General features: G+C 60.8%; 41 protein-coding genes, 2 tRNA genes and 1 pseudogene (2 of these 44 running past the window's edge). 22 read left to right on the top strand and 22 right to left on the bottom strand.

Annotated features, from left to right (window positions below; genetic code table 11):
- Nucleotides 1–758: the 5' portion of an aldo/keto reductase gene (locus HBH25_RS10040; RefSeq protein WP_168083768.1), read on the bottom strand. It extends 79 nt beyond the left edge of the window; only the first 758 of its 837 coding nucleotides appear in the window; its start codon is at nucleotides 756–758; its stop codon lies off the left edge, out of view.
- Between the two features lie 145 nt (nucleotides 759–903).
- On the opposite strand from HBH25_RS10040, the gene HBH25_RS10035 reads away from it, so the two are divergent.
- Complete coding sequence (locus HBH25_RS10035; RefSeq protein ID WP_168083767.1) at nucleotides 904–1,560, top strand: putative 2OG-Fe(II) oxygenase; 657 nt, start codon at nucleotides 904–906, stop codon at nucleotides 1,558–1,560.
- A 220-nt stretch (nucleotides 1,561–1,780) separates the two neighbouring features.
- Nucleotides 1,781–3,961 (top strand): TonB-dependent receptor, encoded by a 2,181-nt coding sequence (locus HBH25_RS10030; protein WP_168083766.1) that lies wholly within the window; start codon nucleotides 1,781–1,783, stop codon nucleotides 3,959–3,961.
- A gap of 23 nt (nucleotides 3,962–3,984) precedes the next feature.
- Here the strand turns inward: HBH25_RS10030 and HBH25_RS10025 are convergent, their stop codons facing one another.
- Nucleotides 3,985–4,740 (bottom strand): YkgJ family cysteine cluster protein, encoded by a 756-nt coding sequence (locus tag HBH25_RS10025; protein ID WP_168083765.1) that lies wholly within the window; start codon nucleotides 4,738–4,740, stop codon nucleotides 3,985–3,987.
- Between the two features lie 220 nt (nucleotides 4,741–4,960).
- Between HBH25_RS10025 and HBH25_RS10020 the strand changes: the two genes are divergently transcribed.
- On the top strand, nucleotides 4,961–5,863 hold the full coding sequence (locus HBH25_RS10020) for an EthD domain-containing protein (RefSeq protein WP_168083764.1): 903 nt from the start codon (nucleotides 4,961–4,963) through the stop codon (nucleotides 5,861–5,863).
- A 10-nt stretch (nucleotides 5,864–5,873) separates the two neighbouring features.
- Here HBH25_RS10020 and HBH25_RS10015 read toward each other — a convergent pair whose 3' ends face one another.
- From HBH25_RS10015 to HBH25_RS10005, 3 genes are all read right to left on the bottom strand, one after another.
- Complete coding sequence (locus tag HBH25_RS10015; protein WP_168083763.1) at nucleotides 5,874–7,238, bottom strand: TIGR00366 family protein; 1,365 nt, start codon at nucleotides 7,236–7,238, stop codon at nucleotides 5,874–5,876.
- Nucleotides 7,239–7,365: 127 nt separating this feature from the next.
- On the bottom strand, nucleotides 7,366–8,580 hold the full coding sequence (locus HBH25_RS10010; protein WP_168083762.1) for a CaiB/BaiF CoA transferase family protein: 1,215 nt from the start codon (nucleotides 8,578–8,580) through the stop codon (nucleotides 7,366–7,368).
- A 139-nt stretch (nucleotides 8,581–8,719) separates the two neighbouring features.
- Nucleotides 8,720–9,634 carry a LysR family transcriptional regulator gene (locus HBH25_RS10005; RefSeq protein WP_178088915.1) on the bottom strand — a complete coding sequence of 305 codons (915 nt, stop codon included), beginning with the start codon at nucleotides 9,632–9,634 and terminating at the stop codon, nucleotides 8,720–8,722.
- Nucleotides 9,635–9,732: 98 nt separating this feature from the next.
- On the opposite strand from HBH25_RS10005, the gene HBH25_RS10000 reads away from it, so the two are divergent.
- The 4 genes from HBH25_RS10000 to HBH25_RS09985 all read left to right on the top strand — a co-directional run bounded on the left by HBH25_RS10000 (nucleotide 9,733) and on the right by HBH25_RS09985 (nucleotide 14,449).
- Nucleotides 9,733–10,635: an HpcH/HpaI aldolase/citrate lyase family protein gene (locus HBH25_RS10000; RefSeq protein ID WP_168083761.1), complete on the top strand. Its 903-nt coding sequence runs from the start codon at nucleotides 9,733–9,735 to the stop codon at nucleotides 10,633–10,635.
- Nucleotides 10,636–10,712: 77 nt separating this feature from the next.
- Nucleotides 10,713–12,062, top strand: a complete 1,350-nt coding sequence (locus HBH25_RS09995) for a 2-hydroxycarboxylate transporter family protein (RefSeq protein WP_168083760.1) — start codon at nucleotides 10,713–10,715, stop codon at nucleotides 12,060–12,062.
- Between the two features lie 14 nt (nucleotides 12,063–12,076).
- Nucleotides 12,077–12,937 (top strand): amidohydrolase family protein, encoded by an 861-nt coding sequence (locus HBH25_RS09990; protein WP_168083759.1) that lies wholly within the window; start codon nucleotides 12,077–12,079, stop codon nucleotides 12,935–12,937.
- Nucleotides 12,938–12,973: 36 nt separating this feature from the next.
- Entirely contained in the window at nucleotides 12,974–14,449 is a 1,476-nt protein-coding gene (locus HBH25_RS09985; protein WP_229631870.1) for an MmgE/PrpD family protein, read from the top strand.
- Nucleotides 14,450–14,540: 91 nt separating this feature from the next.
- Here the strand turns inward: HBH25_RS09985 and HBH25_RS09980 are convergent.
- Together HBH25_RS09980 and HBH25_RS09975 are read right to left on the bottom strand one after the other, a co-directional pair.
- A tRNA-Asp gene (locus HBH25_RS09980) sits at nucleotides 14,541–14,617 on the bottom strand.
- 17 nt (nucleotides 14,618–14,634) lie between these two features.
- Nucleotides 14,635–14,710, bottom strand: a tRNA-Val gene (locus HBH25_RS09975).
- A 162-nt stretch (nucleotides 14,711–14,872) separates the two neighbouring features.
- On the opposite strand from HBH25_RS09975, the gene rdgC reads away from it, so the two are divergent.
- From rdgC to HBH25_RS09960, 3 genes are all read left to right on the top strand, one after another.
- Nucleotides 14,873–15,793: a recombination-associated protein RdgC gene (gene rdgC, locus HBH25_RS09970; protein WP_168083758.1), complete on the top strand. Its 921-nt coding sequence runs from the start codon at nucleotides 14,873–14,875 to the stop codon at nucleotides 15,791–15,793.
- Between the two features lie 25 nt (nucleotides 15,794–15,818).
- A complete protein-coding gene (locus HBH25_RS09965) occupies nucleotides 15,819–16,745 on the top strand; it encodes a bile acid:sodium symporter family protein (RefSeq protein WP_168083757.1) in 927 nt (308 codons plus the stop codon).
- 184 nt (nucleotides 16,746–16,929) lie between these two features.
- Nucleotides 16,930–18,558: an ATP-binding cassette domain-containing protein gene (locus tag HBH25_RS09960; RefSeq protein ID WP_168083756.1), complete on the top strand. Its 1,629-nt coding sequence runs from the start codon at nucleotides 16,930–16,932 to the stop codon at nucleotides 18,556–18,558.
- Nucleotides 18,559–18,630: 72 nt separating this feature from the next.
- On the opposite strand, the gene HBH25_RS09955 is transcribed toward HBH25_RS09960, so the two are convergent.
- Nucleotides 18,631–20,505 carry an MFS transporter gene (locus HBH25_RS09955; RefSeq protein ID WP_168083755.1) on the bottom strand — a complete coding sequence of 625 codons (1,875 nt, stop codon included), beginning with the start codon at nucleotides 20,503–20,505 and terminating at the stop codon, nucleotides 18,631–18,633.
- Between the two features lie 160 nt (nucleotides 20,506–20,665).
- On the opposite strand from HBH25_RS09955, the gene HBH25_RS09950 reads away from it, so the two are divergent.
- The gene (locus HBH25_RS09950) at nucleotides 20,666–24,151 is read left to right on the top strand and encodes a PAS domain-containing hybrid sensor histidine kinase/response regulator (protein ID WP_168083754.1); all 3,486 of its coding nucleotides are present in this window, start codon (nucleotides 20,666–20,668) and stop codon (nucleotides 24,149–24,151) included.
- Here the strand turns inward: HBH25_RS09950 and HBH25_RS09945 are convergent.
- Entirely contained in the window at nucleotides 24,107–25,636 is a 1,530-nt protein-coding gene (locus HBH25_RS09945; RefSeq protein WP_168083753.1) for a DNA recombination protein RmuC, read from the bottom strand. The genes HBH25_RS09950 and HBH25_RS09945 overlap by 45 nt on opposite strands.
- 846 nt (nucleotides 25,637–26,482) lie before the next feature.
- Between HBH25_RS09945 and HBH25_RS09940 the strand changes: the two genes are divergently transcribed.
- Nucleotides 26,483–26,707: a hypothetical protein gene (locus HBH25_RS09940; RefSeq protein ID WP_168083752.1), complete on the top strand. Its 225-nt coding sequence runs from the start codon at nucleotides 26,483–26,485 to the stop codon at nucleotides 26,705–26,707.
- 551 nt (nucleotides 26,708–27,258) lie between these two features.
- A complete protein-coding gene (locus tag HBH25_RS09935) occupies nucleotides 27,259–28,536 on the top strand; it encodes an OmpP1/FadL family transporter (protein WP_168083751.1) in 1,278 nt (425 codons plus the stop codon).
- An 80-nt stretch (nucleotides 28,537–28,616) separates the two neighbouring features.
- Here the strand turns inward: HBH25_RS09935 and HBH25_RS09930 are convergent, their stop codons facing one another.
- Both HBH25_RS09930 and ligD read right to left on the bottom strand, forming a co-directional pair.
- Nucleotides 28,617–29,147: a hypothetical protein gene (locus tag HBH25_RS09930; protein ID WP_168083750.1), complete on the bottom strand. Its 531-nt coding sequence runs from the start codon at nucleotides 29,145–29,147 to the stop codon at nucleotides 28,617–28,619.
- A 43-nt stretch (nucleotides 29,148–29,190) separates the two neighbouring features.
- Nucleotides 29,191–31,830, bottom strand: coding sequence for a DNA ligase D (gene ligD, locus HBH25_RS09925; RefSeq protein ID WP_168083749.1), 2,640 nt, complete (start codon nucleotides 31,828–31,830; stop codon nucleotides 29,191–29,193).
- Nucleotides 31,831–32,027: 197 nt separating this feature from the next.
- Between ligD and HBH25_RS09920 the strand changes: the two genes are divergently transcribed.
- From HBH25_RS09920 to HBH25_RS09910, 3 genes are read left to right on the top strand one after another with little or no spacing between them, the layout of a single operon-like run.
- Nucleotides 32,028–32,660 (top strand): (2Fe-2S)-binding protein, encoded by a 633-nt coding sequence (locus tag HBH25_RS09920; RefSeq protein ID WP_168083748.1) that lies wholly within the window; start codon nucleotides 32,028–32,030, stop codon nucleotides 32,658–32,660.
- Between the two features lie 10 nt (nucleotides 32,661–32,670).
- Complete coding sequence (locus HBH25_RS09915) at nucleotides 32,671–33,684, top strand: FAD binding domain-containing protein (RefSeq protein ID WP_168083747.1); 1,014 nt, start codon at nucleotides 32,671–32,673, stop codon at nucleotides 33,682–33,684.
- A gap of 14 nt (nucleotides 33,685–33,698) precedes the next feature.
- Nucleotides 33,699–35,918 (top strand): xanthine dehydrogenase family protein molybdopterin-binding subunit, encoded by a 2,220-nt coding sequence (locus tag HBH25_RS09910; protein WP_168083746.1) that lies wholly within the window; start codon nucleotides 33,699–33,701, stop codon nucleotides 35,916–35,918.
- 648 nt (nucleotides 35,919–36,566) lie between these two features.
- On the opposite strand, the gene aroA is transcribed toward HBH25_RS09910, so the two are convergent.
- Both aroA and HBH25_RS09900 read right to left on the bottom strand, forming a co-directional pair.
- Nucleotides 36,567–37,823 (bottom strand): 3-phosphoshikimate 1-carboxyvinyltransferase, encoded by a 1,257-nt coding sequence (aroA, locus tag HBH25_RS09905; RefSeq protein WP_168083745.1) that lies wholly within the window; start codon nucleotides 37,821–37,823, stop codon nucleotides 36,567–36,569.
- A gap of 63 nt (nucleotides 37,824–37,886) precedes the next feature.
- A complete protein-coding gene (locus HBH25_RS09900) occupies nucleotides 37,887–38,777 on the bottom strand; it encodes an EamA family transporter (RefSeq protein ID WP_168083744.1) in 891 nt (296 codons plus the stop codon).
- 188 nt (nucleotides 38,778–38,965) lie between these two features.
- On the opposite strand from HBH25_RS09900, the gene HBH25_RS09895 reads away from it, so the two are divergent.
- The gene (locus HBH25_RS09895; RefSeq protein WP_168083743.1) at nucleotides 38,966–39,859 is read left to right on the top strand and encodes a glycosyltransferase family 2 protein; all 894 of its coding nucleotides are present in this window, start codon (nucleotides 38,966–38,968) and stop codon (nucleotides 39,857–39,859) included.
- Here the strand turns inward: HBH25_RS09895 and HBH25_RS09890 are convergent.
- The 3 genes from HBH25_RS09890 to HBH25_RS09880 form a co-directional block, all read right to left on the bottom strand.
- Nucleotides 39,834–40,886 (bottom strand): hypothetical protein, encoded by a 1,053-nt coding sequence (locus HBH25_RS09890; RefSeq protein WP_168083742.1) that lies wholly within the window; start codon nucleotides 40,884–40,886, stop codon nucleotides 39,834–39,836. The two genes, HBH25_RS09895 and HBH25_RS09890, sit on opposite strands and share 26 nt — an antisense overlap.
- Nucleotides 40,879–41,970 (bottom strand): glycosyltransferase family 4 protein, encoded by a 1,092-nt coding sequence (locus HBH25_RS09885; RefSeq protein ID WP_168083741.1) that lies wholly within the window; start codon nucleotides 41,968–41,970, stop codon nucleotides 40,879–40,881. The genes HBH25_RS09890 and HBH25_RS09885 overlap by 8 nt, the downstream gene beginning before the upstream one ends.
- Before the next feature lie 90 nt (nucleotides 41,971–42,060).
- Entirely contained in the window at nucleotides 42,061–43,281 is a 1,221-nt protein-coding gene (locus tag HBH25_RS09880) for a zinc-dependent alcohol dehydrogenase (RefSeq protein WP_168083740.1), read from the bottom strand.
- Between the two features lie 189 nt (nucleotides 43,282–43,470).
- Here HBH25_RS09880 and HBH25_RS09875 point away from each other — a divergent pair, with 189 nt between their 5' ends.
- Nucleotides 43,471–43,689, top strand: coding sequence for a hypothetical protein (locus HBH25_RS09875; protein WP_168083739.1), 219 nt, complete (start codon nucleotides 43,471–43,473; stop codon nucleotides 43,687–43,689).
- A gap of 139 nt (nucleotides 43,690–43,828) precedes the next feature.
- Here HBH25_RS09875 and HBH25_RS23710 read toward each other — a convergent pair whose 3' ends face one another.
- Together HBH25_RS23710 and HBH25_RS23705 are read right to left on the bottom strand one after the other, a co-directional pair.
- Nucleotides 43,829–44,695, bottom strand: a complete 867-nt coding sequence (locus HBH25_RS23710; protein ID WP_425503037.1) for a methyl-accepting chemotaxis protein — start codon at nucleotides 44,693–44,695, stop codon at nucleotides 43,829–43,831.
- Nucleotides 44,690–45,640, bottom strand: a pseudogene (locus tag HBH25_RS23705) (methyl-accepting chemotaxis protein); the annotation flags it as partial. The gene HBH25_RS23710 and the pseudogene HBH25_RS23705, both read right to left, overlap by 6 nt.
- A 379-nt stretch (nucleotides 45,641–46,019) precedes the next feature.
- On the opposite strand from HBH25_RS23705, the gene HBH25_RS09865 reads away from it, so the two are divergent.
- The 4 genes from HBH25_RS09865 to HBH25_RS09850 all read left to right on the top strand — a co-directional run bounded on the left by HBH25_RS09865 (nucleotide 46,020) and on the right by HBH25_RS09850 (nucleotide 52,387).
- Entirely contained in the window at nucleotides 46,020–48,155 is a 2,136-nt protein-coding gene (locus HBH25_RS09865; protein ID WP_168083737.1) for a M10 family metallopeptidase C-terminal domain-containing protein, read from the top strand.
- 226 nt (nucleotides 48,156–48,381) lie between these two features.
- On the top strand, nucleotides 48,382–50,604 hold the full coding sequence (locus HBH25_RS09860; RefSeq protein ID WP_267874375.1) for a M10 family metallopeptidase C-terminal domain-containing protein: 2,223 nt from the start codon (nucleotides 48,382–48,384) through the stop codon (nucleotides 50,602–50,604).
- Nucleotides 50,605–50,890: 286 nt separating this feature from the next.
- The gene (locus HBH25_RS09855; protein WP_168083735.1) at nucleotides 50,891–51,592 is read left to right on the top strand and encodes a glutathione S-transferase family protein; all 702 of its coding nucleotides are present in this window, start codon (nucleotides 50,891–50,893) and stop codon (nucleotides 51,590–51,592) included.
- Nucleotides 51,593–51,820: 228 nt separating this feature from the next.
- Nucleotides 51,821–52,387, top strand: coding sequence for a TetR/AcrR family transcriptional regulator (locus HBH25_RS09850; RefSeq protein ID WP_168083734.1), 567 nt, complete (start codon nucleotides 51,821–51,823; stop codon nucleotides 52,385–52,387).
- Nucleotides 52,388–52,634: 247 nt separating this feature from the next.
- On the opposite strand, the gene HBH25_RS09845 is transcribed toward HBH25_RS09850, so the two are convergent.
- The 4 genes from HBH25_RS09845 to zigA all read right to left on the bottom strand — a co-directional run.
- Nucleotides 52,635–53,477: a hypothetical protein gene (locus tag HBH25_RS09845; protein WP_195755883.1), complete on the bottom strand. Its 843-nt coding sequence runs from the start codon at nucleotides 53,475–53,477 to the stop codon at nucleotides 52,635–52,637.
- Nucleotides 53,474–53,776 (bottom strand): hypothetical protein, encoded by a 303-nt coding sequence (locus HBH25_RS09840; RefSeq protein WP_168083732.1) that lies wholly within the window; start codon nucleotides 53,774–53,776, stop codon nucleotides 53,474–53,476. The genes HBH25_RS09845 and HBH25_RS09840 overlap by 4 nt, the downstream gene beginning before the upstream one ends.
- Before the next feature lie 206 nt (nucleotides 53,777–53,982).
- Entirely contained in the window at nucleotides 53,983–56,448 is a 2,466-nt protein-coding gene (locus HBH25_RS09835) for an autotransporter domain-containing protein (protein ID WP_168083731.1), read from the bottom strand.
- A gap of 209 nt (nucleotides 56,449–56,657) precedes the next feature.
- Nucleotides 56,658–57,671, bottom strand: partial view of a zinc metallochaperone GTPase ZigA gene (zigA, locus tag HBH25_RS09830; protein ID WP_168083730.1) — the 3' portion only. The gene runs 201 nt beyond the window's last position; 1,014 of the gene's 1,215 nt are visible here — the last part of the coding sequence; the start codon falls outside the window, past its right edge; its stop codon occupies nucleotides 56,658–56,660.

Below are 57,671 nucleotides of genomic sequence, written 5' to 3'. Positions count from 1 at the left end.
TGGGCGTCCAGCTCCAATTCCAGCACGTCGAAGTTGGCGGCGATACGCTCCGGCGTTACGGATTTAGGGATCACGATCACCCCGTTATCCAAATGCCAGCGCAGCGTGACCTGGGCCGCCGTCTTGCCATATTTGGCAGCAATGGCTTGCAGCACCGGGTCGTCAGCCACCTTGCCCTGGGCCAGCGGGCTCCAGGCTTCAGTATGAATGCCCAACTTTTCGTGCACTGCGCGCAGATCAGCGCGCTGGAAGTACGGGTGCATCTCGACCTGGTTCACGGAGGGGGTAACGCCCGTTTCGTCAATCAAACGCTGCAGGTGGTTAGGGTTGAAGTTGGACACACCAATGGACAGCGCACGCCCTTCGTCACGCAAAGCGATCAAGGTTTTCCAGGTGTCCAGGTACTCATCTTTCTGCGGCAACGGCCAATGGATCAGCAGCAGGTCTACATAGTCCAGCTTCAGCCGGTCCAGGCTGCGCAACGCCGCTTCACGGGAAGGCTGGGCGCCTTGGTCGGCGTTCCAGACCTTAGTGGTCACAAAGTAGGTTTCGCGTGGCAGCCCGGCGTCTTCAAGGCCTTGGCCTACGCCGGTTTCGTTGTTGTAGATAGAGGCCGTGTCGATGGCGCGGTAGCCGGTTTCGAAGGCGGTGCGCACAGCCTGGCGCGCCTGGTCGTCGGTGGCTTTCCACACGCCCAGCCCCAGTTGAGGCATCATTTTGTCGTCATTGAGGGTGACGTAAGGGACGGATTTGTTCATAGGGGCTCCTTCACGAAATAAACAGGCACTGGGTTAACGACAGCGCCAACCCCGCCCGGGTTCGAACATTCACCGCCCGCCGCCAGGTTGCGAAACCATGGTTTTGACACCACACTCAGGCTTTCCGTAGTTCGGTGTGCCGCCTATGACCCCGCTGCCTTTCGACGAAAGCACCCTTAAAATCCGCAAGATGTTCCCTACGCCACTGGTGAGTTGCAGGCTCCCGGAAGCCGAAGCCCTGAACGCCCGGTTGATGACCGCCATCTTTGAGGAAGAGGCCCGTTCCAGGGGAGTGCAGCACAGCAACCAGGGGGGCTGGCAATCGGACGCCGACTTCGCCACCTGGTCGGGCGAAGCTGGCGCCCAACTGCTCGCCTTTGCCCAAGACATGGCCCGCAGCCTCACGGCGGTGCATACCCAGGACAACGCGTTGGTGCATGCCACCTTTGACTGGCACTTCAACGCCTGGGCCAACATCAACCGGGCGGGCGACAGCAATGGGGTGCACGGCCATGCTGGTGCGTTCTGGTCCGCGGTGTACTGGGTAGACGACGGCGGCCGTGGCGAGGATCCCACGATCGGGGGCGACCTGGAATTCCTGGACCCACGGGGCCTGGTGGCGTCGGCCTACCGGCCTGAACTGCGCATGCGCATCGAAGAATGCGTGGCGGCCGGGTGCGCTACCACCGAAGCAGCCAGCAGTGGCACGCTGGTCATGTTCCCCTCCTGGCTGTTGCACAGTGTTCGGCCCTTCAAAGGTACCCGGCCGCGGGTGTCCATCGCGTTCAATTTCGGCCTTTAACCCCTCTCATATCCTCCTGCCTACCTGCTTAAACGCTGCCTTTTTTACAAGGCAGTAAGGCCGCCTGCGCGAGCGGAGTGAACCATTCAAAAATGTGAAAAAAAGTTCAAAATTTTGATAACAGTTTGCAATCGCTGCTGGTAGCATTTCCCGCCTGATATTCATTCCTATTGCCACGGAACGGCGTCCCCCGACCTGACTTGCTCCAGGAACACTTCCGATGGCCGTTCGTTTCCCGTCCCGCCCCACATTGCTCGCGCTGTGCTGTGCCCTGAGCGCTACCGCTCAAGCGGCTGACAACAGCGTTGACCTGGGCACCATTGCCGTCACCGCGCAGCAAGCTGAACAAAAAGACGCACTGCCCCCTGAGTTTCCTGGGGGTCAGGTGGCCCGTGGGGGCCAGTTGGGCCTGCTGGGCAACAAGGACCTCATGGACGTGCCGTTCACCCTGACCAGCTACACCGCCAAGCTGATCGAAGACCAGCAGGCCGAGGATGTGGGCGATGTGCTGATGAACGATGCGTCGGTACGCCAAGCGTATGGCTATGGCAACAACGCACAGCTGTTTGTGATTCGCGGGCTGACGCTGAACGCGGACGATATTTCCTATAACGGCCTGTACGGCGTATTGCCACGGCAAATCCTGTCCACGGACGCGCTGGAGCGTGTGGAGTTGTTCAAAGGCCCCAACTCGTTCCTCAACGGCGTATCGCCCACAGGTTCAGGCCTGGGCGGTGCCGTTAACTTGGTGTCCAAGCGCGCCGGTGATACCCCTCTGCGTCGCTACACTCAGGATATTTCCACAGACGGCCGCGTGGGCGAACACCTGGACCTGGGCCAACGCTTCGGCGAAGACAACCGCTTTGGCGCCCGTGTGAACCTCAGCCAGCGCGAGGGCGAAACGGCCGTCGACGATCAGGATCAGCGCAGCAAGCTGTTCGTGGCAGGGTTGGACTACCGCGGTGACCGCTTCCGGGTATCCACGGATTTCGGGTACCAGAAGCAGCGGATCAATCACACCCGCAACTCGGTGCAGTTGGGCAGTGGCTTGACGGGTATTCCCAGCGCGCCTGATGCCAGCAAGAACTATGGCCAGGACTGGAGCTTTACCGAAACCGAGGACACCTTTGCCATGCTGCGGGGTGAGTATGACCTTAATGACAACTGGACGGCCTACGTAGCCGGCGGCGGGAAGCACACGCGGGAGACTGGGTTCTATGGCACCCCCGTGCTCACCAATGCTACAAGCGGCGCGGCCACTATTGGGGGGTCAGATATCAACCATAACGAAGACAACGTCAGCCTGATGGCGGGGCTCAATGGCACCTTCCAGACAGGTCCGGTGAGCCATCAGGTTGCTATTGGCGCAGCGGATATCTGGACACGCCAGGAAAACGCCTTCGCGTTTTACGACGGTAACGGTGGCGCCACAAATCTGTATCACCCTGTGGCACTGGCCAAGCCTACCAATGCCTGGTTTACCGGCGGTGACCTTGGGGACCTGTCGGTCACGGGCAGAACCAACAACCGCAGCATCGCCCTCTCCGATACCCTTGGGTTCTTCGATGATACCCTCTTGTTCACGGCAGGTGTGCGACGCCAGGAAATGGTGGTCAAAGGGTATTCCTACGAAGGCGGAAGCTCACCAGACTATACCGGTGACCGGAACGCCACCTATGACAAAGCCATCACCACGCCGGTGTACGGTTTGGTGTACAAACCCTGGGACCGCGTTTCCTTCTACGCCAACCGTATCGAAGGCCTGGCACAAGGCCCTAGCGCACCTAGCACAGCCCTCAATTTCGGCGAAGTGTTCTCACCCGGCCGTACCAAGCAACTGGAAGCCGGCGTGAAATTCGATGGGGAAACCTACGGGGCCACCTTGGGTGTGTTCCGCATCGAGAAACCCACCGATGGCTACCTGGATGGCCTGATATATGTGGTCAAGGGTGACCAGGTTAACAAAGGTATCGAGCTGAACCTGTTCGGCGAACCTGTAGAAGGCCTGCGCCTGATGGCGGGCGCTACGCGGATATTCACCGAGATGCAGGATACGGGCGATGACACCACCGAAGGCAACAAGGCCGTGGGCGTGCCAACCTTCACCATGAACGCCACCGTGGACTGGGACGTGCCCGGCCTTGAAGGCGTGGCATTGAACGCCCGCATGCTGCGCACGGGCGGGCAATACGCCAATGCGACCAATACCCTGACGCTCCCCACCTGGAACCGCTTCGATGCCGGCGCCCGTTACAAATTCCGGGTGAGCCAGAAGGACATCACCCTGCGTGTGAACGTGGAGAACATCACTGATAAAAACTACTGGGCGTCGGCTTACGGCGGTTACCTGACCCAGGGCGAGCCGCGGTTGGTAAAGCTCTCCGGCACGGTGGATTTCTGATCTACCGCAGCCGTCAGACACCATCAACCCACCTTGCGCAGCGGAATATACGTGGAATTCTGCTGTTCAAGGGCGGCCTGGATCAGCGCGCCGGTTTCCTCCAGGCGTGCGATCAAGGCCTCATCCGGGGCCAGCAGCGACCAGGGCTGCTTACCCGCCGACGCGGCCAGGCCCAGTGCTTCTACCCGCTGCGCCGCTTGGGCGAAATGCCCCATGTCCGGCAGAAACGCTGCAAAGCCTTCCCCCTTCACCGCCATGGCATGAATACCCAGCACCTTGCAGATCGCCGCCTTGGCCGCGATGTCATCCCGGTCAGCCTGGCGGGAGCGTTCGATCAGTTGTTCCAGCTCGGTGGCCACGGGCTTGCCGCCATGGATCAGCACAGGCCCCTGCTCCCAAACCTGGGGTGGGCAATCCTTGTTTTCAGCACGCAGAGGAATGTGCGGGTTGATCTCAGCGGGGTAGATACGGCACACCAGCGGCCGACGGTCGTAGATACGGCACATCTGGTTCTCGTCCAGGTTACGGCAGGCCCCTACGTTAAAGGCTGCAAACGTAACGGCCACATGGGCATGGGTGCTGCCGCACGGCACGCGCAACGAACGCCGCTGGGCGTGTTGCAAGGCCGGGTCCAACGCCAGGCGCTCGTCTTCCAGAAAGCCTTCCGTCAGCACAATCACCTGCCCCCCATCCGCGGCCCATTGCACGGCTTCGCTCAGGGTGAGCGGAACATGATGGTCATTACAGCACTTGCCACAACCCACACAGGAAAACCGCATGCGCTACCTCAGCCGATGGGCCCACCGCTGGGAAATTGGCGAGTGGGCGAGACAGCAGGGACAGGAGCAGGATATGTGCCAATTGATACAAAGGGCTAAACCCTGACAGTAGCGTTCACAGTGGTCGCCACAACCTCACGTCGGAAAACGAGTGCCATACCTGTGCCATCTCCGCTTCGCCTGTGTCTATCCCACAGCCTACAAGGAGGAACCGCCTGCCATGGACAACCCATTGACCGCGCTAGACTCGTCGTCCCGCGACCGCACCATCGCCATCAATTCCTACACCACCGTGCTGCGCCATCCCAAAGTGCCCTACGCCCTGTTCGCTGATTACTGGCGCGATGTGCATGGCCCACTGTGCTCACGGATTCCGGGGTTGGGCTGGTATGTGCAATACCACTTCGCCCGCGAGCATGACGCGCACCTGTGGCCCCAGGTGGAGGGTATTGCGCCCTTGCCGGGGTACGTGCTGGATGGCGCGGTGGAAATCGGCTTCGGCGGTGCCGCTGACCAGCAGCGCTTCAAAGCCGCCAGCTCGTTACTGTTCGCAGACGAACAGAATGTGTTCGAAGAAACCCTGTGCTACGACCTGCCCCAGGGCTCTACCACCTATGTTGATTACCTGGCAGACCCCTGCCCGAACGACACCTACCCGTTGGACCGCGTGCATGTGCATTTCCATGGGGAGGCGGGCGAGAGCGATGCTTTCCACGCGTTCCTGAGCGAACAGTTGGCACCCGCCATCGCCGGTGACCCCGCCATTATCAAGTTGCGCCTGCACTTGCCCTCCCCTTATGACAACGCCCACCCCAGCCCACCGGCGCCGGGTGTGAAGCATGAAGCCCCTGCCGCACGGCTGCACCTGGCCATGCTGGAACTGGTGTTCGAGTCCGCGTTGGCACGGCGGCAGTTCTTCAACTCGGCGGCGTTTCGCCAGGCCACCCGAGGGTTGGCCAAGCATGCGCGCTACGTGACGCCCTTCTCTGTCAGCGGTGTCTTTACCTATGTACGAAACGGCGAACTGACCCTTGCCGGCCGGCGCGGGAGCCGTTCGGCTCAATTGATCTACCAATTAGGGGCCATCAACCAGATCGCCCCCGAGGTGCTGGAGTTGTTTTGACGCCTTTGGCCTACAGCAGCAGCAATAACGAGGCCCCATACACCACAGCGCCCACCAGGAAGGTGGCGAAGGTAAAGCCCAGTACGCGCTGCACGCCTACGCCGGCCATGGCAACTACCGGCGCTGCCCAGAAGGGCTGCAGCATGTTGGATACCTGTTCACCCATGGCCACTGCCATGGTGGTGCCCGGCAGGGATGCGTGCAGGGTCACGGCGGCGGGAATCACGAACGGCCCTTGCACTGCCCAGTGGCCACCGCCGCTGGGGATGAGGAAAGTCACCACCAACGAGCAGACATAGCTCCAGAACGGCAACGTGTGCGCGTTGGAAATCGCCACAAAGGCATGGGCGATCACACCTGGCAAACCCGTCGCCTCCATGATGCCCATCAACCCGCCGTACAAAGGGTACTGAAGCATCATGGAGCCGCTTTGACGGGCTGCATTCTTGACCGCATTGGCATAGGCCAGAGGGTAGCGGTGCAGCACGATACCTGCGGTGAACATCACCAGAATCACGGCATTGACGCCCGCAAACGGCACCTGCCCCAGGTAGGCGAATACCATCACCAGCACCCCGACAGCGCCCATTAGGGCGCTGCCTAGCCATGAATACTCCAACCGTTGCGCGAACGTCCAAGGCCCTTGCGGCACGCTGTCTAGAATAGGGTCTGGGTGTTTGGCAATGTCCAATGCGATCACGCTGTCCCCACGGGGGCGCAGCACGGCCAGCACCACAGGAATCACAAGCACCATCACCAGGTTGGGCACTAGGTTGAATGGCGCAAACACCATCCCGCCCAGGCCCAATACCTGGCCTGTCACCTTCTCCACCACGTTCATGGGGCTACCGGCCGTGCTCTGGGCCAGCACAATGGAGCTGGACAACCCGCCGGCCCACACCACCCACCCAGAAAAGCCGGCGGCCACGATCCAGGCGAAATCCACGTGCATGCGTTTGGCGATCTCACGGGCCAGTAGCGCACTCATCACCAGCCCAAACCCCCAATTGAAAAAGGACGTGACCGCTACGCTCACGAAAATCAGCGCTCCGGCCTGAGCCGGAGTGCGCGCCAGGCGGATCAGCCGGGTAAACAGCCGCTGGATGACCGGTGCGTGGGCCAGCGCGTGCCCCAATACCAGCACGAGGGTGATTTGTAGTGCAAAGGTGAAGATGGAGAAGAAGCCTTTGTACCACCCTGACACGATGTTAGCCGCGGTCGCCTGTGGCCCCCAGATGGCAGCGCCGACAGCAATCAGGAAGGTAAGAAACACGGCCAGCACAAAGGGGTCGGGAATGGTGCGCTCGAACACCCGAATGGTGGTGTCGGTCAAGCGGGTACGCAGGCTGCGGGGAGCTGTCGCATGGGAGGTCATTGTGCCGCCCTCCCTAGCAAACGGCGCAGCATCAGGTAAAACGCCAAGAGCGTTGTCATGGTGGGCATCCTGTTGTGATTGTTATGGACGGTGGTACTGGGTTAGCGCGTTTCTGGAGCGGCGCTCGCTACTGCAGCGCGCCGCTGGCTCGTAACTGGCTGATCTGCACAGGGCTGAAGCCGTGTGCGAGTAATACCTGGTCGGAGTTCTGCCCCAGGGTGGGCGCTGCGAACGGTGCAGGGCCAGGCGTGCGGCCAAAGCGGATTGGCCCGGCAAAGCCCCGGTAATGCCCCACCTGTGGATGGTGGTAGTCCGCGATCAACGCTTCGGCCTGGCATTGCGGATGGTCGAACATGGCGTCGATAGGGCGAGCAGCCGCGCACGGTACATCGTCACCAAAGGCTGCTTCCCATTCCAACGCAGTGCGGGCCTGCAAGGCCGCGTGCAAGCGTGGCACGATTTCTGCCTGGTGCTGGGCACGCTTACGCACACTGTCATAGCGCTCGTTGAGCAAGGCCTGCAACCCCGTGTGCTCGCACAGCGCCTGCCAGAAGCGCGGGGTGTTGGCGGACAGGTACAGGTGGCCTTCGCGGGTGGGATGAATGCCTGTGATCCCTCCCGAACGCATGTCGCGGTCCACGTCCGCTGGTTCGCCTTCGGCCCACACCAACCGGGCCGACTGCATCGCCAGGGCGCTGCGTAGCAAAGACACGCCCACGTACTGCCCTTCACCGGTAGTTTCTCGTTCGAACAAGGCCGATGCCACGCTGCCTGCCACCAAGGCGGCCGCGTAGTAATCCACCACCGAGCCGTACAACACCTCGGGTGGCCCACCCGGTTTGGCCTGTGCGGCGCACATGCCGGTCAAGGTCTGCAGCACCTGGTCGTAGCCAGCCTTGTCTTTCAGCGGCCCGGTTTCGCCATAGCCGGTCACTGCGCAGTAGATCAGCCGAGGGTTAAGGGCTTTGAGCTGCTCGTAGCCAATGCCAAGCCGGCCAGGCACGCTCGGCCGGAAGTTATGCACCAGCACATCGGCATCACACACCAGCCGGTACAAGGCCTGGAGGCCTTCGGGGCGCTTGAGGTCAAGCACCATGCCCAGCTTGCTACGGTTCACCCCCAGAAACGCACGGCCTTCAGCAGCCAAGGTAGAGGGGTATTTACGCAGGTTATCACCGGCAGGCGGCTCGACCTTGATGACCTCGGCCCCCTGGTCAGCCAGTAAAGCGCACCCATAAGGCCCTGCGATATACGCGCTCAGGTCCAGTACCCGTACACCGGTCAGCGGCCCGCGCGGCCCTTCGGGAAACAGACGGGCCGAGGGGGTTTGGGGCTCATTCATGAAAGGTCTCCACAGGCTTTCTTGTTGGACGGGGTCGACCTACTGAGGCGCGTCACCCGTTATGGAGAACAGTCTGCGTGGCGGCAGAGCGGATTAAAAATAGTTTTCAATGGGTTCAGAGTGAAATAAAAACGAGGTCTCAACCGGTGGACTCGGTGGCGTATAGCACGTCGCAAAACACATTGATCAGTTTGATCTTGGCCGAATTACGCTTCCACAGCAGGCCAATGGGCCGATGCAGGCCTGCGCCCGGTAGCGCCAGTTGCGCCATGGCGCCCAAGTCAACGTGCAGGGGCTGCCAGCGTGGCACCATGGACACACCCAACCCACCTGCCACCATGGCAGCGATGGCATCCAGCGAGTCGATCTCGAACCGCTCCTTCGGTGCAATGCCTGCTTCGAGCAAGTACCGGTCCGCTAGCAGGCCGCCCCAGGAACGGCGGTGGTAGCGAATGAACGGTTCGGTGGCCAGCACCTGATGGGCGTCGTGCCCGGCCAGGTGCGCGGGCACCAGCACCATGAACGGCTCGTTCTGCAAGGGCCGCCAGCTGAACTCCTTGGGCACCTCGAATGCGGGGCGCACCATCAACCCCACGTCAATGTCCCCAGCGACCACCTTTCGGTACAGCTCAGTGGACACCGCCGGCTCCAAGTGCGTGTGCAAGTGCTTGTAACGGCCAATCAAGGTCGACAGCACCCGTGGCACCACATACGCCAAGGCTGTGGAAATACAGCCGACACGCAGGTCCCCGGCGATCACATCCAAAGCCGCAATGGCACTCAGTTCCTGGGTTCTGCGGACCAGTTCAGTGGCAGGGCCGATCAACGCCAGGCCTGCCGCAGTGGCCTGCATGTTACGGCCGGCGCGGGTCAGCAAGGGCGTGCCGATTTCGTGCTCAAGGGCTTTGATGCGCTGGGCCACTGCCGTAGGCGTGAGGTTGAGTGCGCGGGCGGCAGCAGCGGTTGAACCCAGCCGAGCCACGTGAAGAAAACTGTCAAGGTAGCGGGTGTCCACAGTGAACCCTTTTTGGACTTTGAACGAAGTAATACGCACTTTAGTTATGTTCCTGCGGTTTGCACTATAGGGCCTGCCGATCAGCCGGCGCAGCAGCTTCATAACAAGCACCCCATAACAAGAACCGAGGACCGACCATGCGCAGCAAACTTTTCGTGCCCGCGTCCCGCCCGGAGCTCTTTGCCAAAGCCGTGGCCTCCCAGGCCGATGCCGTCAGCTTTGATTTGGAAGATGCCGTGGCACCCAGTGCCAAGGACAGGGCGCGCGATCAGCTTGTCGCGTTTCTCACCACGTTGGCACCCAGTATGGTGCCCGATACGGCGCCCGGTACGGCGACCGGTACTAAAACGCTGGTCGTTCGTGTGAACGGCCTGGCATCCCCTCATTTCCACAAGGACCTGGCTGCCGTGGTCGGCACGGGCATACACCAGGTGAACCTGCCAAAGGTAGAGTCGCCCGAACAGGTTCAGGCCCTGGCCCGCCAATTAGAGGTGTTGGAAGCGCAGCACGGGGTGACCCTGCCCTTGGGCATTCTGGCGACCATCGAGTCCCCCCTAGGGTTGCGCAATGCTGCCGCTATCGCAGCGGCCAGCCCCCGTATCACCGGCTTGCAACTAGGGCTGGCCGACTTGCTGGAGCCGCTGGGCATCGACCGCACTAATGCGTGGACCCTTCACCACCTGCGCCTCACCCTGCGGTTGGCGGCCGGGGAAGCCGGGGTTGCCGCCTATGACTCCGCCTTTGCCCGCGTAGACGCCCCCCATGCGTTTCTGGAAGAAGCCCAGGCGGCGCGGCAACTGGGCTATGCGGGCAAGTCTTGTATTCATCCTTCCCAGATCGACCTGGCAAACCAGGCCTTCGCCCCAGACGCCCAGCAGATCGCTCGGGCATTACGGGTGGTGGCCGCTGCCCAGGCCGCTGAGGCCTCTGGCACCGGTGCTTACCTGGTGGATGGCCAGATGGTCGACGCCCCCTTTGTTCGCAGTGCCCAGGCCACGCTGGCACAGGCCCGACACGCCGGGCTGCTGCCAGCGACCTGACGAGCGCCTACGCTCGCGGCCACCCTGCCACTGGGGAACCCTTACCGTCTTCATCATCACAACAATAAGAGGTGGTTATGCGCAACGTCGCGCCCTTCCCCACGCCCACATCCCCTTCACCGGCTGCCCCAGCGGCCTTCTGGCTGAGCGTACGCATCGGCTTTATACCCTTGATCATTTATATCCCGCTGGCCTTGCTGATCGCGGGCCTGATGCTGACCGGGCAACTGAAAGCCGACTTGCCGATCATGGTGGCAGTCATCGGCATGGGCGGCGCTACCTGTGCCGAAATCGGCAAGCGCCTTCCGCTGCTCGGCAGGATGGGTGGGGCCGCAATCGTGTCGGCGTTCCTGCCCTCCTACCTGGTCAGCCTGGGTTGGGTAAACGCGGACTTGGTGAAAACGGTGACCGACTTCACCAAGGCCAGTAATTTCATCTACCTGTTCGTGTCTGCCGTGGTAGTGGGCAGTATCTTCACCATGGACCGCGACCTGATCATCAAAGGGTTCGCCAAAATCTTTCTGCCGCTGGCGGTGGGCTCAGTCCTGGCACTGGCAGCGGGTGCGGCGGTTGGGGTGGCCTGTGGCATGCCCCTGCGGCAGGTGCTGTTCTTTGTCATCATTCCAGTGATGGGTGGCGGCCTGGGTGAAGGCGCCATTCCACTGTCTGTAGGGTACGGGGAGATCATGGGCGTGGAGTCAGGGCGCATTCTGGCGCAGTTGCTGCCGGTGATTCTGCTAGGCAACCTCTGCGCCATCCTGTTCTGCGGTTTGCTGGACCTGATCGGCAAACGCTACCCGCAGCTGACCGGCAATGGCCGTTTGCAACCCAGTGACACCACACAGCCCAGCCAGCCCTCTCCCGCCGCTGCCGCTGCACCGGACACCGGCGAGGTGATCAACAATGTGATCGCCGCAGGTATGTGCGCCATGGCGCTCTACCTGGCCGGCGTGCTGATGCATGCCTTGTTTGGCCTGCCTGGCCCCGTGTGCATGCTGCTTCTGGCCGTAGCGCTGAAGCTGGCCAATGCCATTCCCGCACGCCTGGAAAGCGGCGCCCGCACCCTGTTCACGTTCTTCACCACAGCGGTGACCTACCCGTTGCTGTTTGCCAACTCCATCGCCGTGACCCACTGGCATGAATTGAGCTCGGCATTCCATGTGGGCAACCTGCTGACCATTATCACTACGGTGGGCGTACTGGTGCTGACGGGCTGCGTAATGGCCCGCAAACTGGGGATGTACCCGGTTGAAGTCGGGATCGTGAACAGTTGCCACAGTGGCCTGGGCGGCACGGGGGACATTGCCATCCTGACAGCGGCCAACCGTATGCAGCTGCTGCCCTTTGCACAGATTTCCACACGCATCGGGGGCGCCATTACGGTGATGCTAGCGTTGCTGTTGTTCTCTCAATTGCCACCGGCCTGACGGGGAGCCTACCCATGACCGTTTCCCATGTGCCCCATTCCAACACTACCCAGCGCCCTGTACCGCCGTTGCCGCCCAGGGCCTGTGACGCGCACCTGCATATCCTCGACAGCCGGTTCCCGGCGGCCAACCCTGACGCGGTTACACCGGAGGGCATGACCTGGGCCGACTACGGGCACGTGCAGCGGCACCTGGGCTGCCAACGTGCTGTCATTGTCCAAGCCAAGCATTACGGCTTTGACAACCGTTGCCTGTTGGACGCCTTGGCACGTAGCCAAGGCCAGGCCCGCGGCGTGGCTGTGGTAGCCAGCGATGTGAGCGAAGCCGCGCTGGAGCAGCTTCACCACGGTGGTGTTCGGGGGGTACGGTTCAGTGTGTGGAACAGCCACGACGCCATTGCCACCTGGGACACCCTGGCGCCGTTGGCAGAGCGCATCGCACGCCTAGGCTGGCATGTGCAGTTGCATGCCACGGCCGACCAGTTGGTCACGCACGCTGCGTTGATAGAAGGGCTGCCTACCCCTGTGGTAATCGACCACATGGGCCGCCTGCCACCTGATCAGGGCCTGGCCCACCACGCTGCACAATTGCTGCGCCGCTGGCTGGCGCGGGGCACCACCTGGATCAAGCTGTCCGGCGCCTACCTGAACAGCACCCACGGCGGCCCCGACTACCCGCCGACGGTGCTTACCGCACAGCAGCTGGTGCATTGGGCACCTGAGCGGCTGTTCTGGGGCAGCGACTGGCCCCACGTCACCGAACACCACAAGCCTGACGATGCCCACCTGGCCAACCTGCTCAGCGTGTGGGCGGGTGACCACTGGCAGGCAATCTTGGTCGACAACCCCGGGCGGTTCTACGGCTTCGATGATTGAGTGCCACCTCCCTCCCTATAGACTTCGAGCGTGCCTATGCCCTACTTGATCAACCGACGGCGGCTGCTGGGCGGCCTGAGCAGCCTGGCACTGATGCCAACCTTGGCCTGGGCCGATGACAGGAAGCCCACCCCAGTGGGGGACACGGACCCCTCCCTGGCACAACAACTGGCCCGGTACACCACTTCGCTTACCTACAACGACCTGCCTCCCGCTATCGTCGAGCGGGTCAAGGCCCAGGTGATCGATGCCTTGGGCTGTGCCATTGCCGCCCTGAAGGCGCCAGACGTGCTGAAAGTACGCCAAGTCGCTCAGGCCTTGAGCGAGGGTGTGTCCACACTGATCGGCACTGACCGCAAAACCAGCATGGACCTGGCCTCGTTTGCCAACGGTGCAGCCGTACGCTATTTCGACCTGAACGATACCTACGCTGGCAAGGAAGTCGGGCACCCCAGTGACAACATCACCCCTTGCCTGGCGGTGGCAGAAGCGCAGCACTGCTCGGGCCAGGCCTTGATCCTGGCCATTGCCCTGGCGTATGAACTCGATTGCCGCCTGCTCGACGCCGTGCAGATCAGCACGCGGGGCTGGGACCACCCCAATTACAGCCTGCCCGCAGCGGCCCTGGCGGCAGGCAAATTGATGAACCTGTCGCCCGAACAGCTGGAGCAAGCGGTTAACCTGTCCCTGGCGGGGCACCTGGCCGTGAATCAGACGCGGCTGCAGGTGCTGTCCAACTGGAAGGGCCTGGCGGATGCGGAAGCGGGCCGCAATGCCATTTTTGCTGCCCAGTTAGCTAAAGCAGGGCTGACCGGCCCTGCCCCGGCCTTTGAAGGAAACGCCGGGTTCTTCAAGCAGGTGTCTGGGTCCTTCACGCTGGACACGCGCCAGTTCGGTGGGCAGGGCGGCACCTTCAAGATCGCCGAGTGCCAAGTCAAGCCCTTCCCGGCTCAGGCCTTGTTGCAGACGGCGATCGCGGCTGCTATCAAGGTCGGCAAGGCGGTGCCCGATACCGGCCAGGTAGCTTCCATCCTGATCGCCACGTCCCACGCCGGGCTGCAGTACTCGGCCGAATCCCCCGAAAAATTCGCGCCTACCACGCGGGAAACGGCGGACCACAGCCTGCCCTACAGTGTAGTTCGGGCCATGCTGGATCAAGGGATAACCCATGCCAGCTATGCCGATAGCGCACTGAAGGACCCGCGCCTGGTGGCGCTGCTGAAAACGGTGAAGGTGGAGGAAGATGAAACGTTGACCCGCCTGTCGCCACAACGCCTGCCCAACCGGGTCACGGTTACGTTGAAAGACGGTCGCGTGATCACCGAACAGGTCAATGACTTGCCGGGGTTTGGTGGAAAGCCGCTAGACCGGCAAGGTACCGAAGAAAAATTCCTTCGCATCACCCAGGGCCTATGGCCTGAGCAGCAGGCCCGGGCGTTCCTGGAGGTGGCGTGGGCGCTGGACCAGCAGCAGGATTTGGGTGAGTTGTTCCGGCGCCTAGTGCTGTCTTAACCCTTTGTTGAGTGCAATAAAAAAGGCGAACCCGTTAAGGTTCGCCTTCTTTAATAGCTTCAAGGGCGTTCAGTGACCCTTGAAGCAAATATGGCGCAGCGGACGGGACTCGAACCCGCGACCCCCGGCGTGACAGGCCGGTATTCTAACCGACTGAACTACCGCTGCGCGATACACTGAGCGAGTGGTGGGTGATGACGGGATCGAACCGCCGACCCTCTGCTTGTAAGGCAGATGCTCTCCCGGCTGAGCTAATCACCCTCTGTCTCTCGGTGTGGGGCGCATTCTACGGACGGCTTTCCCTACTGGCAAGCGTTTTTTTAAAAAAATTTTTCAAGGGTTCCAAAGACTTAGACTGCCCTTGGCCTGACCGCCAACACAGAGAATAATGCGCGCCTTGTGCATTAACAGAGACACCTGCTCATGTGGTTCAAAAACCTGCTTGTCTACCGCCTTACTCAGGATGTGCCTTTCGACGCCGAGGTGCTGGAAGCCGCACTGGCCAGCAAGCCGGCGCGCGCCTGCGCCAGCCAGGAACTGGCGACCTATGGGTTTGTGGCGCCCTTTGGCAAAGGTGAAGACGCACCGCTGGTGCATGCCAGCCAGGATTTCCTCCTGATAGCTGCCCGCAAGGAAGAGCGCATTCTGCCCGGAAGCGTGGTGCGCGATGCCGTTCAGGAAAAGATCGAGGAGATCGAGGCCGAGCAAATGCGCAAGGTCTATAAAAAGGAGCGTGACCAGATCAAGGACGAGATTATCCAGGCCTTCCTGCCGCGTGCCTTCATCCGCCGCTCCAGCACCTTTGCGGCCATCGCGCCCAAGCAGGGCCTGATTCTGGTGAACTCGGCCAGCGCCAAGCGCGCCGAAGACCTGCTTTCTACCCTGCGCGAAGTGATGGGCTCGCTGCCGGTTCGCCCGCTGTCCGTGAAAATCGCCCCTACCGCCACCATGACCGATTGGGTAAAAGGCCAGCAGGCTGCCCAGGACTTCTTCGTGCTGGATGAATGCGAACTGCGCGACACTGCCGAAGACGGTGGCATCGTGCGTTGCAAGCGCCAGGACCTCACCGGCGATGAAATCCAGCTGCACCTGAACACCGGCAAGCAGGTCACGCAACTGGCCCTGGCCTGGCAGGACAAGCTGTCCTTCGTGCTGGACGACAAAATGGTGGTCAAGCGCCTGAAGTTCGAAGAGCTGCTGCAGGACCAGGCCGAGGAAGACGGCGGCGAAGAGGCGCTGGGCCAGTTGGACGCCAGCTTTACCCTGATGATGCTCACCTTTGGTGAATTCCTGCCGGCACTGTTCGAAGCCCTGGGCGGCGAAGACATGCCACAAGGCATCTGACCACTACTATAAGAAGGAACGCCCCATGCGCGCCCTGGCCACCCTCAGCCGCTTCGTAGGAAATACCTTTGCCCTGTGGGTGCTGGTCTTTGCCCTGCTGGCCTTCCTGCAACCCCAGTGGTTCATCAGCTTGAAGGTGGCCATCGTGCCCTTGCTGGGGCTGGTGATGTTCGGCATGGGGCTTACCCTCAAGCTGGACGACTTCGCCGAGGTGTTCCGCCACCCCTGGCGAGTCGGCCTGGGCGTGGTGGCGCATTTCGTGATCATGCCGGGCGTGGCCTGGGTGCTCTGCCAACTGTTTCACCTGCCACCGGAAATCGCGGTAGGTGTGATTCTGGTGGGCTGCTGCCCGAGTGGCACCTCTTCCAACGTGATGACCTGGCTGGCCAAGGGCGACCTGGCGCTGTCCGTAGCAATCGCGGCGGTCACTACCCTCCTCGCCCCGCTGCTCACGCCCACGCTCATCTGGCTGCTGGCGTCGGCCTGGATGCCCGTCAGTTTCTGGGACATGTTCTGGTCCATTCTGCAATTAGTAATGCTGCCCATCGTTTTGGGCGTGGTTGCCCAGCGGCTGCTGGGCAAGGCGGTAGCCGTGGCGGTGGAAGTACTGCCGCTGGTGTCGGTGGTCAGCATTGTGATGATCGTTTGCGCGGTGGTGGCTGCCAGCCAGGCGAAGATCGCCGAATCCGGCTTGCTGATCATGGCGGTGGTGATGCTGCACAACGGCTTTGGTTACCTGCTCGGCTATTTCACTGGCCGGCTGTGCGGGTTGCCCTTTGCCCAGCGCAAGTCGTTGGCGCTGGAAGTGGGCATGCAGAACTCCGGGCTAGGCGCTGCACTGGCCGCCGCTCATATTTCCCCTATCGCCGCAGTGCCCAGCGCACTGTTCAGCGTATGGCACAACATCTCCGGGGCGCTGCTTTCTACCTATTTCAGGCGGATGAAAGAATAGTGTGCCCCCTGTGGGCGCTGACAGAGCCTGCGAACGGACTGTAAACCCCAGTTCATTCGCTGGCTGTCGCCAGCTCCCACAGGGTTTGTGCCGTTGGGGAACCACCTCATCCTACTGATCCTTGTCATTTCATGCCCCTTGCCCCTGCCTTAATATCGGGGTACGTGAGCTTGAGAAAACAACAATGAGTAGCGACAACGCCACCTTGATCATCAAAAACCTGACCTTGCGCCTGCCAGACGGCAGGCCATTGTTCTCAGGGCTTAACGCGACGTTTTCCAGGCAGTTCACCGGCATCGTCGGGCCCAACGGCAGCGGCAAATCGATGCTGGCGCAGATCATGGCAGGGCGCCTGGCGGCGAGCGAAGGCAGTGTGCAATGCACCGGCACGGTCGGTTATCTGCCGCAATGGCTCGGGCCCATCAGCGGTACTGTTGCCGACTTGCTTGGCGTACGGGATGTTTTGCAGGCCTTGGCTGAGGTTGAAGCAGGCGCCTGCGACCCTGCACTGTTCGACCTGATCAACGACCGCTGGAGCTTGCCGGGTGATATCCATGCCTGCCTGACGCGCCTCGGTCTGGCTCATCTTCCCCTCGATCGCCCGAGCGAAGCCTTGAGTGGAGGCGAGACGGTGCGCCTGATGCTTGCCGGCCTGCAGCTTGGCGGCGCGCGGGTAGTGATACTCGATGAGCCCACCAATCACCTGGATCGCCAGGCACGCGAGCAGTTGAGCACAGCGCTGTGCCACGGTAAGGAAACCCGGATTGTCATCTCCCATGACCGGGCGCTGCTGGAACACGCCGATCGCATTCTTGAGCTTCGCGGCGACGCGCTGGTTCACTACAGTGGTGGCTATAGCCACTATCGAGCGCAACGCCAGGCCGAGCAAGACAACGCTCAGGCCGCACTGGTCAGGGCGCGGGCAGCACGGGACAGCGTCGAGCAGCGGATCACCCTGGCCCGTCAGCGCGAGGTGCAAAGTGCCAGCCATGGCCGCAAGGTGGCGCGTGCTACCGGTACCCCCGCCATCGTCGCCAATGCGCGGGCAGAGCGCGCCGAGCAACACAGCGGCCATCAGCGCATCCAGCAGGCGCGCCTGAGTGAGATGGCGCGAGAGCGACTTGACCAGGCCAGGGCGGAGGTGGAGCCGGTACGCCCAAGCCACCTGATCGCCCCGCCCGGCCTGATCGCTAATGCTACACAGGTGGTTACGCTCGAACACTGCGAACTCCCCTACGGCCCGCCCGACAACCGCTTTATTGATCTCACCCTGCACGGCCCGGTGCGGGTTGGCGTGATCGGGCCAAACGGCTGCGGAAAATCCACGCTGCTGAAGGTGATGGCTGGGCAACTGGCGCCCGCCAGCGGCGTCGCGCGGCCTGTCTTGCGCACCCACCTGATCGACCAACATGCTCAAACCTTCGATCCCGAGCACAGTATCGAGCAGGTGCTGCGCCATGAGCTGGGCACCGCCGAAGAAGGCCGCTTTCGTCAAGCCTTCGCCAACGCCGGGCTCGACGCTCGGCAAATGGCCACGCCCTTCGGTCGGCTCAGCGGTGGCGAACGCCTGCGCGCCTCACTCGCCTGGCTGGCGGGCGGCCCAGAACAGACACAACTGTTGCTGCTCGACGAAGTGAACAATCACCTCGATATCGCGGCCCTGGAAGCGGTTGAGCAATTGCTTGGCCAGTTCAAGGGCGCGCTGATTGTGAGTGCTCACGACCCTGATTTTCTGCAGGCTTTGGGGTTGACGCATCAGTTGACCTGGCAGCCCAAGGGGTGGCGGTACGAACCGTGGGGCGGTGCAGGATGAGTCAGCCCGAATAGAGGCGTTCCCACTCGCTGACTACTGTCAGCTCCCACAAAAGCAACACCCCGCCCACCCCTACTGCGCTTCCCCTCTCAACCCCTGCACCTTTTCACGCAACTGCCGTGGCGTGCACGCCCCTGCACCCAGGGGCGGGCCGGCCACTACGGCGACCCGTGACCAGAACCGGCGGAAGAAGCCTTTATGGGGGGCGCGGCTGAAGAAGCTGCCCCACAGGCCTTTCAATGCCATGGGGATCACAGGCACTGCCGTTTGGCCAAGAATGGTGGTGGTGCCGCTTTTGAACGTGTCCACTTCGCCAGTGGTGGTCAACTTGCCTTCGGGGAAGACGCACACCAGTTCGCCTTCGGCCAGGTAGCCGGCGATGTCCCTGAACGCCCGTTCGTAGATCTGCAGGTCTTCGGAGCGGCCAGCGATGGGGATGGCGCCTACGGTGCGGAAGAAGAAATTGAGCACTGGCAGGTTGTAGATGCGGTAATACATCACGAACCGCACTGGCCGCCGTACGGCACCGGCAATCAGCAGTGCGTCCACGAAGGACACGTGGTTGCACACCAGCAACGCGGCGCCTTCGTCGGGGATATGGTCCAGGCCCTCGTGGCGTACCCGGTACATGGAATGGCTAAGCAGCCATATCAGGAAGCGGACGCTGAATTCGGGCACGATCTTGAAGATATAGGCGTTCACCGCGATGTTCATGAGCGACACCACCAGGAACAGCTGGGGAATGCTCAAGCCCGCCCCGCTCAGCAGCCCCACCGCCACAACGGCCGACACCACCATAAACAGCGCGTTGAGGATGTTGTTGGCTGCGATCACCTGAGCACGCTGGTATTCAGGGGTGCGCGCCTGGATCAACGCATACAGCGGCACAATATAGAAGCCGCCGAACACGCCCAGGCCCAGAATGTCCACCAGCACCGGCCACACCGGCCCTATGCCTAGCAACTGCAGCCAGGTATACCCGGCACCCGCTTCCGGCGCCGGCACATTGCCTGAGTGCCACCACCACAGCAGGCCAAACAGAGTGAGCCCGAACGAGCCAAAGGGCACCAAGCCGATTTCTACCTGGCGGCCCGACAAGCGCTCGCACAGCACAGAGCCCAAGGCGATGCCCACGGAGAACACGGTAAGCACCAAGGTGACGGCGGTTTCATCCCCGTGCAGCCACGCCTTGGCGTAGGTGGGTATCTGCGTGAGGTAGATCGCCCCTACAAACCAGAACCACGAATTGCCCAGTAATGAGCGGGACACGGCCGGCGTCTGCCCCAGCCCTAGCCGCAAGGTGCGCCAGGTTTGCACCGGCACGTTCCAGTTGATGGCCATGCCGGGCGCCGACGCCGGAGCGGCGGGGATCGCGCGGCTGGCCACATACCCCAGCGCGGCCACAACCACGATGGCCACGGCCACCCCCGGCGCGTATACCTGCTGGGCCATCAGCACGCCTGCAGTGATGGTCCCGCCCAGGATGGCCAGGAAGGTGCCCATCTCCACCAGGCCGTTGCCACCCAGCAACTCGCGGGGGCTGAGGGCCTGGGGCAGCAGGGAATATTTAACCGGCCCGAACAGCGCCGAGTGGGTGCCCATGGCAAACAGGGCCACTAGCAGCATGGGCAACTGGCTGTAAAAGAAGCCGACTGCACCCACCCCCATGATCAAGATTTCTGCCAGCTTGATGGCCCGGATCAGCCGGTCCTTGGCAAAGCGCTCGCCTATCTGCCCTGCCAGTGCCGAAAACAGGAAGAACGGCAGAATGAAGAGCAGCGCGCACAGGTTGATCCAGAACGTGCGGTCCCCTTCCATGCTCAGCTTGTAGAGAATGGCCAGAATCAGCGATTGCTTGAACACGTTGTCATTGAACGCACCCAACGCCTGGGTGATGAAAAACGGCAAAAAGCGCCGGGTGCGCAGCAGCTGCAACTGTGAACTCATCGTCCTTGGCCCTTGTGGTCGACTGGCAGTGAGAAATTGGAACGCCCCAGGGAGAAAAAAGCCACACCGTTGCCGAGGATAGACCATGGTCTTGCCTGACTAACGGCCAGCGCCGTGCCAGACTGCTGCCCTGCTCGTCTGTTCCTGTGCCGGAGCCTCAATGTCGCTTTCCAGTGGGCTGATTGCCGCCGTTGCCCTGGCCTACATGGCCGTGATGTTTGCCATTGCCTATTGGGGGGACCGCCGCCAGACCTCCCTGCCCCCGCGCCTGCGGGCCTGGGTATACAGCCTGTCCCTGGCGGTGTACTGCACCAGCTGGACCTTCTTCGGTGCCGTGGGCCAGGCGGCCGAACAGCTATGGGCCTTTCTGCCGATCTACCTGGGCCCGGCCGTGCTGTTGCTGGCCGCGCCCCGGGTGCTGCAAAAGATGGTGCTGATCAGCAAGCAGGAAAACATCACGTCTATCGCCGACTTTATTGCGGCACGCTATGGCAAGTCCCAGGCCTTGGCCATCGTGGTCGCGCTGATCTGCCTGATCGGGATGCTGCCCTACATTGCGTTGCAGCTTAAAGGCATCGTGCTGGGGGTGAACCTGTTGATTGGTGCCAGCGCGGATGCCACCGGGGGGCGTGCCCAGGACACCGCCATGGTGGTGTCCCTGGTGCTTGCACTGTTTACCATCGTGTTCGGCACACGCAGCCTGGACGTGACGGAACACCACCGGGGCATGGTGCTGGCCATCGCCTTCGAGGCCCTGGTCAAGTTGTTCGCCTTTCTGGCCGTGGGCGCTTTTATCACCTACCACCTGTATGACGGTTTTGGCGACCTGCTCATGCGAGCTAAACAAGCCCCGGCCCTGGACAGCTACTGGAGCGAAACCATCAACTGGCCGTCCATGGTAGTGCAGACCGGGGTCGCGATGATGGCCATGATCTGCTTGCCGCGGCAATTCCAGGTCACTGTGGTAGAGAATATCCAGCCACGGGACCTGCGCCTGGCCCGCTGGGTGTTTCCCGGCTACCTGTTGCTGGCGGCGCTGTTCGTGGTGCCCATTGCCCTGGCCGGCCAGATGTTGCTGCCCGGCACCGTATTGCGCGATTCCTTTGTCATTAGCCTGCCCTTGGCCGAAGCCCACCCTGCCCTGGCGTTGCTGGCCTTTCTGGGCGGCGCCTCGGCAGCCACCGGCATGGTGATCGTAGAAAGCGTGGCGCTGTCGACCATGGTGTCCAACGATATTCTGCTGCCTTGGTTGCTGCGACGGCAGCGCACCGAGCGGCCGTTCGAAGCCTTCCGCCACTGGATGCTGTCTGTACGCCGGGTGAGCATTCTGGTGATCCTGCTGCTGGCCTACGTGAGCTACCGGCTACTCGGTTCCAACGCCAGCCTGGCGACCATCGGGCAAATCGCCTTTGCCGCTGTGGCCCAGCTCACGCCTGCCATGGTGGGCGCGCTCTACTGGAAGCAGGCCAACCGCCGTGGCGTGTTTGCCGGCCTGGCGGCTGGCAGCTTCCTTTGGTTCTACGCGCTGGTGCTGCCCATCGCGGCCCACAGCCTGGGGTGGCCCCTGGACGTGTTCCCCGCCTTGAGCTGGCTGCATGGCAACCCGCTGCACCTGCCGATTTCACCCCTTACCCAAGGGGTGGTGCTGTCCTTGGCGGGCAACTTCATCTTGTTCGTGTGGGTGTCGGTACTGTCCCGCACACGGGTGTCCGAGCACTGGCAGGCCGGGCGTTTCGTTGGCCACCAGCAGGACCTAAGGCCCAACGCCAAGGGCCTGCTGGCGGTTCAGCTTGATGACCTGCTCAAGCTGGCTAGCCGGTTCGTGGGCGAGGACCGCGCGCAGCAGAGCTTCAGCCACTTTGCCTACCGCCAAGGCAAAGGGTTCAACCCCACCCAGACCGCCGACCCTGAGTGGATTGCCCACACCGAGCGGTTGCTGGCCGGCACCCTGGGCACCTCCTCCAGCCGTGCGGTGGTAAAAGCGGCCATCGAAGGCCGGGACATGCAGCTCGAAGACGTGGTGCGGATTGCCGACGAAGCGTCTGAGGTGCTCCAGTTCAACCGCGCCCTGCTGCAAGGCGCCATCGAAAACATTACCCAAGGCATCAGCGTGGTGGACCAGCACCTGCGGCTGGTGGCCTGGAACCGTCGCTACCTGGAGCTGTTCAACTACCCCGAGGACCTGATCGCCGTGGGCCGCCCCATTGCTGACATCATTCGGTTCAATGCCGAGCGCGGCTTCTGCGGGCCAGGCGAGGCTGAGGTCCACGTGGCGCGCCGCCTGCACCACATGCGCCAAGGGCGCGCCCACACTTCCGAGCGCGTGTTTCCCACGGGCCAGGTGATCGAACTGATCGGCAACCCCATGCCCGGCGGTGGGTTTGTAATGAGCTTTACAGACATCACGGCGTACCGTGAGGCTGAACGTGGGCTCAAGGACGCCAACGAACGCCTGGAGCTGCGCGTAGCCGAACGCACCGGCGAGCTGTCCGCCCTCAATCACGCCCTCACCGCCGCCAAGGCCCATGCAGAGACTGCCAACACCTCCAAAAGCCGCTTTCTTGCAGCCGTAGGCCATGACCTGATGCAACCCATGAACGCTGCCCGGTTGTTCTGTGCGGCATTGGGGCACCACAGCGAGGACCTGTCCGATGAAGCCGCGACACTGGTCCGGCACATGGACAGCGCCCTGCGCTCAGCCGAGGACCTGATCAGCGACCTGCTGGACATCTCACGCCTGGAAAACGGCCGGGTGACCCTTGACCGTCGGCCGTTTGCCCTGGACGAGTTATATGGCGCACTGGGTACGGAGTTTGCTGCCCTGGCCCACGAACAAGGCCTGGATTTCCGGGTACGCGCCAGCCACCTGCGCGTAGACAGCGACATCAAGCTGCTAAGGCGGGTGCTCCAGAACTTCCTGACCAATGCGTTCCGCTACGCCAAGGGGCCGGTGCTGCTAGGTGTTCGACGCGAGGGTGCGCAGCTTCGCTTAGAGGTTTGGGACAAAGGCCCTGGTATCGCTGCAGACAAGCTGGGCATTATTTTCGAGGAATTCAAACGCCTGGACAGCCACCAAACCCGCGCCGAAAAAGGCCTAGGCCTTGGGTTGGCGATTGCCGACGGGCTGTGCCGGTTGCTGGGCCACCCGCTGAACGTCCGCTCCTGGCCGGGACAGGGCAGTGTGTTCAGCGTTACAGTGCCCTTGGCCAAAGCAGCCGTGGTTCAGGTGGTGGCGAAACCAGTAGGCACATCCCCGTTGAGTGGGTTGCGGGTGCTGTGCGTGGACAACGAGGCCAGCATCCTGGCGGGCATGACCAGCTTGCTGAGCCGCTGGGGGTGCACCGTGTGGACCGCCGCCGACCGCGATGGCTGCGAACGCTTGCTGGCTGAAGGCGTGCGGCCCAACCTGGCGCTGGTGGACTACCACCTGGACGGGGGCGACACCGGGCCTGCACTGGCCGCGTGGCTCCGCACGCAGCTGGGCGCCCCGATCCCGGGTATTGTGATTAGCGCCGACGGCCGACAGGAGACCATCGCCCATGTGCATGCAGCAGGCCTGGACTACCTGCCCAAGCCGTTGAAACCCGCGGCGCTTCGAGCCTTACTGAATCGGTACTTGAGCAGCCGACACCTGACGGGGGGCTGAGTCAGCTTCTACGGGGCCGGTAGCGGCCTCGTCCACATTGCTGAAAGCACGGTCGAGCAAGTCGCCCGGCAGGCTTTTGCTGGCCCTGGCACCCAGCAGCTTGAGCTGTTCACTGCGGCTGACGAGGTTGCCGCGCCCATCGGTGAGTTTGTTGCGTGCGCTGGCATAGGCCTTGTCCAGTTGCTGCAGGCGGTTGCCTACCTCGTCCAGGTCCTGGATAAACAGCACGAACTTGTCGTACAGCCACCCCGCGCGCTCGGCAATTTCCCGCGCATTCTGGCTCTGACGTTCCTGTTTCCACAGGCTGTCTACCACCTTGAGCGTGGCCAGCAAGGTAGTAGGGCTGACCACCACGATCTGTTTGTCGAAGGCTTCCTGGAACAAGCCAGGGTCGTATTGAAGAGCCGCCGAAAACGCGGCCTCGATCGGCACGAACAGCAACACGAAGTCCAGGCTGTGCAGCCCTTCCAGGCGGCTGTAGTCCTTGCCGGAAAGCCCCTTGATATGGGAGCGCAAGCTATGCACGTGCTGCTTGAGGGCCGCCTGGGCCACATCGGTTTCAGCCGCGCCTATGTACTGCTGCCAGGCTGTAAGGCTGACCTTGGCGTCTACCACCACCTGCTTGTCGCCAGGCAGCGTGACCAGCACGTCCGGCTGGAAACGTTCACCGTCGGCGCTTTTGAGGTTGACCTGGGTACGGTATTCACGCCCTTTCTGAAGGCCGGCGTGTTCAAGCACCCGCTCAAGCACCAGTTCGCCCCAGTTGCCCTGGGTCTTCTGGCCTTTAAGGGCCTGGGTCAGGTTAGTAGCCTCGTCACTGAGCTTGAGGTTGAGCTGTTGCAGGCGCTCCAGTTCTTTGCCCAATGAGAACCGCTCACGCGCCTCATTGCTATAGCTGTCTTCAACACGCTTTTCGAACGCCTGAATGCGATCCCGCAGCGGATCGAGCAATTGGCCGAGCCGCTGCTGGCTAGTTTCGGCGAAGCGTTGCTCGCGCTCTTCGAAAATCTTGCCGGCCAGCTCTGCAAACTGTGCCCGCAGTTCGTCACGAGCGTTTTGCATGTCTTGCAACCGCTGGGCGTGCCCCTCCTGCTGCTCGCGCAGTTCAGCGCTCAGGCCCGCACAGCGAGCCTCCAGCTGGCGAAGTTCGGCTTCGCGCTGAGCGCGCTCATGCACCCAGGCGTGGGCCGCATCGCGGCTGTTGTCCACCTCCATGCGCAACAGCTCCAGCTCCCGAGCTGCCGCCGACAGGTCTGCCCTGGCTGCGCCTTGCTGCTGAACCAAGGTGGCCACTTCCCTACCCTGGGCCTCCAACCGCTGTTCCAGTATCTGCTCGCTGGCTTGAGCAGCCCGCAAGCGCTCCTCCAGCACCGGTATGTCGCTACGGCTAGCGGACGCCAGCCGGTAAAAGTGCCAGGCCAGGCCCAGGCCAGGCAGCGCGCCCAGCAAAGCGGTGAACAATAAGCGTAACGCGTCATCAGGCATTATGGGTTCCGGTCAGCAGGCTCGCCTGCCAGCGAGCATTGGCGTGTGTTGCAGCTGGGCATTATGCCGAAAAAATTGGACACCGTTTCTTGACAGCAGCAGGTTTGTACAACCTCTGAACAAGGGCGATTCTCAAGAAGGGCGGGCTAGAGCAATTTCTGCTCACAATCCACAGAAGCTGTGGATAACTCAGTGGACAACGCCTCTGCGCCGTCCGCAAACCCCTATGCCACGGGGGCTGTAGACAAACTGTCCATTTTTTCACCAGCTCTAAAAAGTGTTTTTTTTCATTGACTTAAAAAATAATGCTGCACCATGACCCTCGTCAGGAATCCCACGGCAGGAATATGACAATTTAGGTACGTGGTGTGCACAACCCTTTAGCAACATGCAAGTGTTTCCGTTATATAAAGCAAAAGAGCGGCTGCCGTTCGTCGCGTGCCCACAATAGCGCTTGCCGACAGAGTAGTGAACCTGTACCTTCGCCGGCAGTTTGTACATAAGCTGAAAGCAATTTCGGCCGCTCAAGTCCTTCCAGCCTTTCCGCAGACCCATCAGGGTTGTGCATCCGCTCCGGACCCTATTCGGCCTTTAGGCCAGCGCTACGCGTCCTTTATCGTCACGCCTCGCTGTCTCGCTTCCCACAGGTATAGCCTCTGCCCTTCGTCACCTGGGGTATCTGGTTGCCTCTCGTCTTGCGTACCGACCGCCCGCCTGAGCCACGTTCATATTGGCGTCACAGGCGCGCTGTACTGTTCCGGCAGGTCTCCCGCAAAAGATCATGCGGGCCGGAACAAATCCAATGCCGCACGGCTCTGATCCGTGTCAATCGCAGGAACATAATAAATGAACGTCAACACCCAGGCTGAAACCGCTATCCATACCCTGTCCCAAGCCTTTGCACCGCTGCGCTGCGTTATCGTAGCCACACGCAATAACAGCTTCAGCTTCTCCATCGTCAATGAACATGGCGTGGCTCGCCACACCGAGCGCCTTTACTCGGAACAGTATGCTGCCCCTGCCCCGCTGCAGGCCGTGATCAACCGTGCTCGCCAGTCCCTGGCGGCGTAAACGCACACGGCACCCCGTAGCACCTACGCTCAGTCACACCTTTAGCAACGCCCTCGCTCTACTCGCGCCCCGGTATCAACGCCAACACCCGTTTCACGGTGTGCGTTGAACCAGCGGCACGGCAGGTCAGCCCGCCAGTACCTAATCACGTCCCCAGGCCTCCTACGGTTTTCTGCGTTGTTACAAATATTTTGGAGCGCTGACATCTTAATTTTCAAGTAATAGCACCTGAGGCGGCGTCACAGCTTTATAGCCGCGTACCATCTGCGCGCCATCAGTGCTCACCTGTCAAAAAAATTACAGCCTTCGAAAACCGCGCCCCAGGGCTGTTTATTAGTGCCGGACGATGGCGGTTGTTAGAGGCCTGTCAATTTTTTGTTGTCAAAGCTTTCTAAACAACCCTATCTAGCCAGAAAACTGCCCTTGCAATGGCGCTGATAAAAGTCAGATTGTCCTACAAGATCGCTCTATTCTGCGTGATACGGGCTATAGCGCCGCTCCCGATTTATTGGTAATTTGCGCCGATGATCACCCACGGAGTAACAACAACAATGAAAAAAGTCATGATCAGATCAAGCCTTGGCCTCGCAGTCACGCTTGCCTCCACTCAGCTCCTTGCCTCCGGTTTTGCCATAAACGAACAAAGTGTAAGCGGCATGGGTGTAGGCTTTGCAGGCCGTTCCTCGTCGGCTGAAGATGCCAGCACGGTCGCTGGCAACCCTGCGGGCATGGCCCTGCTCAAGCGCGAGCAATTCACGGTCGGCGCTGCCGCTATCTATGCTGACACGGACATCAATCACTCCAGGTCCACCCTGGGTGGTAGCAGTGAGGGGGACATGGTGCCCCTGGTCGGCGTGCCGATGGGCTACTACGTCAAGCCGCTGAATGACCAATGGGCCGTCGGTTTTGGTGTCTATGTGCCCTTCGGCCTGGCCACCGATTATGAAAGTGGCTTTGCTGGCCGGTACTGGGCAGACAGGAGCGAAGTAAAGGTCATCACCTTCCAGCCCACTGTCAGCTATGCCTTCAATGACAAGGTATCGATCGGTATCGGCCCTACCTTCAACCGTATAGAAGGTGAACTGACTTCGCGCACCATCAACGCGGCCAACCCGATTTCCGGTGGCGATGGGCAGGTGAAGATCAAGGGCGACGATACGGCTGTGGGGTTCAATGCTGGTATCTTGATCCAGGCCACTGACAGCACTCGCCTGGGGCTGACCTACCACTCGAAAGTGGATTACCACCTCGATGGCAACACTAAGGCGCGCAACCTGCGCCCAGTTGCCGCGCTGCCTGCCTTCAACTTCAAAGCCGACGCGTCGCTGGACATCACCACGCCCGAATCGGTGGACCTGTCCTTCACCCATGAGCTGAACGACCGCTGGACAATCTACGGTGGCAGCACCTGGACTCGCTGGAGCCGGCTGGAAAACATCACCGTGGAGAACTCAGGTAACCGTACCGCAACCGCACTGGGGTTGGGCACTATTACCGAAGAGCAGAACTGGCACGACACCTGGGCCCATGCCATTGGCGCGGCGTACAAGTTGAACAAGCAGTGGACGCTGCGCACCGGGTTTAGCGTGGACCAAACCCCCACTAACAATACGGACCGCTCGCCACGGATTCCTACCGGTGACCGCCGCATCTTCAGCCTGGGTGCCGGCTACAGCCCAACCGACAACCTCACGCTAGACTTCGCCTATTCCTACCTCAAGGAAGAAAGCGTGGACGTAAACCTGGCCAGCGCGACCAAAGGCGCCTACAGCTCCACATACCACAACAGTGCACATGGCTTTGGTAGCTCTCTTACCTACAAGTTCTAAGCCCTCTAATGCTCATTGAAAGCCGCCCGACGGGGCGGCTTTTTCATAGTGGGTTCAATAAGGCGCGTGTTGCAAAACCCTCAGTTACCCAACTGCAACCATAGGGAAAAGACGCCCAATATCGACCACACGCCGGTGAAAATCCAAGGGGTGCGCATGGAAAACAGCAGCGACTTGCGAAAGGCGGTTTCATGGCTCTCATGCTCGCTAAACAGCGGTGAGTCGTCATACGCAGCGCCCCACGCCGGCTCGGAACGCAGCAGCTGGTATTGCTTGAAATGCCAGTGGGCGATGATGTCATAGGCCGCCCGTATGCCCGGCCAGGCGTGTACCGAACTCACAATCCCAAGCACTGCCAGCAATGCAGGTACTACCAGGGTGAAAATGTGCCCCCAGGCCGGGTTTAAGTTGGCCATGGACGAGGCATAGGCAATCACTAGAAACGACTGCGCCGACAGGTAGGCGTTGGTGCGGTTGGATAAGAGCGAGGTTTCATACTGGATTTCGTTGCGGTAGAAATCCAGGCGTGCCTTGGGCGAGCCGAACATAGCGGTTTCGCTGCTCTGCTGGGCGCGGTCAGCGTCGGGCAGTTGAGTGATGATCTTGCTCATGTGTCTCCAGCGGTGTGGCTGGCCTGAAGCCAGCGCCACCGGCCTAACCTTTCATACCCAGTTTCTTGCGCATGGCGGCGGTCAGCGTTTGCCGTACTGCGCCATAACCTGCCCAAGGGTCATTGTCCTGCATCTGCTCAAGGCGCTCATGGATGTTATGAATGTTCCAGCGGTCAGCCCCCTTGAGTCCGGCCACCTCTTCACGTGCTATGGGCACAGAGACCGGCAGCCCTTCTCGAGTGCGTGCAGCGAATGCACACGCCGTGGTAGCACCTTGGCCATTTCGCAAATAATCCACGAATACCTTGCCCACCCGATTTTTCGGGCCAGCAATAGCTGAGAACCGATCAGGCAACAAGGCTGCCAAGTGGTTCACAATGGCGTGCGAAAACGCTTTTACGCTGTCCCAGCCGTCTTTGGGTTTAAGGGGTACCACAATGTGGATGCCCTTACCGCCACTGGTTTTAAGGAAGCTCTTGAGCCCCAGTTCATCCAGCACAGTCAGGGTGAGCTGCGTCGCTTCTGCTACTGCCTTCCAGGGAAGCGCAGGGTCTGGGTCCAGGTCCAGCACAAACCGATCAGGGTGTTCGGCATTTTTGCTGGTGGCGTTCCAGGTGTGAAACTCCACCGTATTCATTTGCACCGCACCGATGAGCGCCTGCGGAGTGTCCACAATCATCACGGGCTGGCCCGAAAAGGCCGAGTCGAGTGTGACAATACCTGGGATATTCAGCCGCTCAGCATGCTTCTGGAAGAACAATTCCCCTTCAACGCCTTCCGGCGCCCGTACCAATGCCACGGGCCGCTGTTCGAGGTGAGGTAATAGCCAGGGCGCAACCTGAGCGTAATACTGGGCCAACTGCATCTTAGTGGTGCCTGACGTCGCGTCTATCACCCTGTCCGGGTGCGTGATCCGCACCTCATCAGCGGCTTTGGCGCTTTTTTTCGCTGGGGCTTTGGCCTGCGTCTTGGCCGGTACCTTGGGCGTTGGGCGAGCGTTCTTTTCAGGCACGGCATCTGGCTTCAAGGTACTGGCCTCCATAACCGTTTCTTGGGTGATCGATGCAGCAGGCTTGTCTTGACGAAGCCCATGAAACACCGCATGGCGTACCAGGCCTTCGTGGGTCATTTCCGCATAGGCCACCTCCGCCAGAAGAGCGGGCTCTACCCAATGTACACCACGCGCCTGGGCGCCTTTGGGCGGGTTGGCGACAGTGGGCTTTTTCACCTGCCTGGGTTCCAGCTCGGCCATCAGGCTGCGCAATGTGCTTTCATTGAAACCGGTCCCTACCCTGCCCGCATAGTTCAGCTGGCCGCTGTCGGCATCATGCAGGCCCAGCAACAATGCGCCCAACCCGCTACGGGCGCCCTGGGGTTCGGTATACCCCACCACTACAAATTCCTGACGGTTCTTGCACTTGAGCTTGATCCAGTCCTTGCTGCGCCGGTTCACGTACGTACTACCCACCCGCTTGCCAATTAAGCCTTCCATCTTCATGGAGCATGCTGTCTCAAGCAGGGCCGAGGCGGACGCTTCAAGGCTGGCGGAGTAACGCAGGCCCTCGTCCTTGTTCTGTGCCAGGACGGTTTCCAGCGCAGCACGACGCTGTTCGAGTGGCACCTGGGACAGGTCCATGCCATTGAGGTACACCAGGTCAAAGAGATGAAACACGATGCGTTCGGCGTTCTGCGCCTCAAAAGCATTTTGTAGCAACTGAAAGCGCGGAACGCCGTCTTCATCCATCACCACCACTTCGCCATCCAGCCAGGCGGACTCCAGCCCCAGGGCTGCAATGGCACGCGCTTGACGGGGCATCTTGGCTGTCCAGTCATGGCCATTACGGGTCAATAACTGCACCTGGCCCTGGTCAACACGCGCCAGAATACGGTACCCATCGAACTTGATTTCGTAGCTCCACTCGCCCTCTGGAGCCGCTTCCACCAAGGTCGCCAGCTCAGGCTGCAGTGTTTGGGGCAAGGGCGCAGCTACAGCGCCTTTAAGTGTGACGCGTTTGGCCTTGCCGCCTGCCTTTGGCTTGGCCACGGCTTTAGGTTTTACCGCTGGCTTAACCGGTGCGGCCGCCTGGGCCTTGGCCGCCTTGCCCCGCACTTTCGGCACCAAAGTGCGGTCACTGAGCACGCTATCTGGAGAAGCTTCCAGCACGTTGTACTCGTCATGGTCACGGGCAGCGTCGTCCCGGGACTTGATCAGGAACCACTGGGCCTTGGTGCCACTCATGTGTGTGCGCACCAGGTTCCAGACACCGCTGAGCTTTTCACCTTGCAAGCGGAATTTCAGGCGGCCCTTTTCCAAGGCTTCCTGCGGCGCCCCTTCGGGTTCCCACACCCCACGATCCCACACGATCACGTCGCCAGCCCCGTAGTGCCCTTCGGGGATATGCCCTTCGAAACTAGCGTAATCAAGGGGATGGTCTTCAACCTGAATAGCCAGCCGGCGGTCGCGAGGGTCTAGTGAGGGGCCTTTGGGAACAGCCCAGCTTTTAAGTGTGCCGTCCAGTTCCAGGCGAAAATCGTAGTGAAGGTGGCTGGCATCGTGTTTCTGGATGCAGAACTGTAAGGCCTGGGCTGCCTCCCTGGCCCCACGGGCCTCTGAAGCGCCAGAAGGCTCAGGCGTGGCCTGGAAATCGCGCTTGCGGTTGTACTCCTGCAGGGCGTCGCTCATGTCATGGCTTCCTTCGATCACCTACGGTTGTGAAACAGCGGCGACGGCGGAGTTCCCCATGTCGGCGCCCGGCGACCAGCAACCGTACCGACAAGCTGAAACAGTTGAACGCTAGCGCCACGGCGCGGACCAACCTGAACACCTGATCGAATGACCGTGCCAACGCCCGCAGAGGCGTGCCCTGATGGAGAACCCCCATGCCGAAAAAGCCTCTGCCCCCGCAAGAGGGCAACGCCGGGCACTTGCCCTTTTCTCGCCGTACCTTGCTGCAAGCCATGGGCGTGAGCGGCACTGCCGCTGCGCTGGGCGGTGGCCTGGTAGCCGCTGCACAGGCGGCAGGTACCGTGGCGCCGGCCACCAGCGAGCCGGGCGAGCAATCCCTTACGCTCAAGGTCAATGGCCAGCCCCACACGTTACAGGTCGACCCACGCACCAGCCTGCTGGATGCCCTTAGAGACAGGTTACAGCTCACAGGTACCAAAAAGGGCTGCGACCACGGCCAGTGCGGGGCGTGTACGGTTCATGTGAACGGGCGCCGGGTAAACAGCTGCATGAGCCTGGCCCTGATGCACGAAGGTGATGACATCACCACTATTGAAGGGCTGGGCACCCCGGACCAGTTGCACCCCATGCAGCTGGCCTTTGTGGAACAGGACGCTTACCAGTGCGGCTACTGCACCAGTGGGCAGATCATGTCCGCCGTTGCCCTGGCCAACGAACCCTACGGTGACTCGGCTGCAGAGATCAAGGAAGCCATGAGCGGCAATATCTGCCGCTGCGGTGCGTATTCCCACATCCTTGCCGCCATCGAACAGACCCGCAAAGCCTGAGGCCGACACCATGCAGAATTTTACCTTTACCCGCGCCGGCAGCGCGGAACAGGCTGTTCGCCTGGCTGCGGCCTCACCTACCGCTCAGCAGGGCGCTCAAGTGCGCTTTATTGCCGGGGGCACTACCCTGACCGACTTGATGAAGCTGGGTGTGGAGCATCCCAGCCAAGTGGTGGACATCAACCGCCTGCCACTGATGGATGTCACCGACACAGCAGAAGGTGGCTTGCGCATCGGCGCACTGGTACGCAACAGCGACCTGGCCTGGCACCCACGGGTCACCAGCGAGTACCCGGTGCTGTCCCAGGCTTTACTGTCCGGCGCCTCGGCCCAGTTGCGCAACATGGCGACCACCGGCGGCAACCTGCTGCAGCGTACGCGCTGCATGTACTTCCGCGACAACCTCAGCGCCTGCAACAAGCGTGAGCCCGGCAGCGGCTGTGCGGCCATCGAAGGTACCAATCGCAACCTCGCCGTGTTCGGTACCAGTGAACATTGCATCGCCAGTAACCCCTCGGATATGAACGTGGCGCTCACTACGCTACAGGCGCAGATCCACATTCAGGGCAGCACGGGTGAGCGCACAGTGCCCATCAGCGATTTCTTCTTGCTGCCCGGCAATACGCCCCACGTGGAAACCGTTTTGAACCCTGGTGACCTGATTACCGCCGTTACCCTTCCCGCGCCGGTCAAAAACGCGCATTCGGCTTACCTGAAGCTACGGGACCGGGCCTCTTACGAGTTTGCCCTGGCCTCTGCGGCCATTGTGCTGAAGATCGAGGATGGGCGCGTGGCCGACGTGCGTATCAGCCTGGGCGGTGTTGGCACCAAGCCCTGGCGCGCTACAGAAGCGGAGCAGGTGCTGCTCGGTCGCCCTGCAACAGCCGCCAGTTGGCAATTGGCTGCCGAGGCCGCTGTGCGCGATGCCAAGCCTCAAAGTGAAAACGGCTTCAAGGTCGAACTGGCCAAACGCTGCGTGGCGCACTGCTTAACCACCGTAGCGCTGACGGCGCAAACCGCATGAGCGAGGGCACTTCCATGGCACCGACATCCGACCGTTTCATCGGCCAGGGCCTGCCACGCATCGATGGCCCGAAGAAGGTCAGCGGCGTAGCAAAATACACCTCCGACCACCACTTTCCTGGGCTGGTGTACGCCGTGCCTGTGACGGCCAGCATTGCCAAAGGCCGGTTAACCGGGTTGAGTACCCAGGCCGCTGAAGCTTCGCCAGGGGTGCTGGCCGTGTACCACCAGGGCAACCTGGCCGGCAAGCTGTTCCGCCGTCAGCCCAACAAAGGCAAGAATGACGAAGCCCGCCCGCCACTCTCGGACGACAAAATCACCTATTACGGCCAATACATTGCCTTGGTGGTTGCCCGTACCTATGAGCAAGCGCTAGCAGGCGCGGCGGCGGTGAAGGCCACGTATGCGGCAGAGCCGGTGGATGTGAGCACCCGGCTCAGCCCGGAAGCGCCTGAAAAAGTGGACACCGAGCGCGGCGATGTGGACGCCGCCTTCGCTGCTGCCCCTGTAAAGGTGGACTACACCTATACCACCCCACCCCAGACCCACAACCCTATCGAATTGCACGCCAGCGTGGCCGTGTGGGACGGCCAAGGCTTCACCCTGTACGAAACGTCCCAAGCCATCATGAACCACCAGTTAGTGATGGCGCAGATGCTGGGCGTGGGCCCGCAGCAAGTACGAGTGATCACTGAATACCTGGGTTCGGGCTTTGGCGGCAAGCTCTGGCCTTGGACACACTCCTTGTTGGCCGCAGCGGCTGCGCGTGAGCTGGGCAAGCCGGTAAAGCTGGTGGTGGACCGGCGCATGATGTTCCAGACCGTGGGCCACCGTGCCAACACTCAGCAACGGCTCCGCCTGGGCGCCACCGCTGATGGCAAGCTGAACTGCCTGCGCCATGACTACCTGTTCCACAATGCGCGGCTGGACAGCTACAAGGAAAACTGTGGTGAAGCCACTGGCTTCCTGTACAGCACGCCCAACCTCAAAGCGGCGTGGTCTGTGGCCAAGCGAGACGTAGCGCCGCCGACCTCCATGCGTGGCCCTGGCGCCGTGCCTGGCCTGTATGCCTTGGAATCGGCCATGAACGAGCTGGCCATCGCTTTGAAGATGGACCCTGTGCAATTGCGCCTGGCCAACCAGCCCGATCACGATGAAAGCACGGGCCAGCCCTTCTCGTCCCGCCACTTGGTGGAGTGCCTGACCACAGGTGCAGATCGTTTTGGCTGGAAATCCCGTGATCCTCAGCCGGGCAGCATGCGCAACGGTGCTGGCGAGGTGATTGGCTGGGGCATGGCCGCCTGCTCATGGATGGCCAAGGCGCTCCCCGCCAAGGCCACCGTACAACTGGGCACTGATGGGCGCGCCAAAGTGTTCTGTGGCACCCAGGATATTGGCACAGGCACCTACACGGTGATTGCGCAGATGGTCGCTGACCTTATCGGCCTGGACCTCAAGTACATCGATGTCATGATCGGCGACACCCGCCTGCCACCTGGGCCGATGTCTGGCGGTTCCATGGCCACGGGCTCGCTGGTGCCTGCCATTCAACAGGCCACCCGTGAAGCCATGGATGAAGCCATTGAGGCGGCATTGCGCGGCCATCCTGCCTTTGAAGGCAAGGCCAAGGAAGACGTGGTATTTGCCGACATGAAGGTTTCTGTCAAAGGCGGTTCAGGTGAAGCTGTGGCCTTGCCTACGGTGCTGAAAGCGGCAGGTATGGACCATGTGAGCGGCGATGGCGAGGGCAAGGGTAGCGAAGAAGCAGCCAAGAAAGTGTCTCTGCATTCCTATGGCGCGCACTTTGTGGAGGTGGTATGGCAACCGGAAATCGCTCGGTTGAAGGTGAACCGGATCGTGACAGTGATAGACGCCGGGACCATTCTCAATACCCGCACCGGCCGTAACCAAATCGAAGGCGCGCTGATGATGGGCGTGGGCATGGCACTCTTAGAGGCCACCGAGTATGACCACCGTAATGGCGCCCCGGTGAACGCGAACTTGGCCGATTACATTGTGACAACCCATGCCGATGCCCCTGAGGTGGACATCACCTTCCTGGACTACCCTGATTATGCCCTCAACCCACTTGGCGCGCGTGGTATCGGGGAAATAGGCCTGGCAGGCGTGGCGGCGGCCATCACTGATGCTGTCTACCATGCCACTGGCGTTCGGGTGAGGGACCTGCCTGTAAGAATTGAAGACCTGCTTGGCACCCCTCAGGTCAGAGCCTGACCAGGGCTACGCCATACCCTTGTTGGACCGGTCGTAGCCAACGGCGTAGACCGGGAACGTGGCGCACGCTAGGTATGTGCCCAGGTTCGCAGGATGCTCCTGCCCCCACAGGGGTGTGTGCTCAGGCAAACATCAACTCAACCCTCGCACCCTGTTGGACCGGTCGCAGCCAACGGCGTAGACCGGGAACGTGGCGCACACTGGGTATGTGCCCCAGTTCGCAGGATGCTCCTGCCCCCACAGGGGGGTGTGCTCAGGCAAACATCAACTCAACCCTCGCACTCTGTTGGACCGGTCGCAGCCAACGGCGTAGACCGGGAACGTGGCGCACGCTAGGTATGTACCCCAGTTCGCAGAATGCTCCTGCTCCCACAGGGGGGTGTGCTCAGGCAAACATCAACTCAACCCTCGCACCCTGTTGGACCGGTCGCAGCCAACGGCGTAGACCGGGAACGTGGCGCACGCTAGGTATGTACCCCAGTTCGCAGAATGCTCCTGCTCCCACAGGGGGGGTGTGCTCAGGCAAACATCAACTCAACCCTCGCACTCTGTTGGACCGGTCTCAGCCAACGGCGTAGACCGGGAACGTGGCGCACACTGGGTATGTGCCCCAGTTCGCAGGATGCTCCTGCCCCCACAGGGGTGTGCTCAGGCAAACACCAGCTCAACCCCCAACCCACGCAGGGCGTCCCAATAGGCCGGGTAGGTCTTTCCTACGCAGGCAGGGTCCTGAATGCGGATGCCGGCCACTTTCAACCCGGCCAGGGCAAAGCACATGGCCATACGGTGATCGGAATGGGTGTCGATCACCGCATCCGTCGCCGTACCGGCCAGAGAGGGGTCAGCCGCTACAAGCAGGTCGTCACCTTCCACTGTCGCCAAGCCAGGGCGAATGGCGTTCAGGCCATCGTACAGCGCCTGCACCCGGTCGCACTCCTTCACACGCAAGTTGGCCAACTGGGTAAACCGCACGGGTGTCGTGTTGAACGCCGCCAGCACGGCAAGGGTAGGAATGGCATCCTGCATCTGCGAGCCATCGATCACCGCGTCCATATGGGGGAAGCGGGCAATGTGTGCCTGGGCTTCGGCATCTGGCTGGGTAAAGGCGTCGTTGGCCACGCCCAGGTCGATACGCCCCTCGGTCAGCGCTTCGGCGGCCCACAGGTAAGTGGCGGCGGAGGCATCAGGCTCGATCAGGTAGTCTGTAGCGGTATAACCGGTAGCAGCAACGCGCCAGGTACTGTCATCCAGCACCTGCACCTGCGCACCGAAGGCCTTCATGCAAGCCAGGGTGAGGTCTACATACCCGCGGGCGCCGATGTCCTTCCCGGTCAGCGCCACTTCAACGCCCGCCTCTCCCAGCGCCGCCAGCATCAGCAACGCCGAGACATACTGGCTGGACAGCCCACCGTCGATTTCGAGCCGACCCACGCGCAGCGCACCCTGGCCATGCACGGTGACCGGTGGGCAGCCTGTGGGGCTGGTGGCCTCCACACCTGCGGCGCGCAGGGCTTCAAGCAGCGGGCCTATGGGGCGCTTTTGCATGTAGGCGTCCCCGTCGAGCACCACCTCACCCTGCACGGTGGCCACGGCAGCCGTCAGGAACCGCACGGCCGTGCCGGCATTCCCCAGGAACAAAGGCCCCGTAGGCGGTTGAAGCTTGCCACTGCCGGTGACTACGAAAGTGGTCGCGTCAGGCTCTTCAATAGTCACCCCCATCTGCCGCAGCGCTTCGGACATGTGCCGGGTGTCATCACTTTTCAAGGCACCACTCAGGCGGCTGGTGCCCTTGGCCAAGGCAGCCAGCAGCAATGCCCGGTTAGTGATGGACTTGGACCCTGGAGGTGCCACCCGCCCTTGCAAGGGAATGCCAGGCGGGACGACAGTGACAGTGGGCAGGCTCATGGGCTTCTCCAGAGGGCAACGGGGAAAAGCGCCGATGATGCCATAAAGCGCCTGCTCTAGGCATTACGCCTGGGCAGGGCGCCCATTGCGCAGAGCCCATAGCCGAGGGCCGAACACGTTGACCAACAACCCCACCATGACCAACGCCCCGCCCACCCATTGCAACGTGCCCAGGCGTTCACCTAGCAGCACGGCCGACGAACTCAACCCGATCACCGGCACCAACAGAGAAAACGGCGCCACCTTGCCCGTGGGGTAGCGCGACAGTAAGGTACTCCACAGCCCGTAACCCAGCATGGTGGCAATGAACGCCAGGTAGGCCAGGCTCAGGATGGAGCTAAGGTGAATATTCAATAAGGACGTGACTATTGTCTGTTGCCCCTCCAGCCACCAGGACAAGGCCAGGAAGGGTAATGGCGGGATCAGTGCGCCCCACACCACCAGGCCCACCAGGTTCACGTTACCGAAACGTCGGGTGATGATATTGCCCATGGCCCACATGGACGATGCGCACAGGGTCAGCAGCACGGCCAGCAGCGGCGTAGGGTGTGCCCCCTCGAACCCGATCAGTGCCAGGCCCCCTGCTGCTACCAGCAGCCCCAGTACGCTGGCCGGCCGCAGCCGCTCCTTGAGGAACACCGCGGCAAAAATCATGGTAAAGAAGGCCTGGCTTTGCAGTACCAACGACGCCAGCCCCGGCGGCATGCCGTTGCCCATGGCTTCGAACAGAAAGGCGAACTGGCCCAGGGAAATGGTGGCCCCGTATGCGATCAGCCAGCGCCAGGGCAGGTTCGGGCGCTTGATGAACAACACCGCCGGGAAGGCGACCAAGGCAAAACGAAGGGCGCCTAGCAACATGGGCGGCAGGCCGTCGAGCCCAACTTTGATGACAACAAAGTTCAGGCCCCAGGCCACAATGACCACGAGTGCCAGTAATAAATCCTTGGGTGACATGCTTGCTCCTGATTTGAGGTCGGGCACTTTGGTCAGCGGAAAGAAACCTTGGCGGCACGGCTGGGTCGATTGCTTCAAGCGTGCAAACGCCGTACATGCGCCGGGAGATGCTTCCCCTGCAGGATGGTACGTGCAACGCCCTCGCACCGCCAACCACCGCTTGGTTTTCTGTTTCCGGAGCCTACGCCATGACAGCCCCTACCTTGAACACTACGGCCGCCATAGCCCCGGCGCCCGGGGTTCATGTGATCACTCTGGTTCACGGCCGCCGGGCCCACCTGGATAACCTGTTGACCGGGCTGGAGCATTCGACCCTGCTGCCACAGAGCGTGTGGGTGATTCACATGAACGAGCCGGTAGCGGGCCTGCACAGCGACCGCTTCCCTATCCATGAGCTGAGCCTTGAAGATACCACCGGCCTACCGCTGGCCCGGGCACGAAATGCGGTAATCGGGCTACCCGCCAGCGGCCCTTGGGTGTTTATCGACGTGGACTGCATTCCCTCCGAACACATGCTGGAGTACTACCACGCGGCGCTGACCGCCTACCCCCACGACCTGCACCTGGGTGCCGTGCGCTACTTGCCTGAAGGTGCCAACGCGCCTGGCTGGACCGAAGCCAGCCTGCAAGCCCAGAGCGTTGCCCATCCGCTGAGTGTGTACCGGGGTGAGCCGGGGGATGAAATGGAGCATGCGCTGTTCTGGTCGCTGAACTTCGCCTGCACCCGGGCGGTATTTGAACGCATCGGCGGGTTTGACGAGGGCTACACAGGCTACGGCGCTGAAGACACGGACTTCGCCTTCCGCGCCCAGGATCGCAAGGTCGCCTTGCGCGTGGCCGAGGCCCTGGCGTTTCACCAGTATCACCCCACCTACAGCCCGCCCTTGAACCACTTCCACGACATCATCAGCAATGCCCGGCGCTTTCACCAGCGGTGGAACGTGTGGCCCATGGAAGGCTGGCTGCGCAGCTTTGCCGAGCGGGGCCTGGTGCATTGGGAAGGCACAACGCTCGACGTGCTCAGAACCCCGGAACAGGAGGAAGTGGAGGCCTGCTTCAATACAGCGCGCCAAGGCTTTTGACCAACGCCTGCACCTGTTCCTGAATGATCGCTGCCGCCCGTGCACTGGCGGCAACGTCTGCCCACTGGCGCCACCGGGTGCCATCCAGGGCAAACGCTTGATCCAGTACGGCCAGCCAGTGTTCAGGTGCAGGCCAAGCGTCCAGGCCGATGGCCACCCCCAGCTCATTCAAACGCCGAGCCTGATGCAGCTGCTCATCGAAGGGCCGGTCCTCCGCCACTGCCACAAACCGGCACCCCAGGGAGGCCGCCTCAGACACCAGGCTGTCACTGGCACTGCCCAGCACCACGCCTGCGTGGCGTAACTCATCCAAAGGGTTCTCCAGGTGCCCCAGGGGTACCAGGTTGGGCGGCCCGTCTGCCAGCAACGCCACGTCCACACCGGCAACCCTTAACTCGAACGCCGGGCAGGCCAGCGCCGCAGCCTTGAGCAACGCTGGCGTCAGCCCATTGCCCCCACGCCCACAGATGACCAGCACACGGCCAGGCTGGGGGTCGGCGGGGCTCTGCTCGGCAAAGCGCGACAGCCAGCCGCTGTAATGGGTTTTGGCGCGCCATGCCTCAGGCAGTCGCGGATCTTCCATCGCCTCGGGATAAGGCGCAAGCAACGCGGTAGCGCTTTCATAGGCCAACTGGTGGGCCGCATCGTCACGCTGGCCTTGCTGTCGCAAGTAGATCACAGGCACCGAGCACAACCGGGCGAATACAGCTACTTCGACAGAAACATCTACCACCAGCACGCAGGGCCAATGGGTGCTGAACCACTGCGCCATCATGGCCATACGTTCGCGCAATCCCTGTACGCCCAAGGGTGCGTAGTGCAGGCACGACAGTTCACCCTCCTCGGCACCCTCCGCCGTGTCCATCGGCAAGGGCAACGTTTGTATGTGGGAAGCAAAGGGCCCAGCAGGCAATTGGCTGCCCATCAGGGTGACGGGATACCCCATTTGAGCCGCAATGGTTGCTGCCCGCACCCCATGCCCAGCGCCGTGATGATGCACATAATAGGCGATATGCACGTCACCCATGGCTGGCCGCCACCTTCGTCAACAACTGCTCGTAGCGGCTGAGCATCAAGCCGTAACTCCAATTGCGTTCGGCCTGTTCGCGGCAGGCCTGGCGCGACTTGCCCGCGGCGACCATCATCGCCTTGGCCAAGGCTGCTGTGTCGTTGGCAGGCACGACCACGCCCGTGTCTTCGGTCACCAGGTCTGCGATAGCACCTCGGTCGAAGGCCGCTACCGGCGTACCACAGGCCAGTGCCTCCGCCACCACCAGGCCGAACGGCTCATCCCAGCAAGGCGTTACCAGCGCCACCTTGGCATGGGCCAGGGCCTTGGCGAGCTTGTCCCGGGACAGATGCCCTAAGTGGTGCACCTGCGGGCCCAGCAAGGGTTCGATATGGCTGCGGAAGTATTCATCGTCCGCCATGTTGCCAGCCAGGTGTATTTCCATGCCCGCCAACCGCGCGGCCTCGATAGCCAGGTGCGCGCCCTTTTCAGGCACCAGCCGGCCAAACCAAAGTGCGTGGTCCCCGGTAGGCTCCGTACTCGGTGCCCAGCCGTCCAGGTCAATGCCATTGGGGATAACGGCGCAGTCGGGCAGCAGGTGTCGCCAGCTCCGCGCATTGGCAGCCGACACCGTACAGAAGTGGCCAGCCGCGCGGCCATTGCCATAGGCATTGATCAATTCAAAGAACGGTGGCGTATGCAGCACCGTCAGCATGGGTGTGCGCAGCAGGCTGGTCATCGTAGCCGGCACATAGTGCAAGGCGTTGTTGAAGATCACATCGAAACCCATGGCATCGATGCGCTGCATCAATCCCAGGTAGGCGTGGTGCTCCGCCATGTACCCTTCGCTCAAGCTGATGGGCTTGCACTGGTACTCAATAATGGGCACCACGTTCAGCGCTTCTGCGCTGCCATCACGTGCGAACAGCGTCACGTCGTGCCCGCGTTCGCGCAGGCCTAGCACGATATCGTGGGTGAACGCTTCCAGCCCCCCTGCAAAGGGTTGGCGAATAGGAAACTGGATATGGGCAATCACACCAATGCGTAACGGGGGCACAGGTGGCAGGCTAGCAGTACTGGCAGCATCTTCAGGCTCAGGCATCGAGGGTCATCCAGTGACAAAGAAAACCCCGGCGCTTGAGTTGTTCACCTTCAGGCCGGGGCTATACGCGGGGGTTAGACCACCCTTGGCTTATGCAAGCACACCACCGCCTGTGACAGGCTCAGGGATCACGACGTCTGGGGTACCGGGGGTAAGGATCACCTTGCGGCAATCTTCTTCCTTCTTGTCGAAAATCTTGTACCCCTCGGCAGCCTGCTCCAAGGACAAGCGGTGGGTGATGATGGCCTCAGGGGCCAGTTTCCCTTGCTCGATATAGCCCAGCAGCTCGGGCAGGTATTTCTGCACATGGGTCTGGCCCATGCGGAAGGTCAGGCCTTTGTCGAAGGCGTCGCCAAACAGGAAGCCATGGATAGGCCCGGCGTAAACACCCGGCACACTGACAACGCCCCCACGGCGGACGGCCGCGATGCACTGACGCAAGGCCTTGCCGCTGCTGCCTTCCAGCTTGAGGTTGGTCAGGATGGTTTCAGTGGTGCTGCCTTTGGCTTCAAAGCCTACTGCGTCGATGACACCATCGACACCACGGTTCCCTGGGGTCTGTTCCAGAATGGTCTCGGCAGGGTCATCATCTTCATCAAAGTTGATGGGAATCACGCCGTAGGTCCGTTCGGCATAGGCCAACCGGTAGGCATGGTGGTCGACCATAAAGATCTTTTCCGCGCCTAGCATTTTTGCGCAAGCAGCCGCCAACAGGCCTACTGGCCCGGCGCCGTAGATTGCCACGCTCGAACCCTGGCCAATGCCGGCATTGGTGACCGCCTGCCAGGCTGTAGGGAGAATGTCGCTAAGGAACAGTACTTTCTCGTCGGCCAAGGTGCTGGGTACCTTGAACGGCCCCGTATTGGCCTTCGGCACCCGCACATACTCGGCCTGGCCGCCAGGGATGCCGCCATAAAGGTGGCTGAAGCCGAACAAGGCAGCGCCAGGGGGAACGATCTTCTTGTTCACAATCGCGCCGCGGCCTGTGTTAGTGGTTTCACAGGCGGCGAACAGGTCATGGTTGCAGAAGAAGCACGTACCGCACGCAATCACGAACGGCACCACGACCCGGTCACCCTTCTGCACCGAGGTCACCGCTGAACCGGCTTCCACCACGATGCCCATGAATTCATGGCCGAAAATGTCACCGTGCTCGGTTCTGGGAATCTTGCCCCGATACAAGTGAAGGTCCGAACCGCAAATGGCCGTAGCCGTGACCTGCAGGATAATGTCTTCAGGGTCCTCAATCACCGGATCTGGAACAGTATCGACTTTTACGCTGTGGGCGCCGTGATAGGTAAGTGCACGCATGGTAATGCCCTCTGAGTGGTTCCTAATGCTGAGCGAGGCGCCAGGGCAATGGTTCATAAATCGAAAGCAATGGCGGATGAGTGGCACGCAGGCGTTTTTGGGTCGAACCAAGCAAGGCCCGTGCACTCGAACCCTTGCCTGCCCTGCGTTGCGCTAGGGCGTGTTTTTTTGCCAAGCCTGGAGACGTTGATGAACAACCAAGAGACCCAAGAGCACCCCGAGGCCCTGGTAACCGATACCCAAGGCAAGCCGGTCGATGTGGTAAAGCGTGATATCACGCAACCTGAAAGCACGGATACCGATGATGTGGACAAAGTGATCACGCCCGCCTCTATCAAACGCATGGAACAGGACGCTGAAACACTTGAGCGCAAGAACGCTGAAGTCGAGCGGCAGCTGGGCAAGTAAGCGGTTGATACAGAGTGGGTTCGTTCACTCTGAGGGTACGGCCTCAGCTTTTAGGCTTGCTGTGAGGCCGGCCGTAGTCAAAAGTGGAGGCCGGGGACATAGAGCTGCCGCCGTGCGACCTCGCCCCGCCTCCTGCTGTTCAGCTCAACCGAAATTGAGCAATCTGCTGTTGCAGTTGCCCGCTCAGCGTTGCCATGCCGGCACTTGAATGCGCCGTGTCGTCACTGGCGCGGGACGTTTGCTCGGCGATGTCACGCACGCTCAAAATGCTGCGGTTGATCTCTTCGGCCACAGAGGTTTGTTCCTCCGCAGCCGTTGCGATTTGCAGGTTCATTTGCTGAATGCTGGAGACCGCTGAGGTAATGCGCTTCAAGGCGGCCCCGGCGTCATTACCCAAGGCCAATGTGCTCGTGGTCAAGTCCCGGCTGCTGCTGGTCAAGGTGGTGACGTTGTCCACGCCCCCTTTCAATTTTCTGATCAGGGTTTCAATTTCGGTGGTGGACTGCTGGGTGCGCTTGGCCAGGCCACGCACTTCGTCGGCCACCACCGCAAAGCCCCGCCCTGCCTCACCGGCACGGGCTGCTTCAATGGCGGCGTTGAGGGCCAGCAGGTTGGTCTGCTCGGCCACGGCCTTGATCACATCCAGTACGCTACCAATGTGATCACTTTCCTGCTGCAGCTGTTGTACCGCTTCAGAGGCCAAAGTCATCTGCCCCACCAGCCGGTCCATTTCGCTCACAGCCTGGTTAACCTTGCGGTCACCTTCCTGAGCTTCCCTATCAGCATCTTCTGCCGCTGAGGAGGCCTGGGCCGCATTGGCGGCGACTTCCTGTACGGTGGCGGCCATCTGATTCATGGCCGTGGCCACCTGGTCGGTTTCAGTACGTTGCTGCGAGATACCTGCCTTGCCTACGTCGGTGATCTGCAACAGCTGCCGAGACACATCATTGATCTGCTCCGCACCTGCGCCGATGTGGCCGATCAGGCCGCGCAGGCTCTTCACCATGGCCTGGGTGCTGCGCTGCAGCTGGCCGAGCTCATCGGCGCGGTCGGTGGCCACGTCTTCACTGAGGTCACCTTTGGCAATCCGGTTGGCCGCCCTCACCACGGCGTTAAGCGGCGAGACGATCTGCCGGGTGATCAACCACGCCGCCAACACCGCAATCACCAGCGCGACGCCCAGGCCGATAAACAGCTGCGCCTTGGCGCTGCCTTCGTCCTGATCACGGATGGCCTTCTGGCTTTCCTGAATGCGATGGCTGGCCTCGCGCATGGCGGCACCCTGTTGGGACATGTCACGGGCTGCGGTTTGGCTGGCAACAATGCCTTGAGTAAAGGCTGTAAAGGCGGCGCGGTATTGCCCAAGGAAGTTGTCGGCCGCGATCAGCGCGTCGCGTTGGTCCACAGGCGTATCAGCGATCAGCTGTTTGAGGTCAGTGGCCACCTTGTCCAGCGCTTCATTCGCGGCAGCAAGCGACTTGTCGCTTTGCTCGAAAATATAGCCGCGTACCAGGTAACGGATATGAAGCAGTTGCTGATAGGTTTTGCTTAACCGCTGTACCTGTTCAACCTGCTGGGTGCCAGGCGTGCCCAAGGCCACCTTGAACAGTGCGTCTTGAAGGGTATCGAACGCCTTGAACGCATTATTGCCGTTAGTCACCAAGGTGGCGCGAGCACTGTCCCGGCTGGCTTGGGCTGCAACCAGTTGGTTAAGGGCTTTTTCGTAGCGCTGGGTGGCGGCCTGCATCTGCGTCAACTCGGGGCGCTGGCGCTCGGGCAAAGCGCCAAGTGCATCAGCGATCTTCCCGTTCAGTTCCACAATGTAATGTTCAAGCCATTGCGCATCGGCTTTTTCGCCTTGGGCAATGAAACGCTCGCGGACCATTCCAGCCTCAAGCAAGGAGCGCTCGATCTGGCTTACGCTCTGGAGATCGTCAGCACTGGCAATCATCCGATCGGTACTCTTGAGCCCGATGGCAGTCGTGATCACTGTCAGCACCAACACAATCCCAAACCCCACTGCCAGTTTCCTACTGACAGACAGGTTGGCAAACATGCTCTGTATCGCATTCATTATTTTTATCCCTGAACCGGAAAGAGTCGCCCCGCATAAGGCACCACTTCAGCCATCGTGTGCGCAGTGGGCAGCCACGTTAACGGCCTGGCGAGAAAAAAGATGAGGGGGTATGGATCCTATGCAGATAGACGGTTTGAAACCGCTGACACGGCCTTAAGGCAACTTCACAGCCAATTCCGGGCCCTATAAAGGTGCACGCGCGTCTGCAACGCGCCACGCTCCACGTTTTCAACCTACGCCTAAGGGATACACAATGGCCTCGACTTACAACACCACGACCGACACCCACACCGTCCGCACCAGCCCGGGCAGTGTCGTGGTCGACGTGAATGCGCTCACGGATACCGCCCGGAGCATGACGCTGCTACCGGATGGCAAAATGCTGCTGGCCGGCTTCAGCCAGCATAACTACGTGGGTTATTCGGGCGCCCCTGGGGATGAATCCTATGGCACTCGCTCGGACCGTACCGTGGTGCGCCTGAATGCCGATGGCAGCCTGGACACCACCTTCGGCAACAGTGGCATTGCAGTACTACCCGCCAACCTGGACCGCGAAGACGCCACCTTCATCATGGCTGCGCAGGCCGATGGCAAGGTGTTATTTGCCGACCACACCTCCGCAGGCTACACGGTGCAGCGTTTCAACCTGGACGGCAGCCTGGACAGCAGCTTTGGCACCAACGGCGCCTTGGTGTTAAAGCTGGATTACTACCCAGAGGGCACGGCCCTGGACGTCAACCCGGACGGCACCTTCTATATCAGCACGCGAGGCGAACACGAGACGGAGCTGTTCAAAAGCAGTGAAGACGGCCAGCTGGTAGACAGTTTTGGCGATCAGGGCCGCCAGGCACTGAACCCTACCGGGGACTATGAAAACGGCAACATCACCACGGCTGTGCAAGCCGATGGCAGTGTGGTGATCGGCAGCTGGCTGTACGTAGGCGGCTATGACGTGCCGGGCAGCACTATTTCTGTACCTGGCGACCCCGTGTACAGCCTCCAGCGCCTTAACCCAGATGGTACGGTGGACACTCGCTTCGCAGGCAATGGTACGCTGCAGTTCAACCCCGCCCTGGGCCTGAACTACTACTCCGACGTTGCCGTTCAAGCCGATGGCAAGATCATTGTGGCAGGTGAAGGCACCAATCACGCAGGGACCATCCTGCGGCTCAATACCGATGGTTCGTTCGATACCACCTTCGGTGACAACGGCATCACCACGTTCGCCCCGATCCCCGAGGCGACGGGTTACGCCCATTCGAATGGTGCCAGTGCGGTTAGCGTGCAGCCTGATGGCAAAATCGTAGTCACCGGCACCAGTTCCTTGAACGTGAACGGAGCCTTCAGCGCCGTTCGCCTGAACGCCGACGGCTCACTGGACACTACCTTTGGCAGCCAGGACGGCACTGCCCACCTGGACGGTTCAAATGGGCAAAATACGTTGCTGGGCCTGAACACCGCTGAAGTCATCCACGGCCTGGCCGGCGATGACCTACTGCAAGGCAATGGCGGCCGCGACGTGCTAGCTGGCGGTGCAGGCGCGGACATCTTCCGCTACGCCCAGGTCAGCGACAGCTTCCGCACTGCAACCCAAAACAGCAGCGACCGTATTGTGGACTTTGACCCCTCCCAGGACCGCATCGACCTGACCAAGCTAGGCTTCACTGGCATTGGCGATGGCCACAACGGCACCCTGGCGGTGGTGGAAAACACCGAAGGCACCCGTACCTACCTCAAAAGCTACGACGCCAACGGCGACGAGCAGCGCTTCGAACTGGCGCTTGACGGCGACCTGGCGGCCCGCTTGACCAGCACCCAGCTGGTGTTCACCACTCCTACCGTAGACGGCACCGACAAGGGTGACGTGATCACGGGCAGCGCTTTCTCGGAGGTCATCCGTGGCCTGGGTGGCAACGACACCATCAACGGCGGATTGGGCTCGGATGTGATCATCGGTGGCGCAGGTGCAGACCGGTTGAATGGCGGTGACGACTTGTCTGTGCAGCTGTTCAACGGCAAGCACGAGAACGATGACACCTTCCTCTACACCGCGGCGAGCGACAGCTACCGAACCGACACCAAGAGCATGGTGGACCTGATCATCGACTTCGCCGACTACAGCGACAAGATCGACGTGTCCGCCTTGGGCTACACCGGCTTTGGCGATGGCACCGATCACACACTCAAGGTGGTGTACAACCAGGCCCTGGACCGTACCTACCTCAAGGACATGGACGCCGACGCCCAAGGCCATCGGTTCGAAATCGCCATGACCGGTGACTGGTCGCAGGAACTGGACAACAGCAACATGGTGTTCGCCCCCGCTCATGAAGAGGTGAAACTGGTGGGCGTGGCTGCCGACACTTCCCACGACGGCACCGTGGGCTAGGCCCGGTTAAAACCTGGGGGGGTAGCGCAACGCTGCCCCCCCTTCCCAGCCGTTAATCCTCTTCCTTAGTACCATTCAACGACAGACGGCTACTGGTTTTTAGAAACTGTGATCCAACCGGGCCAACTTGAACTACTGTTGTATCCGCCCCCATACAAAAGCCAGGATGCGCGGTTGGGCGGGGGCACATGCACCCTGGGATCAGCTCGCATCTACAGGAGTTCCTATGACCACTGTCTACTTCAATGTTCGTGATTATGGCGCCGTCGGTGATGGCGTCACCGATGATACCGCCGCCATTCAGGCCGCCATCAATGCCGCCGGCAGCGCTATTGGATCGGCTGACGAACTCATCAATGCCCAGGTTTACCTGCCTGAAGGAACCTACATCGTCAGCCCCAAGCCGGCCCGGAATGTCTGCGTGTGGCTTGGGAGCGATATCATCCTTAAGGGTGATGGGGCCGGCGCGACCAGCCTCAAGCTGGCTGATGGCTCGGAACGGGCCATTTCGGGTATCGTGCAAACCGGTGGTGAAACACTGCGTGCCGGTTTGCAGGACCTCACCATTGACGGCAACAGCACACACACTAGCGGCCGTGTGGATGGCTTTACCACGGGCGGCGAAACCTACCGGGACAACCCGGACACAAACATTACCCTTAGCGGCGTAACCCTGGCTAATTGCAGCGGGAACGGGCTCAACGTACAAGAGAATACGTATGGCCTGAACGTGACCGATTGTGTGGCCAGAGGAAACGGCCTGGATGGGTTCCATGCTAACTTGGTGGGCGTGTTCAACCCGTACGTAGACGCTGGCGGCTTCCATGACAACCTCAGCGAGAACAACGGCCGCAACGGTTTTACCGTGGTGTTGGACAACTACCAGACCAACCTGGCCGATAACGACGCCGTGAACAATGGTGACCGCGGTATTCTCGTCCAAGGCGCAGAGGGCGAAGAAACTGACGATGAGGTACAGATCACCGGTGGCGAGGTGTATGGCAACGCAAACGAAGGCGTAGCGCTCAAACTGGTCGACTCCAGCAGCGTGAGCAACGTTACGGTGCACGATAATGGCGGCGCTGGCATAGGCCTGATCGGTAGTTCAGGTACCAATATCGCCGGCAGCACCCTCTACAACAACGCCGTAACCCATGGCAACGCGGAAGTGACCATACAAGCCTCTGAAGACACGGATGTTACCGCTACAGATTTCACATACGGCAACAAGGTGCACGACAACACCATCACGGGTGGCAATGCTAGCTATGCCGTAACCGAGCGCAACGAAAAGGATGTGGGCCTCACCACCGTATTCGACAACGACTTCAGCGGCCTGGGCGATCCCGCCACAGTGTTTTATAGCTCTAGCAGCAGTGCCTTCAATAACCATTACAGTTTGATGGCCACAGGCACGGCCGGCAATGACAGGCTCACCGCAACGGATGGGGCAGACACCCTGCTCTATGGCAATGCGGGCACCGATCGCCTGGTCGGCGGCGCCGGTGCTGACCTTCTTGATGGCGGTGCAGGCATTGACCGCCTGACCGGTGGTGCCGGGGCCGACACCTTTCGGTTCGTTCATACCGGCGACAGCGTACGCGGCGCCAGCGACCTGATCACGGACTTCACGCCCGGCGAGGACCGGCTCGACTTGGCCAGCCTCGGCCTTTCCGGCCTGGGCGATGGCCATGACGGCACCTTGCGCGCTATCTACAACGCCAGCCTGGACCGTACCTACCTGCAAAGCCTCGATGCCGACAGCGATGGGCAGTACTTCCAACTGGCACTGGCGGGCAATTACCTAGGCCGCCTAAATGCCAGTGACTTTGAAACCTTTGTGCAAGGCACTCGTGGCAGTGACACCCTGGTTGGCACCGATGCCAGCGAAACACTGGCTGGCCTGGCCGGCGCCGATACCCTCAATGGCGGCAGCGGCAACGACTACCTGATTGGCGGTGCCGGTGCTGACACCCTGGACGGCGGCAGCGGCAACGACACGCTGCTGGGCGGCAACGGTAACGACCGGCTCAATGGCGGTTCCGGCGACGACAGGCTTGTGGGCGGCGCGGGGGCAGACAGGCTCAGTGGCGGGTCAGGCGCAGACACATTCTACTTTGGCAGCAGCAGTGACAGCGTGAAGGGCGCCAGCGACCTGATCACCGACTTCTCGGCTGAGCGAGACCTGATCGATGTGGCGGCGTTAGGCTATACCGGCCTGGGTAATGGCACAGGCACCACCCTCAAGGTGGTGTACAACCAGGCCCTGGACCGGACCTACCTCAAGGACGTAGACGCCGATGCCCGAGGCCACCGCTTCGAAATTGCACTCACTGGTAACTGGTCCGACAAGCTGGACGACAGCAACATCGTGTTTGCGCCTGCCCAGAGTGAAGTGGCGCTGGTGGGGGTTGCCGCGGACACCCTACACCATGGGGTGGTGGGCTAGCCTTTAAAACGAACTAGGGCCATGGCCTAGGCAAAGGGACCTGGCCGGGCGCCTGACTTACAGCAGGTTCCCGGCCTCCCCCTTCGGCTTCGACCGGTCCTCATCAAGCCGTACACAACACGTTGTGTACGGTAAGCCCCCTCCTGAAATGCGCCCTGTCGGCCAAATGAAAAGCGCCCGCCTAACAAATGTTAGGTAGGCACTTGACTGCGCGCCGATCAACACCTAAGGTTTATCTACCTAACGATTGTTAGGCAAGATTTTTTCCTCTCTCCAGGACAGCCCCATGACCTCCAACTTACAGCTGTTTACCTCGCCTTCTGCTTTTCCCAACCCTCAGCGGCTCCGCCTGTTCATGCATGAAAAAGGTATTGCCGATCAGTTTGATGAAACGGTCTATGACATGACGCCCGGGGGCGAGCAGCGCGGCTGGCGTCACTTGAACATGAACCCATGGGGTGAAACCCCTACGCTGCAGTTGGCGGACGGCAGCTTCATTTCTGAAACGCCGGCTATTGCTCGTTTTCTCGACCAGTCCTACCCAGGCCGCAAGATCATGGGCGAGAGTGCTCTGGAGCAGGGCCTGGACACCATGTGGGATAACCGTATTTGGGTGCATATCCTCTATCGGATTGTCACGGCGTTTCATGTGCTGCATACGGGGCTTGGCTTTAAGCTGGAGCTGACGAAGAACGAGGCGTGGGGTGAGCATTGCCGTAAGGAGGCCTTGATGCATGCAGCCTTGGTCAACCGTCATTTGGCAGACGGCCGGGAATGGCTGCTGGGCGGTACTGAGCCTACGTTTGCAGATATCACACTGGCCACCGCGATTGCCTTTTCCAAGTTCCCAGTGAATGCCACGCCATTGGACGAGCGTTTCGAGCATTTGGATGCTTACTGGCAGCGCTGGAAGAAGCGCCCAAGCTTCCAGGCAGCGTATGCGGACCGTAGCAGCGGCCTGCCAGAGCTGGATGAGCCAGGGGCCTGATTTCTTCAGGCCGTTATCAACACTAAGGCCGCCAAAGGTAGGGGGCCTTTGCACGTGTTGGGCGGGGGCAAATCGAGCGAAGCCGGGTGTGTTTGAGGCGCGCTGGTCAAGTAAGTGCGTAGCGCTTACCCGCTGCGCCTTCAACTGAAATAGGCGGTACTGGCGCCTTCTGTTTTAAGATAGCCCTGGATTTTCCAAAACCGCGTCTGACGCATCAAAGGCATGACAATGAGCACCAACGCCCGCGAGGCCATACTCCTGGCTGCCCGAAACATCGCCCAGTCACAGGGTTACAATGGCTTGAATTTTCGCGACCTGGCGCAGGCAGTTGGCATCAAGCCTGCCAGCATCTACTACCATTTCCCTAGCAAGGCTGATTTGGGCACCGCTGTTGCAAAGCGCTATTGGCAGGACGGTGCTGCAGCCTTGCAGGCCCTCTCTGAGCAAACGCCAGGGCCCCTTGAAGCCCTGCACCGCTTCCCCGAAATCTTCCGGCGCTCGCTTGAAGCGGATAACCGGCTTTGCCTCGGCAGTTTCGTAGGGGCTGAAACCGATAACCTCCCCCCGGCGATGGTTGAAGAGATTCAAACCTTTGCCCAGGTCAATATCGCTTGGCTGAGCCAATTGCTAGTGGCCGCACACTGCTGCGACGCGGCTGATAGCGACGAACGCGCCCGCGCCATCTTTTCCGCAGTGGCCGGTGCTCAGCTCATCGCCAGGAGCCGTTCAGACATTGCGTTGTTCGACAGCCTGATTCAGGCCTACCGCTTGTATGGGCCGCTACCGCGCCAGTAGTTGTTAATTTGTGCAAAGGCAATAGCCCAGGGCTGGCTGGGTATGCAGTTGCAGCCGGCCACCTCCAAGCTTGGAAGCCGTAGGATGGGCCTATTCAAGGCCAAGCTTCCATGTTTAGACAGGCAACCCGGCTCATGTGAATTAATATGAAAATCCTGGCAGGTAGCGATCGAGTCACTACCTTCGTTTGGAGACATTATCCACGCACAGCATAAGTCGGGTATACCTCCGGCATGCTTAAGCCGGTTCAGCGCTGACTCATTGCCATCAGGTTTATGTCACCACTGCTATAGCCCTCTGCGTGCAACCTGGGACCATTAGTTAGAGCAAACTGCTGTTGCGAAGGCGTAAGGGTAGCGAAAAAATTAATATTCTCACCGGTATAGCCAGACCTTGTATGAAGCGCTGCACCATGTGCTAACGCAGATTGCTGGTAGGCAGGAAGCAATCTAGATAAGCCATTAATGTCGTAGCCGTTATACCCAGCGTGTGTATGAAGCCAAGGGCCCTGCGTTAGCGCAAAATTTCTCGCGGCAGGGCTGCTTTTAGCCAAATCGTTAATAGATTCGCCGTCGTAACCCGTCGTTGCCCGAAGGGTTGGGCCATGCGTTAAAGCGAAATGCTGCACAGCAGGGCGAGACTCAGCTAAATCATTAATGGTGAAACCATCATAGCCAGCTGTTGCACGAAGTGTCGGCCCGTTCGTCAGGGCGAAGTGCTGTTGAGCAGTGTTAAGTTTTAGCAAGTCTTTCTTAGAGGTGCGGCCATAACCTGAGTCACTAAGGGTTTGCGCATGTTGGGCAAAAAAACGCTGTTCTTGCGACAGGTGCTCATCTGCAATGTCCTTCATCTGTTTATTGACTTGTCGCAAGCTAAGGTTAACGCCCTTTTCGTTATTTCCAGTATTCGCCGTGATCTGTAACAGCAGTTCGTTTGGAAGGCCCAGCAAAGCAGACGGGCGCGGGGCATTGCGTGCCGCAACCGCGTGTGGGCTGGGCAACGTCATGGATAACTGTTCGCCATTTTCCTTGCGCAGGCCTACCCTTAAAATGTCGTCCCCCATGAGTTCATTTGGTTTTATCATGATCACCACAACTTCTTTATTACGTTGCATCCCAAATTGAAGAACACCGCTGGCTGTTTGGGTGAAATCTTCAGTTGGCCACTTTCCAAGGCGTACTTTGCAACCTGGGCCAACGCTTTCTCGTTTTCAGTCCCCTGACGTTCCTTGGCATTCAATTCATTCACTGAATGATTGCTCAGCATTTGTGCTGTAAGCGAACTGTCATGCCCAGACGGGTGGGCCTCTATTGCTGCGGGCGCCCCTTGCGCGGGGTTTGCTGAAGTGGCCTGTGTGTTATGGGCGATACCGCGCCGGATGGGTTCCATTATGTTTCCACTGCTGGTTCTAATCGTAGGCTCATGAGTGGCATGCAATACCTAACAGTTACATGGGGAAAGCCGAAGCATTCTCTTATGGACGATAAAGCCACCGGGGGCGACCACTGCGATTAGGGCGGCCGACTGGGAAAACGCGCAATACTGGTGCCCCGCGTTCGATTTCTTAAAACAGGCTTGTGAGAAGCAGAGCGTAATCAGAACGTTAGCTCGTACCCGACGGTTCCCCAATAGGTCGGGGCCTCGCCTTCGGTGGTGGCGTTCAACATGAGGCTTGCGACACCTGCACCCACTTTCACCTCGGCGCCAGTTCCTGCACGCAACCAGTGTGCAGCGTAATCCGTGCCTGGAAGGTCAAACGCCCCTCCTCCAGCACCCAGTAGCTTACCTTTTACAGCGGGGCCACGGGGCTCGTAACGCTTGGCCGTCTCTACCCTGCCCAGCAACGTGAGCCTCTGGTTAACCGAATGTACAGCGTCCAGCCCTGCGCGGGAGGTATTGGTACGGCTGTTATTGCCTTCCCAGGCTACAGGAAACCCTCCACCTGACTCGGTGTAGTGATCGAGCGCCGTATGCAAATACGTATGGCTTACGTAAGGCGTGAAACGCGTAGCGCCCACCTCAAAGGCGTCAAGCCAGTCCACACGAACCCGGCTGCCCCAGCTTGTGGTGTTAGCATCGCCAGACGAAGCCCTTTGAACACCGGCGTTACGGTAACCGCGGTCAATGTCGCTGGTACCGTGGTTATACAAACCGCTTAACGTCACGTACAGCGAGGTGTCCGGCAGGCGCGCAATCATCTCTGGCAGTGCATACACCCCACGGACCTTGATGTCGCTGCCATTGCTACCTTTCTGCTGGCTACCGGTCAAGCCAAAGGCCATATTGAATTGAAGGCCATCGGTAACACCCACGCCATATCCAATTTCGCCGACGCCCGCATCACCCTCGTAGGCGTTATGCGAATGACGGCCTATATCCCCTGACACCCAGGCACGCTGCTTCCCAGCTTCCAGGCGGTGCCGCATGGGGTCTCCGTGCAGGCCGTTCAGGGTCAGGTCGGCATCTTTTGCGGCCATGGTCGAAGCCTGCACACGCACCTGTGCAATACCCGCCATGAAGTCACTCATATCAATCAGCCCGCCGCCGGTGGTAGGCGCAGTAGTTGGCAATGGGTCGGCAGGGCTCGCCACCCCACCTGTAGACGGGGCGAGTTCAGGCGTTTGTACACTGGGCACAGGCGTCGAAACAGGCGCAGGTTCCAAGGCAGGCTGGGGCACGCTTACCGGTTCTGATACGGGCGTTGTAACAGCGGGAGTGGTAGGCGTTGTGGCTATTGGCGCAGGTGATGGCGTTATCGAGGTTGGGGTTGGGGTGGTCGGTGCAGCGGTAATGGGTGTAGGGGTAGTAGGGAGAGGTGTAACCGGTGTGCTGGTTACCGGATCAGTGGAGGCCGGGGTAACCACACGGGCCAGATAATTATGCCCGTTACTGAGCTGCCCAATCACAACATTGCCGTCGTCACTGACCCCAGTAGCCTTGACGGCCCTGGCATTATCCATGTTCACCGCAAAGCCATTGTCACTGAGCCAAGCCTCTAATGTGCGCATCCCTTTAGCCGTGTTCCAATAAAACGCTTGGTGTTCGTTAGCCGCATTCAAGCCATCGCCTACCACGATCGCTCCGCTGGGGCTCATATCACGGGCATACACCGCCGTGCCGCCCAAGGTGCCCAGGTCAGTAAGCGTTCCATCCTCCCAGCGAAATGCACGGGTATTAAGGTTATCGGCCAATATGGAACGGCCCACTACCACGCGGCCGTCAGCGCTGACGAACTGCGCCACCGAGTAATGCCCTCCCAGAGTGCCAAGGTCGGTCATGGTTCCGCCGGACCAGCGGAAGGCGTGCCCAAAGCCGTTATCGGCCAGCAATGAGGTGCCCACTACCACCGTGCCGTCAGCGTTCACGCCCACGCTTTGTGAGTAATCACCGCCCAGCGTACCCAGGTCCAGCAAGGTATTGTTCTTCCAGAGGAAGGCGTGCTGATTGCCTGAGGCGATAGTGGAATCCCCTGCTACGGCCTGGCCGTCGGCACTTACTGCCCGCGCATAGGCATTCTGGCCACCCAACGTACCGAGTGCTTGCAGGTGACCGTTCTGCCATCGGAACGCGAGGGTTTGGCTATCCGAGGCGACAGTGGAGTAGCCCACCACCACCGCACCATCGGCGCTGACCCCTTGCGCGTAAGAGGTGGTACCGCCCAGGGTACCTAAATCCTCGATAGCGCCGTGTTCCCAACGGAAGGCGCGGGTCGCACCGCCCACGCTCTGCTGAAAACTACCTACCACTACCTTGCCATCGTCACTCAGGCCATGGGCCTGGGCCGTAGCGACATCTGTTAGCGTATCGAAGGTACCGGCTCGCCATGTGGCGACGTGAGCAATCCCCTGCTCGTCAATCCGGCTGCCTGCGGCCGTGGCACCGTCTGCGCTAAGATAAGCCGGTATGAAATCAGAACCGGTCGAGGCGGAGAAGTCCACTACATCGGCCGCCCGAGCTGGGTGGGCATAACCACTGACTATCGCCACACACATGACAATTTCCAGCGATACCCATGCGCCAGTGGTCGTACGTGTAGTGAGCCGTCGGGCATACGGAGGCATAGCGGTGCTCCACGCTGGATAAGAGTGAGGTAAAGCGTTCAGCAACTTATCGGCGAGGTAAAAGCAAGCTTTAGGCAACCTTAATAACGGCCCGCTCTAGCGCAATGGTTGTACATGAGCCCAGCCCATGAAACGCCCTGGCAATGGGCAGACTTGCCACCCGGTGAGCCGATCACAGGCAAGGCTGGCGCAGTAGGCCCCTTTACCGTTCAAAACGAGAAAGGGTCTTCCAACGTTGCCCAGCCATGCGGGCCAAGCGCCATTTCTGCGTCTGTGAGCAGGCAGGCGTCGAGCATTCGAGTGAGTTCACCCTCGTCCATGCCCATGCCAATGAGCACCAGCTCCTGGCGCGCATCACCTACGTCGTCGTGCCATAGGCTTCGAATGGCCGCTAGCTCTTGTGGGTCTTCCGGCCACTGTTCGGTGGGTACAGCCACCCACCAATGGCCTGCGGCTTCGTGCCGGCAGATGGCCCCTGCCTGGGACCAGCCACACGCGAGCGCCGGTCGGCTAGCCAGCCAGAAGTAGCCCTTGGAGCGCACCACACCTGGCCATTCCCCCGTGATGGCGGCATAAAAGCGGGCCGGATGAAAAGGCCGACGCGCGCGGTAGACAAAGCTGCTAATGCCATAGGCTTCGGTTTCCGGCACATGCGTACCGCGCAGTTCCTGCAGCCAGCCGGGGGCGCTGGCCGCTTCATCGAAATCGAACAAGCCAGTGTCCAGCACCGTGGTCAGCGGGACCTGGCCGAACTCGGCCGCCTCGATACGTGCACGAGGGTTAAGCCCTTTGAGGATGCCGTAGAGCTGGTCACGCTGCGGGGCACTGACCAGGTCGAGCTTGTTCAGGACGATCACGTCGCAGAATTCCACCTGCTCGATCAGCAGGTCCACCACGGTGCGCGTGTCGTCTTCACCCATGGATTGGCCACGTTCGGCGATGCTGTCCTCGCTGCTGTAGTCGCGCAGGAAGTTGTACGCGTCCACCACCGTAACCAGAGTATCCAGGCGCGCTACGTCTGACAGGGACGTGCCCTGCTCATCGGTGAAAGTAAAGGTTTCAGCAACGGGCAGCGGTTCGGAAATGCCCGTGGATTCGATCACCAACTGGTCGAACCTGCCGGCCTTGGCCAGGCGGCCCACTTCTTCCAGCAGGTCTTCACGCAAGGTGCAGCAAATGCAGCCATTGCTCATTTCCACCAGCTTCTCATCGGTTCGCGACAG

This window comes from Pseudomonas quercus (assembly GCF_012033695.1).
Taxonomy (GTDB): domain Bacteria; phylum Pseudomonadota; class Gammaproteobacteria; order Pseudomonadales; family Pseudomonadaceae; genus Aquipseudomonas; species Aquipseudomonas quercus.
The sequence above is the reverse complement of the archived record's forward strand: the minus strand, read 5'-3'. Positions and strand labels throughout refer to the sequence as shown.

Excerpts from the sequence above, each read along its gene's own strand:
- HBH25_RS10035 (WP_168083767.1), top strand. The coding sequence starts at position 904 with ATGACCCCGCTGCCTTTCGACGAAAGCACCCTTAAAATCCGCAAGATG.
- HBH25_RS10030 (WP_168083766.1), top strand. The coding sequence starts at position 1,781 with ATGGCCGTTCGTTTCCCGTCCCGCCCCACATTGCTCGCGCTGTGCTGT.
- HBH25_RS10025 (WP_168083765.1), bottom strand. The coding sequence starts at position 4,740 with ATGCGGTTTTCCTGTGTGGGTTGTGGCAAGTGCTGTAATGACCATCAT.
- HBH25_RS10020 (WP_168083764.1), top strand. The coding sequence starts at position 4,961 with ATGGACAACCCATTGACCGCGCTAGACTCGTCGTCCCGCGACCGCACC.
- HBH25_RS10015 (WP_168083763.1), bottom strand. The coding sequence starts at position 7,238 with ATGACCTCCCATGCGACAGCTCCCCGCAGCCTGCGTACCCGCTTGACC.
- HBH25_RS10010 (WP_168083762.1), bottom strand. The coding sequence starts at position 8,580 with ATGAATGAGCCCCAAACCCCCTCGGCCCGTCTGTTTCCCGAAGGGCCG.
- HBH25_RS10000 (WP_168083761.1), top strand. The coding sequence starts at position 9,733 with ATGCGCAGCAAACTTTTCGTGCCCGCGTCCCGCCCGGAGCTCTTTGCC.
- HBH25_RS09995 (WP_168083760.1), top strand. The coding sequence starts at position 10,713 with ATGCGCAACGTCGCGCCCTTCCCCACGCCCACATCCCCTTCACCGGCT.
- HBH25_RS09990 (WP_168083759.1), top strand. The coding sequence starts at position 12,077 with ATGACCGTTTCCCATGTGCCCCATTCCAACACTACCCAGCGCCCTGTA.
- HBH25_RS09985 (WP_229631870.1), top strand. The coding sequence starts at position 12,974 with ATGCCCTACTTGATCAACCGACGGCGGCTGCTGGGCGGCCTGAGCAGC.
- rdgC (WP_168083758.1), top strand. The coding sequence starts at position 14,873 with ATGTGGTTCAAAAACCTGCTTGTCTACCGCCTTACTCAGGATGTGCCT.
- HBH25_RS09965 (WP_168083757.1), top strand. The coding sequence starts at position 15,819 with ATGCGCGCCCTGGCCACCCTCAGCCGCTTCGTAGGAAATACCTTTGCC.
- HBH25_RS09960 (WP_168083756.1), top strand. The coding sequence starts at position 16,930 with ATGAGTAGCGACAACGCCACCTTGATCATCAAAAACCTGACCTTGCGC.
- HBH25_RS09955 (WP_168083755.1), bottom strand. The coding sequence starts at position 20,505 with ATGAGTTCACAGTTGCAGCTGCTGCGCACCCGGCGCTTTTTGCCGTTT.
- HBH25_RS09950 (WP_168083754.1), top strand. The coding sequence starts at position 20,666 with ATGTCGCTTTCCAGTGGGCTGATTGCCGCCGTTGCCCTGGCCTACATG.
- HBH25_RS09945 (WP_168083753.1), bottom strand. The coding sequence starts at position 25,636 with ATGCCTGATGACGCGTTACGCTTATTGTTCACCGCTTTGCTGGGCGCG.
- HBH25_RS09940 (WP_168083752.1), top strand. The coding sequence starts at position 26,483 with ATGAACGTCAACACCCAGGCTGAAACCGCTATCCATACCCTGTCCCAA.
- HBH25_RS09935 (WP_168083751.1), top strand. The coding sequence starts at position 27,259 with ATGAAAAAAGTCATGATCAGATCAAGCCTTGGCCTCGCAGTCACGCTT.
- HBH25_RS09930 (WP_168083750.1), bottom strand. The coding sequence starts at position 29,147 with ATGAGCAAGATCATCACTCAACTGCCCGACGCTGACCGCGCCCAGCAG.
- ligD (WP_168083749.1), bottom strand. The coding sequence starts at position 31,830 with ATGAGCGACGCCCTGCAGGAGTACAACCGCAAGCGCGATTTCCAGGCC.
- HBH25_RS09920 (WP_168083748.1), top strand. The coding sequence starts at position 32,028 with ATGCCGAAAAAGCCTCTGCCCCCGCAAGAGGGCAACGCCGGGCACTTG.
- HBH25_RS09915 (WP_168083747.1), top strand. The coding sequence starts at position 32,671 with ATGCAGAATTTTACCTTTACCCGCGCCGGCAGCGCGGAACAGGCTGTT.
- HBH25_RS09910 (WP_168083746.1), top strand. The coding sequence starts at position 33,699 with ATGGCACCGACATCCGACCGTTTCATCGGCCAGGGCCTGCCACGCATC.
- aroA (WP_168083745.1), bottom strand. The coding sequence starts at position 37,823 with ATGAGCCTGCCCACTGTCACTGTCGTCCCGCCTGGCATTCCCTTGCAA.
- HBH25_RS09900 (WP_168083744.1), bottom strand. The coding sequence starts at position 38,777 with ATGTCACCCAAGGATTTATTACTGGCACTCGTGGTCATTGTGGCCTGG.
- HBH25_RS09895 (WP_168083743.1), top strand. The coding sequence starts at position 38,966 with ATGACAGCCCCTACCTTGAACACTACGGCCGCCATAGCCCCGGCGCCC.
- HBH25_RS09890 (WP_168083742.1), bottom strand. The coding sequence starts at position 40,886 with ATGGGTGACGTGCATATCGCCTATTATGTGCATCATCACGGCGCTGGG.
- HBH25_RS09885 (WP_168083741.1), bottom strand. The coding sequence starts at position 41,970 with ATGCCTGAGCCTGAAGATGCTGCCAGTACTGCTAGCCTGCCACCTGTG.
- HBH25_RS09880 (WP_168083740.1), bottom strand. The coding sequence starts at position 43,281 with ATGCGTGCACTTACCTATCACGGCGCCCACAGCGTAAAAGTCGATACT.
- HBH25_RS09875 (WP_168083739.1), top strand. The coding sequence starts at position 43,471 with ATGAACAACCAAGAGACCCAAGAGCACCCCGAGGCCCTGGTAACCGAT.
- HBH25_RS23710 (WP_425503037.1), bottom strand. The coding sequence starts at position 44,695 with ATGGTGAAGAGCCTGCGCGGCCTGATCGGCCACATCGGCGCAGGTGCG.
- HBH25_RS09865 (WP_168083737.1), top strand. The coding sequence starts at position 46,020 with ATGGCCTCGACTTACAACACCACGACCGACACCCACACCGTCCGCACC.
- HBH25_RS09860 (WP_267874375.1), top strand. The coding sequence starts at position 48,382 with ATGACCACTGTCTACTTCAATGTTCGTGATTATGGCGCCGTCGGTGAT.
- HBH25_RS09855 (WP_168083735.1), top strand. The coding sequence starts at position 50,891 with ATGACCTCCAACTTACAGCTGTTTACCTCGCCTTCTGCTTTTCCCAAC.
- HBH25_RS09850 (WP_168083734.1), top strand. The coding sequence starts at position 51,821 with ATGAGCACCAACGCCCGCGAGGCCATACTCCTGGCTGCCCGAAACATC.
- HBH25_RS09840 (WP_168083732.1), bottom strand. The coding sequence starts at position 53,776 with ATGGAACCCATCCGGCGCGGTATCGCCCATAACACACAGGCCACTTCA.
- HBH25_RS09835 (WP_168083731.1), bottom strand. The coding sequence starts at position 56,448 with ATGCCTCCGTATGCCCGACGGCTCACTACACGTACGACCACTGGCGCA.